Consider the following 54181-nt stretch of genomic DNA (forward strand, 5'->3'; position numbering starts at 1 on the left):
GTTTTAAACAGCTACCTAAAAATCGTTATGCTATTCGTAAAGCCCCTCGGGCCGACAGCCTATCCACACTTGAAGCTGTAGCGCATAGTTTGTTTTTAATAGAGCAGCTAAATCCCGCACCACTTTATAATGCGCTTAATGAATTAATACAAAAACAAACCCAACACATGCCCGAGCACGTAAAAGCACGTTACTTAGATTAAACTCGTTACTATATGAAACTTGCAATGCGTAACTACCCTAACAGACTAAAACGTGGCTTTACTCGCCAAGGACCCGACTATCGCTTTGACGACCAAGTCGACTTTAGCGATATAAGAGATACCTTCGGCTTTAGGTCAATGGTCGTTGGTAAATGGGTAACTAAAGAAGAGCGCTACATTAGCGCCAATTTAATTTACGATGCACTGGCGGATCTTGCGCAAATACTGCATTTACCGCCCAAAGCTATTGGCCTGCGCGGGAAGCTTAACTTTGCATTTGGCCATGGTGGTCAAAAAGGCGTGCAAGCGCATTATAATGCAGCCTCTCAAACACTTGCTCTTGCAAAAAATGCAGGCGGTGGTGCACTTGCTCATGAATGGTTCCATGCGTTTGACCATCATATAAGCGAGCACTTATTTGCAACAAAATCACAATTTGGCTTTGCCTCAAAATTGTGGCTTTCAAACACGCCTAATTTATCGCATCCACTTAATAATGCTTTGAACAGTTTTTATAAACATGTATTTTTAGATGAAGATGGTATTGATGCAAATAACTTTGTACAAGCGTGTATAGAACACGATAAAGCCCACAATATGAATTATATGAGCATGCCAGAAGAGCTTGCAGCACGGTGTTTTGAAGCCTGTATTGAAGGCCACACATATATAAAAAATAGCTTTTTGGTGGGAGGCTTAAAAAGTAGTAATTTAATATACCCAAATAGTGAGCATATTGATAAAGCAAATGAAGCGCTTAACCAGTATTTTGAACTACTGGGTTATGCGCTTCATAAAATAGACGAGTAATGTCTATATTTGGTGATTATTTATCGTCACTAATACGACTTGCTACTGCGCTGCTTTGATCTTTATATTTTGCATCTTTACGAATATTGTATGGGTTTTCACACGGGCCCGATAACATTTCAAAGCTCATAGCACCAATTTTCATCAGTGGGCGTAGTGCCAGTGGTAATTTACCTGAGTTGTAAAACTCTAAAACAATATTGCCACTCCAGCCTGGGTCTATTCGATGCGCGGTTACATGCACCATTAACCCCAAACGCGCAAGCGATGAGCGTCCATCTAACCAACCTACTATATCTGCTGGCAACGTTACTTTTTCATGGGTAATAGCTAGTGCAAGTTCACCTGGGTGTAAAAAGAATGCCTCACCTTCATCAAGCACTATTTCTTCACTCATGATCGATTCCATGGCCTTATTTAACTGATCTTTTGGACCACTTAAATCGACGTATGCTGCATTATGCGCATTAAACGTTCTAAATTTATTACCCAAGCGTAAATCGGCCGTTACACCTGAAATCATCTCGCTCGTTGGTGCAGGCTCAATAACTATGCGGCCATCGCTTAAGTATTCTTTAATATGTGTGTCTGAAAGTCTCATTATTTATTAATCTTCCGTAATCACAATTTCAATTGCATTGTGATGCTGTTGATAATAAAGCGTGCTGGCTATTAACCTTGCTGCTGCGCTGTATGTTTTGCTTATTGCGGCATCGTTATCGCTTGCAATAAGTTTACCTTGCTCAGAATACTCGCGTATATCTATTGCAAGTGGAATATGGCTAAGTACAGGCACGCCGTGCTTATGCGCCAGTTTTTGTGCACCGTCTTTACCAAAAACGTGGTTAGCTTCACCACAGTGAGTGCAAATGTAGTGACTCATATTTTCTATTAAGCCAAGCACCGGTACGTTTACTTTATTAAACATAGCAATGCCTTTTTGCGCATCGGCTAGCGCTAAATCTTGCGGTGTAGTGACAACAACAGTGCCGCTAGCGGGTACTTTTTGGCTCATTGTAAGCTGAATATCACCGGTGCCCGGTGGCATATCAACAATTAAGTAGTCAAGCTCACCCCAATCGGTTTCGTTAAGTAACTGGCTCAGCGCGCCTGACGCCATTGGCCCGCGCCATACCGTGGCATCATCGCTTGGAACTAAAAAGCCAATTGACTGCGCTTTAATGCCATTTGCATTAAAAGGCTGTAGCTGTTTGTTATCTTTAGTGACGGGCTCTGCACCCACTAATCCTAAAAGCATTGGGATAGATGGGCCATAAATGTCAGCATCTAAAATACCCACCTTTGCGCCTTCATTTTTAAGCGCGCCTGCCAAGTTAACAGCAGTAGTCGACTTACCTACCCCACCTTTGCCTGAGGCAATAAGCACAATATGTTTAATCGCTTTAAACTTAGCCGCCTCTTTAATGATAACCTTGGCGCTAATTGTTACAGGCACATTTAAGCTTTCACTTACGTGTTGCTCAACTAAAGGCATTTCTGATTGCCCAGCAAATGGCAGAGTTAATTTAATGTGTAGTGATTTATCGTCATTTTGAGTAATAGTATCAATGAAGCTTTCGTCAATACCGACGGCAAAAGCCGCACTACGATATGCCGCTAAGGCAGTTATAATCGGTTGTTTTTGCACCGATTTAGAAGAGAATAGTTTCGACAGTCCAAACATAGCAATTAAATAGCGTTTCTTTGATGAAAAGTGCCACGGAATTATGTAACATTCAGGGCATTAACACCAGTCAATTAATAAAAATCCATAAGCTGTGCGCACTCTAAGCAGATAGCTTGTAGATAAATTAATGATAATTGCCGTTTGTATAATAAAAACGGCGTTTTATCCTCAATTCGGAATGATTATGACGCAGCGAAAGATCCTGATTACCAGCGCATTACCTTATGCAAATGGCCCTACTCACCTAGGTCATTTATTGGAATATATTCAAACTGATATTTGGTCACGTTTTCAAAAACTACAAGGCCACGAAGCTTATTATGTTTGCGCAGACGATGCCCACGGCACGCCAATTATGCTTAATGCGCAAAAGCAAGGGATCACGCCTGAAGAAATGGTAAAACAAGTGAGCATAGAGCGCCAACGCGACTTTGCTGACTTTAATATCAAATTTGATAACTACCACAGCACGCACAGCCAAGAAAACAAAGAATTAAGCGAACTTATTTATAACCGCCTAAACGATGCCGGTCATATTAAAAAGCACACTATTTCGCAATTATTCGATCCAGAAAAAGGTATTTTCTTACCAGACCGCTTTGTAACAGGTACTTGCCCAACGTGTAAGTCTGAAAACCAAAACGGCGATAGCTGTGATTCGTGTGGTGCTACATACAGCCCTACCGAACTTATTAACCCGCGTTCTGTAATGTCAGGTGCTGAGCCTGTACTTAAAGATTCTGAGCATTACTTTTTTGACCTGCCAGCATTTGAAGGCATGCTAAAAGAGTGGTTACACTCGGGAACTATTCAACAAGAAATGGCTAACAAGCTAGACGAATGGTTTACCGATGGCTTGCAACAATGGGATATTAGCCGTGACGCACCTTACTTTGGTTTTGAAATCCCAAATGCACCAGGCAAATATTTTTACGTTTGGTTAGATGCACCTATTGGTTACATGGCGAGTTTTAAAAACCTATGTGACGAAAAAGGCCTCGACTTTGATGCGTTTTGGGCTGAAGGTTCAGACGCAGAGCTTTATCACTTTATTGGTAAAGACATTATCTACTTCCACAGCTTATTTTGGCCAGCAATGCTAGAAGGCGCTAATTTTAGAAAGCCAACTAATGTATTCGCTCATGGTTTTGTAACTGTAAATGGCGAAAAAATGTCTAAATCAAAGGGTACGTTTATTAAAGCGCGTACTTATTTAGATAACTTAAACCCAGAATACTTACGTTACTACTACGCAGCAAAATTAAGCAGCGGTATTGTTGATCTTGATTTAAACCTAGAAGACTTTGCACAGCGAGTAAATTCAGACCTAGTAGGTAAAGTAGTCAACATAGCAAGCCGTTGTGCTGGCTTTATTACTAAAAAGTTTGATGGCAAGCTAAGCAGCACTATAATGCAACCAGAGCTGTTAGCTGAATTTCAAGCTGCTGCACCGAGCATTACAACACACTACGAGAACCGTGATTACAGCCGCGCAATTCGCGAAATAATGGCGCTTGCCGACAAAGCAAACCAATTTATTGATGGCGCAGCACCTTGGGTATTAATTAAAGACGAAACTAAGCAACAAGAAGCACACGAAGTGTGTTCTCTTGGTCTTAACTTGTTCCGCGTTTTAATTACATACCTAAAACCCGTGCTACCAGGAATGGCTGATAACGTACAAGCGTTTTTAAATGACGACCTTGCATGGGACGCCGTTCAAAATGCACTAGTAAGCCACCCTATCAATAAATTTAAACCGTTAATGCAACGTGTTGAAATGGATAAAGTAAATAAAATGGTTGAAGAATCTAAAGAAAGCTTAGCACCAAAAGTAACAATTGATCCTAACAGCCCACTTGCAAAAGAGCCAATTAGCGACGAGATTGAGTTCGATGATTTTGCAAAAGTAGACTTACGCGTAGCTAAGATTGCTAAAGCAGAGCACGTAGAAGGCGCAGATAAACTACTTAAGCTAACACTTGATTTAGGCGGCGAAACTCGCCAAGTGTTTGCGGGTATTAAATCAGCTTACGCACCTGAGGATATCGAAGGCAAGCTAACCGTTATGGTTGCTAACCTTAAGCCTCGTAAAATGCGCTTTGGTATGTCTGAAGGCATGGTATTAGCAGCAGGCCCTGGCGGAAAAGAAATTTATATTCTTAACCCAGATGACGGCTCAGAGCCTGGTATGCGCGTAATGTAATATTACTCATACAATAAAAAAAACCGCTGATATGTCAGCGGTTTTTTTATGGGCTAAAGTAATGTTTAGTCGTATATTAAATACCGAACAAGAGCGTAGTGTTCTTACCAAGCTTGTAAAAAACTATATAAGTAAACTGCCTAAATAGGCAGTTATATTTTAACTCTAAAATTAATTATCTTATTTAATTGAGCTTTTTCAATACGCGGTCTTTTCTTGGTAGGTAATAGTTATCGTAATCAAGTGAGACTATAACGCGCTCTGCTTTTCCTAATAACTCGTTACGCGGAATTAAACCTATTACACGCGAGTCAGCGCTATTGTCGCGGTTATCGCCCATTGCTAAATAATAATCATCAGGAATTGTAATTGCATCAAAGCCCGATAAACGTGAAGGAATATTTGCTACTCTGATCGAATGCGCTAATCCGTTTAAATCTTCGATTTTATCAAGCGAGTCTATGTTGCTTTGCTGATCTGCATAATTAAGTTTTTTACCATTAATAATGAGCTCATTATTTTCAAGCGCAACGGTGTCTCCTGGCACACCAATTACACGTTTAATTAAACGGTTATCGGCAGCTTGTGAGTCAAAAACAATAATATCACCGGTTTGTGGGTCCGCTAGTTTAAGTAGTTTTATATGCGTAAATGGGACACGAATATCGTAGGCCATTTTATCGGTAAGTATTCTGTCACCTTCTTGAATTGTTGGTTTCATTGAGCCTGTTGGCACTTCGTACCAATCGGCTACAGCGCTTCTAAATACGCTCATCAGTGCAATAAATACGATAAGAGAGCGGTTATTTTTCCAAAACTTATAAACTAATTTCATGCCTATTCCCTTCAATTGAACAAGTCTTTAATTAAGTAACTGTTTATATGACTTTGCTAATTAGCTGCAGTTCAATCAATGATGTAACAAAACATGTTGGCTACTAATTTTAATTGATCGATTAAATTTAGAGCGTCGTAACATTTAACGAAACCAACGGGTATTAACTTAAAGGAAAAATAAAATGTTTAAGAAAATTACTACTGCATTATTGTTTACAACTGCAAGCCTTGGATTTACTACAATGGCTTATGCTGATCATCATGGTATGAAAAAAGACGTTGTTGAAGTAGCCGTTGAAAATGGTTCGTTCACTACTCTTGTTGCTGCTGTTAAAGCCGCAGGTTTAGTTGAAACACTGCAAGGTAAAGGACCCTTTACTATTTTTGCACCAACAGATGCTGCATTTTCTAAATTACCTGAAGGCACGGTTGAAATGCTACTCAAGCCTGAAAACAAAGATAAGCTAACGGCGGTATTAACTTATCACGTAGTGTCTGGAAAAGTGATGGCAGCCGATGTAATGAAGGTAGATAGTGCGAAAACACTACAAGGCCAATCAGTTATGGTTAAAGCCGACAGCATGGGCGTAATAATAAATGACGCTAAAGTTGTAAAAGCTGATGTAAAAGCAAGCAACGGCGTAATTCATGTTATCGACACAGTACTACTTCCAAAAGAGTAGTCATAAAAGAATAAGCCAACTAAAAAAGCATAAGTAAATACTTATGCTTTTTTATTTATTTTTGTTTCATGACATAACAAATTATTGATTTAGTTTTTCTTTCGCTTCTTTTACTTTTTCAAAATCTAAACCAAGTTCGTCAGTCGCTTCTTTAATAAGATGCGGTTGAGTCATCACAACTGCCATTAATTGTTGTAGTTTTTCTGGCGGAATACCAAGCTCTTGAACAAGCGCCATTGCCATCATTGGGTTTTGAGTAAACGCTTCAAACAATGCTTTTACTTTTTCGTCGCTTACATTGTGCTCTTTAAGTATTGCTAGTATTGGATTCATTATTAAACCTTAAGTGTTTTTTATAGGGCTTAGTATATGGGCTAAACCCTAAAATTAAAGAGTTACTCTACAAGTAAAACCACTTTTCCTGCGTTTTCATTACGCTCTAAAATAGCATGGGCTTCGTTTGCGTCGCTCCAAGGCAATGTTTTATACAAGTTAAAGTCGTACTTTTTAGTGGCAATATCATTGTAAAAACGCGCTACAAAGTCGTCGCGCACCTGGCGTTTAAACTCAATACTACGATTTCTAAGCGTTGAGGCATGAAACGAAATACGCTTTTGTAAAAGCGCGGCAAAATCAACCTCTGCAAAACGTCCATCTAAAAATGCAAGCATCACAATTTGGCAATCCATGGCTGCAATAGCGGCATTTTTATTTAAGTAACTCCCCGAAACAGGATCTACAATTGCATTTGCTGTTAACTCATTTGCTTTCATATATTCTACAAAGTCGGTGGTTTTGTAGTTAATTGCATGATCGGCGCCGAGCTCTTTTGCGTGTTGGCATTTGTCATCCGTACCGGCAGTAATAACTACGGTAGCACCTGCGCTTTTAGCCATTTGAATTGCTGCACCGCCCACGCCACTAGCACCTGCATGAATAAGCGCTGTTTGCCCTTTTTGTAATTTACCAAGCTCAAATAACGCGCCAAATGCCGTTAAATACACTTCGCTTATTGCAGCGCCCTCAGCCATTGTTACATCATCGGGTAATTCCATAAGCTGTTTTGAATCAACTGCTACATATTCGCTATAAGCACCACCTGAGCACAACGTAAAAATACGCTTGTTTAGCCAGCTTTTATCTACATCTTTTCCAAGCTCAGTAACTGTACCTGCACACTCTAAACCTAAAATCGGGCTATCTCCCGCAGGGGCCGGGTATTTACCTTGGCGCTGCATACTGTCTGCACGGTTTACACCTATTGCTGCAACTTTAACAAGTACTTCATGGCTCTTTAAAACCGGCTTTTCGGTTTCACTAAATGCAAGATTGCCATCTTCATGAGAAATATATTTCATTGTTGCTCCAAGTTTAAAAACTGTAATAACATATAGATGGGGATGAACACAGATTCAAACAACCTCAAAAGCGCCAACTTTGTTTATAAGGATAAACATCGGGTAGATAACCATTATGTACTTGTTGCTGACAACTCTGCCAAAACGTCGCTAAAAACAAGTTGCTGTGCTCATTATTAAAATAATTAAACGCAATCTCGTTGGCGCTAAAAAACACCTTAAATTGGCTCGGAAATATATCGTTTTCAGCTATATCAAAATACGAGTTACTACTTAGCTCTTCAAGTGCATTTTGGGTTTGTGGCACCTCTCTAAAGTTGCAATCGGTTAGTGGGCAAATTTCGTCAAAGTCGTAAAACACAACTCGCCCCCATCGCGTTACGCCAAAGTTTTTCATTAGCATGTCGCCCGGAAATATATTAGCGCCCGCTAACTCTTTAATTGCTTTACCGTAGTCATGCATCACGCTCTCTAAGGTTTTGTTATCGCATTGGTTAATATATAAATTAAGCGGGGTCATTTTACGCTCAACATAAACGTGCTTTAAAATGAGTGCCTTGCCAGATATAACTATGCTGCTGCCAATTTGGCTTTTCATCTGCTCAAGCAGCTCGTCGCTAAAACGGCTTAAATCAAACGCTAAATATCTAAATTCGTGCGTATCTACCAAACGACCAACCCTATCGGCTTGTTTTACAAAGTTATACTTGTCTATCACTTGTGCTTTGGTAGCTGTTTTTGGCGCACTAAATTTGTCTTTAATTACTTTATAAACGTAATCTAGCCCTTCAATAGTAAATACCAGCATTACCATGCCCGGCGTACCTGGCGCTTTAACATACTTGAAGTTGGCTGGGCTATTTTTAGTCGTATCAACCTTGTGCCGATAAAACTCAGTTTTGGCGTGCTTTATAAAACCAATGGCGTTAAATAACTCAAAGCGTTGTTTGTGTGGCATTAACACACTTAAGTAATCTACATAACGAGCGGGTTTATCGGTATCAACCATAAAATAGGTGCGTGCAAAACCAAATAATAAACTTAATTGATCGGCGCCCATCATTACAGCATCAAGCTTTAGTCCCTCATCGGTATTTAAAATAGCGATAGCAAAAGGCATATTGTCGCCATTTTTAGCAATGCAGCGCCCAATTAAATAACAAGCTTTGTTTCTAAAAAATAATGAGTTGGCGTATTCAATATACCCATCGTTTAAATTTATAAGTTCGTACACCTGTTTGCATTGCTGCTTAGCGCCTTGCATTAACGTACTTTGTAATGTGGCTACATCGCGTTCTAAATGACTAAACGGCACTCTAAATACTTGATTAGTGATAAGCGTTTTAACGGCGTTATTAAACCCATTATGTAGCGATACCCTGCTCACTAAGCTTTCATAAGAGCGCGGCTCACTACGGTACTTTGCTTTTAATACAAACAAATGCACAGTACGAATTTTTTTATCGTCCCAAATTGCGCCAAACGTTGAGTTAAAAAAGGTATGCGCAATAGGTTTATTTTCGTGATTTTCTACCATATCGCCGTAAATATTTTTAGCTAACTGCCACGTTTGCGGGCAAGTAAGTTCAGCATAAGCAATAACTCTGACGGCTTCACTCACGTTTTTAACTTCGCGCTCATACACCTGTAAACGTTCACGCATAGCACTTTGTACACTGTGATACTGTCGTTGTTCAAAACGGCTTTGTGCACCCAGTGTAATATTTAAAAATTGCGAAAACATCGCCTCAAATCCAGCAAAAACAGATCGTGCAAGCTTACTGGCTACAACGTGTCGTAGCGCATTATTAGATTGATTTGTTAGCTTATTTTGCATAAATACAGCACTTATATTGATGCCAGTTATGGCGGTTATTTTTTATTAATGGTTTACACCTTAGCAAGCAGGCTTTAATTTAGATAATTAATACAGCATATAATTTAAATTGATCATATGAATATAAGAAATGTCGATCTTAACCTTCTCGTTTATTTAAATGTGTTAATAGATGAAAAAAGTGTGTCAAAAGCTGCCAATAAACTCGCGCTTACGCAACCTGCTATGAGTAATGCGCTAAAACGTTTGCGCGATTTATTTGATGACCCGCTACTTGTTCGTGCTGCAGGCTCTATGACGCCAACGGCAAAGGCACTTGCGTTAAAGCCTGAAGTTGAGGCGCTCTTAAAAATGGCCGAAGCTATTACGCAGCCTAGTGAGCAATTTAACCCTACAACGGCTGAAGTTACGTTCAGAATAATGGCAAACGACTACATAGAGTCGACCTTAATAGCCCCTTTTATAACTGCGCAGCTTAGTAAAAATCCCGGTATTAATTTTGATGTATTAAGTCCAAGCGACGTAAACCTGCAAGACATGGAAAAAGGCACTATAGATTTAGCAATAAATCGCTTTAATGGTTTGCCACGCTCGTTTCATCAAGCCAGTGTATGGCGAGATAACTACTGTTGTTTAACGCATCCTAAAAATACATTTTTACAACAATCAGGGTTAGACGACTACTTAAAAAAAGAGCATATTTGGGTCAATCGTGCCGGCTGGGGGCCTGAAGCCGCTGTTACTAATAAATCAGGAAAGCAAAAATTAGGCTGGGTAGATGAAGCGCTTTGGCAACTAGAACAAACCCGTAAAATACGTGTTTTTACTCGCCACTATATGGTTGCAAGCCTGCTTTGCCAATCAGAGCAACTTATTGCCACCCTACCGCGCAGGCAAGCTAAGTTATTAACCTCTCATACTGATTTAGTAATCAGCCCTGTGCCATTCCAAATAGTGCCTATTGAGGTGAAAATGATATGGAGCCCACTGCTGCACCATGCACCGGCGCACCAATGGTTAAGGCGTGAGCTGCTTGAGTTTGCTAAAACGGTGGAAGATAGATAGGTATTAGACAATCATTAGATTTAGATCGATGGGGGTACTTTATAACTTTTTTCTAATGGAAAGTTCCCAGTAGGGTAATGTAGATCTAAAAACTCATTTAAAGCTTTGGAACAATTTACTGATTTTAATGTTTTATAACCTTCACCGTAACCATTTTTTTCTGAGAAAGTTATAAGTAAAAGTATAGCTCCAAATTTTATTTCATTTTTATTTTCAATATTTTTACACAAAGAATCAAAATATGAAAATCTTTCATTACTAATATCGTGATGTGCAATATTAGTTATATCTAAAAATAAGCAAGTATTAGAATTTGCGTAAGGTTTCTTGTTTTTTTTATTTATAGCACTTTCTATCTTATATTCTAATGGCTTGCTTTTATCAGTATCAACTCTTGCACTTCCACATTCAATGAATATATCTTCACCTTCGAAATCAACTGTAAAATCTGGGGATTCACTTTTTGTAAATGATATTGACTTTAAAGAAAGCCCTCTTGCTGTAACTATTTCAAATTGCAGGCCTTTCCAGGACTGACTAGTGCTTTGTTTTTTTATATCCTTTAAGAAGCCTCTATAAGCTAAGGTATTGCTTTCTTGTAACATTTGCATACTAGTTAAAATAAAATACAAGCTACCACACAGTGGATGCCAACTAGGGTCTCTCTTATTTATTAAATCGACTAATTTTACAAGATCCTTACTTATACGAGATTTCCTATGTTTATTGATAAATGTATTTAAATTTAATAAATCATCAAAGCCAGAATATATTTCCTTTAATGCATCTATCATTTTATTATTTTGAAGATAGAATTGAGGATCATTAGTGTTAATTATAATTTCAAAATTATTAGACTTAAATATAGCGACTTTCATTTTCAATACTACGTTTTTATATGTGAATTTGAGGGTACACTTAATTTAAATTATTGTACATTTCGAAATTTCAATCTGCAAAAAATGTAAAATAATTTATTTTGAATTCATTTATAAGATAGATCTATTTTATTTACTGAAAGGCTTATAAAACATTAAACGCACTCTATGCTTTTACATTTAAAGAGTCGCAGAGCAATCACACCGCACTAAAAAACAGGGTAGGATCGCACTTTAAATATAAATATGATCTAATAGAAAAAATCAGAAACAACCTTTTATGGCTACAGCGAAAATGAATGTTTAGCAGCCGTTATTGAAGTAGATACAAACAACGAGTGTTTAGATATTTGTAGTTTAACCGTTGATCCTAGCTATTTTAAAAAAGATATCGCAAGTAAGCTAATAAGTTATGTTTTAGCTATCGGTGATTTTTCTCATGCAAGAGTTGAGACTGCGGTTGCTAATACTCCTGCAATAAATTTATATAAAAAGCATGGCTTCGTGGAATTTAAAAGATGGACTCCTTCACATGGTATTGAAAGGCTGGCTATGTCGGTCGTAATTTAAATCAGTATTTCAAAATAGGTAATTTACAAATGGATAGTGCATCAATAATTGCGTGGAGTGTTTTGTTTGGAGGCATAGGTATTGGCTACCTTACTTACGGGCGAAGAAAAAAAGCCGTAGTACCGCTTTGTATTGGTTTGTCGCTATTGGTATTTCCGTATTTTATGAGCAGTGTTAGCATGCTGTTGATTGTAGGCGTTATTTTAGTGGCTATTCCCTACTTTATTAAAATTTAATATTACTATTGTTACGGCTAAATATAATACACGAGAAAATAAAAAAGCGCCGTGGTATTCAACTTTGGGAAAATACCATGGCGCTTTTGGAAATCGTCGATATAGGAGTCTACCTACAGTGTATGATTAGCAAGCTTAGTACCAACTTCATAAAACAATTAAAATTCAATAAACTAAGCATCCACCTTAACTCATCAACTAATCCCTTTGTTCCAGTTTTGTGCACGTTTTTACCGCACTGCACCAAATTAATTAGTATAATTTAGGTATGTTTTCTATTTTTTTATTTAGTTTTAAAACTTACTATTGATGAAATCAATGTCAGTTATTGAAAACAACAATTTCATTAATAATACACTTAGCGCTAGAGTGAAGTTAAGCCAACAAACTAAGAGTAATAATTATGACAACATCAAGCTTCACACAACAAGACGGGTTATTTATTGATGCTAACTTACATCAGTTTATTGAAGAGCAGTTATGCGCAAAAACTAACACCACTGAAACTTACCAAGCATTAGCTACTTTAGTTGATGAGTTTGGTTGTAAATGCCGTAAAACAAAGCACCAACCAAATGATGTATTAGAAGTGGATACATTGCTAAACGCATACCAACTTAAAAACCACCCACTTTGCCATGTTGATGCACAAACGACAGAAGCCGTTTTAGACGAATATTGCTGCCAGGTTCCTGCAATTATTGTTGTTGCGTTAATGGATACGCTTAGTGGTACGCAGTGCGATGAACCTCAAGCACATGAGATTTACCATCGTGCAGCGCAGTTAACCAACCGCCCTTGCATGCACAGAGTAAAAACTGCCTCAGCAGCTTAATAATGAATGTGTTTAAAAGTGCTCGATAACCTTCTTTGCAAAGCCAGTACAAGTTAAGGTTGTCGAGTTATGAATACTTGAGTTATCGCTCTGCTCTTGCGCTAAATCAAAGGTTACTTCACCGCTTTTAAATGTTTGCTCTAACGCATTTTCTATTAGTAATGCGGCCTCGTCCCATCCCATAAATTTAAGCATTAATACCGCACTTAAAATACTACTGCTGGGGTTTGCTTTATTTTGCCCTGCTATACGTTCAAACGTGCCGTGTGTAGGCTCAAAAAATGCGACATCGTTATTTAAATTTGCAGCAGGCATTATGCCAACACCGCCAACTTGTGCGCTCAGCATATCCGCTAAAAAGTCACCATTTTGATTAGTCGTCACCACTACATCAAATTGCTCTGGGTGCATTAAACATTGCTGCAGCATGTTGTCGGCTATAACTTCTTTAATAATTAGAGGTGCTTGATTTACTCGCTCTATTTGTAGCCAACGCCCATTTTCATGTGCAGTGGCATTAAATTCGCTTTGTGCAAGTGCATACCCCCAACGCTTAAATGCCCCATCGGTAAATTTAAGTACATTGCCTTTATGCACTAGCGTTAATGATTCACTATCGTTTTTAAGTGCATAGTTAATGGCAAAGCGCATTAGTCGCTCAGAGCCTTCTTTAGATATATTTTTAATACCAATACCGCATTCTTGTGAAAACCTTAAGCGGGTTACGCCCATTTCCTCACATAAAAAATCGAGCATTTTTTCGCTTTCTACACTCCCTGCTTGCCACTCAATACCTGAGTACACGTCTTCGCTGCTATCACGAAGCACTGTTATGTTTGTTAAAAAAGGATTTTTTAAAGGAGAAGGAAGTGCACTAAAGCCTTTTATAGTGCGCATATTTACAAACAAATCCATTTCTTGCCTGAGTGCAACATTAAGCGATCTAAAGCCACCACCCAGTGGTGTGGTTAACGGCCCTTTTATGGCAATTTTGCAGGCACGTACCGCGTTAATTGTTTCTTGCGGGAACCAGTCACCGTCATACAGCTTTGCGGCCTGCTCGCCATTATAAACTTGCATCCAATGAATTTTCCGTGCACTTTTATAACAATGCTCAATTGCACTATCAACAACGTGGCGCATCACCGGCATAACATCCAGCCCCACGCCATCGCCATCAATAAAAGCAATGATAGGTTCTAACGGTATTTGCCAATGTCCTTGTGCATCAATAGTGATATTTTGGCCGTGCTCAGGAACTTGAATATGCTGATACGTCATGGCTAAAACCTAACTTAAAATAACGATTAATTGATTAAACCATGCTTAGCTAGAAGTGTCTGTATTTGTACTTTTATAGTTACTATCATTTTAAAAAATAAAGAATTAGGCGTGATTATTTATTCATTTAGTTGGTCTTGTATATTAAGCCTGGCGTATCAGTTATTAAATTACAGTGGAGCATTTTAATGAAATTCTTTTTTGTACTGCTACTATCAATCAGCTCTTTTAACGTATTAGCCGTTGAAGTAGTCATACATAACCTTAGCTCGCTCTCAAGTAATGCTCAAAATACGGTGTCTACATGGGTTAATCAAAGTGTTGAAAAAACACAAAATACACTGGGGCCTTTAAAGCAAACCACTTTGCCTATTTATTTAAAACCGCAATACTTTGCTTTTGAGCCTGTACCTTGGGCTACAGTTAAGCGCAATAACCCCGATGGGATTGAACTACATATAGATCGCTACGCCAGTTTAAATGCATTCACTAAAGATTGGACGCTATACCATGAACTTTCGCATTTATATTTGCCGCTACTTCCCTACTCCGGTTTTTGGCTAAGCGAGGGTTTTGCCAGTTATATGCAAAACGTAATAATGCGTGACAGCGGTATAATCACCCAGCCGCAGTTTGTACAACGTTTAAATGCAGGATTTGATCGTGCCCGCCTGCAAACCAAAACTAAAACACAGCCACTCAATAAGCTCTCTGCCGATATGTGGAAACAACGCGCCCAACAACGTGTTTATTGGACGGGTGCGGCTTTTTTTGCACAGGCCGACCTTAAGCTACAAAAACATGGTTTATCTGTCGCGGGTATAATAAAACAGTATCAAACATGCTGTAGACCCGCTCGTTCTAGTGCTAAAACCTTTATAAAAGAGTTAGATAAGTTATCCAGCAGCAGCATTTTTACAACGCTGTATGCAAAATATAATACCCGTACTGATTTTCCTGATATTAATAAAAAGCAGCTAAACACGCTTTAACGGCTGCTCTGTTTTATATAGCTACTATATTCAACCAGCCCTTGCGCATTAAAATTGGTTGAGTACTCGTTCATAAAACCATGCAAAAAATTGGTTTTATAGCACTTAACACCCGCTTTGGTGCTTAAAGCTTTAATAACTTCATCAACATTAAAGTGACTCTCACTTTCTGGGAATATGAATTCACAGGGTACATTTGCATCTAACGCTAAATAATTACGAATTTGCGACGGATAAAAGCCAATTAACTTTTTAAGGTGTGTATTGCCTGTTAATAACTGTGCCCGCCATGCTGCACTTGCCCCTGCGCTAAACGCAATACATGTGGTCGGCACTTTTAAACTATCAAAGCATTTTTTAAGTTTGTGCGTGTATTTGTCATGGCCACACTGCTGTATAAAATTATTATAACTATCTTGTTCACTTTCAATAGCTTGAATCTTGTTATTGTATGGGTCAACAATCACTAAATTTGAACTAATTGCTTGTGATAACTTACTTAAAGCAGGGGTTAAACCATAAATATCACTCACTATTAGGTAATTCATACTTATCCTTTGGTAACTAAAATGGGCTTTGTAAGCAGTTGATAAGATTTATTATAAATATTTTTATAATAAATAGCTTGCACACAATTTATATATAAGTTACCTTCCCTCTCTGGTTTAAAGAAACCGCCGCGGTTAACCATTTACCCTGATCCAGTAAGCCCCGCAAAACGTATATTTGAAAGCTAAGTTATTGTACGGCGAGAACCCCTTGAATAATACCGAGATGATTTTTTACTATCATCGCAAAAGTGTCATAAAGATCGTCAACACTGTAATGAAGCTAAACACAACATCGTTAATTTATTGACTGCAATTTGCTATACAAATATAGCGCAGAATAAATAACAAGAATAAAGTGAGTTTTATTATGTCTTATAAATATAACGGGTCTATGATCCAAATAGCACATCCAGTGCAATCAATTTCAGTAAACAAACATCGTGTAATCTTCAGTGATACACAAGGTTTAAAAAATGCATTATTTCAAAAAGCGAGTGATGCACGCCAGTTTGTTAAGTGGCTAAAAGCTAACTAAGCAACATACAACTTTAATTGCCATTCTATTATTGCAATTATTGATAAGATATTATGCCAGCCTTGTTGCTGGCATTTTACTTTTTAGCCCTTTATTGGTTACAATAGTTTTACAATAATAATTACTGGTAGCTGTTGTAATGCTCCGTATATTTTTAACTTTCTTACTTTTTTTCTGTCTGAGCTCAATAAGCAATGCTAGAACCATAAACTGGCTAGCGCACGATTTTGCACCCTATTATATTTTAAATGGTCAATATCAACACCAAGGCCGTGACGAAAGCATAATTTCTTTACTTGAAAAACAACTTCCTAATATCACCTTTAACCGCATGCTTATCCCCTCAGGTAAAGTAATTCAAGAGCTGTCTAATACTTCAAATAATGTTTGTGCGTTATCGCTTTATAAAAATGATTACAGAAAAGAGCATATTTATTTCACAGACGAAAGCTCAACAACGGGCCTCTCGCCTTCAATAGCAATGCATAAAAAGCTCGCCAAAGCACTAAATATAGCGGAATCAAAAGAAGTATCACTACTCAATTTAATACAAGATAAAAAACTAACTCTTGGAGTTTCTATGAGCCGCTCTTACGGCCAAGAGATAGATACTTTAATAAACAGTACACCCAACATTGATTTAGTAATTAGACCCACACGCGATAGCCTAGCGAGCCTCACATATATGCTTAACCTAAAACGAATTGATATTTTGTTAGGTTACCCAAGCGAGCATTACTATTTAGCTAAATCAATGCACTTTGAAGAAAACTTAACGCAGCGTCCATTAACCGAATCTCCAGCGCTCAGTTATGGCTTTATTGGTTGTACTAAAAACGAGCAAGGCGCAAAAGACATCGCTATTCTTAATGAGCAGCTTAAAGTTATTAAAAAAACGCAGGCTTATAACGATTTACTTATGCGCTGGTTGCCTGAGGATTTAAGGCCTCTATTAAAATCGCGCATTAATAGCGCAAAATAAGCAAATTCAAAGTCGCTTAATTTGAGTTTCTGTTAAGCAAAAAAAAAGCCACAGTAAGTGGCGTTTTTATATTCAATAGCTGTATTACTTACGAACGCCTTCTATTGATAAAATAATATCAACATGAGTAGATGCAGGCCCTAAGTTGTAATCAATACCGTAGTCGGTAAGTTTAAGGCTGGTTTCGCCTTCAAAACCTACGCGGTATCCACCCCACGGATCTTTCCCTTCGCCCACTTTATCTATTTCAAAGGTAATAGTTTTAGTTACGCCATGCAGCGTAAATTCGCCGGTTACGTCAGCCTCTTCACCATCTTCATCAAATTTAATGCTGGTGCTTTTAAATGTCGCTTTTGGGTATTTATCCACATTTAAAAAATCTTTACCGTGTAAGTGCTTATCGCGCTCTGCATGGTTAGAATCAAGGCTAGTGGTATCAATATTTACCATAATTTTTGATGCATCAGGATTTTTAGCATCGTAACTAAATGTGCCGTCAAAAGTATTAAAACGACCATATAACCAGCTGTAACCTAAGTGTTTAATTTTAAAGTTAACAGATGCGTGCCCGCCTTTTGTATCAATTACATAATCAGCTGCATTAGCGGCTGTTGCCGATAACATCATTGCAGCCGAAACGGCTGTGCTTACTAATAATTTTTCCATTTTAATCATCCTATAATGGTTTGATCATTCTGATTAAGGTTTTATCTTTATCGATAAAGTGATGTTTTAACGCCCCTAGTGCATGCAATACTGCAAACCCGATTAATGTGCACGCGCCATAATAATGTACTTTTCCTGCAATATCGGCTTGGTCATCAAATGCAAAATCAAGTGCTGATACGTTAAATAAGGTAAACACTTCTATTGGACGCCCGTCTGCAGTTGATATTAAATACCCTGAAACAGCTATAACGGCCAAAATAATATACATAGCAATATGCGCAGTATGTGCTAATTGGTTCATGCCTTTACTTTCACCTAATGGTTTAGGTTGTGTAGATAAAGCACGCCATAAAATTCTAAATAAAAATACGGCCACAAGCGTAATACCAATACTTTTATGTAAATCGAGCGAGCCTTTATACCAGCTATCGTAATAAGTAAGCTCAACCATATATAAACCTAAACCAAACAGGCCAAAAATAGTCAGCGCCATGAGCCAATGTAAAATAATAGCGACAAGTCCGTAAGATGAAGGTGTATTTTTAAACATGTGTAAAGTCCTATAATGCTATGACGTTACAATATAGTGCATAGCCGTAAATGAAAATAGCATTTACAAACACTTTACGTGCGTATACGCACAGAACTTTGATAATTAAAGTCAGTTTTTAGAAGTTGAGGATTAAACAGATAAGTTTATAGGGTTGATTGCTCGCTCAAGCTGACATAAATTAAGCTCTCTGGGCTTACTTGCAAACAGGTAACAAGTCCTTCTTTAATAAGCTCAAGCATAGCTATAAAACTAACCACTACACCACTTCGCCCTTCATTTGGGGTAAAAAGCGCATTAAATACCACTGCCGAGTTTGCTTGCGATAGTTGCTGTAATATTTGGCTCATTCTCTCTCGGGTTGAGAGTACTTCAGCAGTAATTTGATGATGCTCAAACGTTTTTGCTCGCGCCATAACATCACTCAACGCCAGCATTAAGTCTTTAAGTTCAATATCAGGGAGGTTTTGACTTATGTCTTCATTTATTGGCATAGCGGCATGCGCTATAAAAATATCACGCCCAACACGGGGGATATCATCGAGGTTTTCGGCGGCTTTTTTAAATAACTCATATTCTTGCAGGCGTTTAACAAGCTCAGCGCGAGGGTCTTCTTCCTCTTCAAGCTCTTCGTGAACAGGGAGTAATAAACGCGACTTAATTTGTGCAAGTAACGCAGCCATTACTAAATATTCACCGGCAAGTTCGAGTTGAAACTCGGTCATCATTTCAACGTAACTTACATACTGCTCTGTAATACTAAAAATAGAAAGATCGAGCACATCAAGCTTATGCTTTTTAATTAAATAAAGCAGTAAATCGAGCGGGCCTTCAAAGGTTTCTAATATTATTTCGAGCGCATCGGGCGGAATATATAAGTCTTCTGGTTTATCTACAACCGCTTTACCATGCAAAAAAGCCAGTGGCAGCTTTTGCTGCACTGGCTTTTCACTACTTTTTGTATCAGCAGTACTTTCGCTCACTTGTTATTACTCAAACGGGCTTGTATCACCACAGCCAACACGCAATATTTTAACTTCATCTTCCGACAAGTCGATTACTGTGGTTGCTTGCTCGGCTAAATGACCACCGTGAATAATTAAATCAACGTGTTTATCTAATCGCTCTAATATTTCATCCGGATCTGATTCAGTAAACTGCTGCCCGGGTAAAATTAAAGAACACGACATTAACGGCTCGCCAAGTTCGGCAAGTAACGCACAAGCAATTGGGTGTTCAATTACACGCATGCCAATGGTTTTTTTCTTGTCGTTTAATAAACGCTTAGGGACTTCTTTTGTGCCTTTAAAAATAAAGGTATAAGGCCCTGGCGTATTATTTTTAATTAATCTAAATAGCTGGTTATCTACACGTGCATAAGTAGATAGCTCCGATAAATCACGGCAGACTAGCGTAAAATTATCGTTTTTTTCAATACCACGAATACGCTCTATGCGCTCTTTGGCTTGCTTATTACCAATGTTACAGCCAATGGCATAGCCCGAATCTGTTGGGTAAACAACAACGCCGCCTTGTTTAATAATATCAACGGCTTGACTAATCAGTCTTGGTTGCGGGTTATCAGGATGAATATGGAATAATTGACTCATGTTAATGCCCCTTCTTGTCCTTCCCAAACTTGCCAAACACCTTGGCAGTCTTTCGGTAAGTATAAATTTTTGCCAAGCTCTAAATAGCTTGTCGGAAAATGAAAATCAGACCCTTGCGAGCAAAGTAGTTCGTACTCACGACTGAGTTCACCTAAAAATTGACGTTCGCTTGGCGCCTGTTGAGGTTGTGCAACTTCCATTGCGTCTCCTCCTACACTTTTAAATTCTACTAATAATTTGCGTAGCCACTTGTTTGACATTTGATAGCTACTTGGGTGCGCAAGTACAGCAACACCACCAGCGGCATGTATTGCCTCTACAGCGGTTTGCATGGTGCACCAGCAACTAGGTACATAGCCTGTTTTGCCGCGCCCTAAGTACTTTTTAAAAACACCCGGGAAATTTTTAGCTACACCGCGCTCAATAAGGGCACGTGCAAAATGTGCGCGCGTAATTTGCGCGTCTTTTGCCAGCTCTTTAGCTTGCTCGTAAATGCCATCAAAACCATTTTTTGCAAGGCGTGCGCCAATTTCTAGTGCACGCTCTTCTCGCTTTTGCTGCTGAGCCGATAATAAAGAGGTAAGGTCAATATTATTAATATCAATATTTAAACCTACAATATGAATTTCGAAGCTTTCCCATTTGGTAGACACTTCGGTACCCGTTATTAATGAAAGCGGTAAGTTTTCTGCTTCAATAAATTGCTGAGCAGGCTTAATAGCCGCCACAGTGTCATGATCGGTAATAGCAAACACATCAATATTTTTATCAACAGCGCGATGCAATAATTCTTCAACCGTTAAACGCCCGTCTGAATGTGTAGTATGGCTATGTAAATCGTATTTTATCAAAAGAAAACTGCTTAAAATTAAGGGTTACTGGTGTTTATGTAAGTATAACAACTTTTTTGACTAAATTGTTTTAAATAAACACTTGACACAAAAGCATAAGATACGTTTTACTGTAGCCACTTTCAGACACATTAAGAATTAACAATAATGATCAATTCAAACTTAAACACTATTTGGTGGTGGCACTCGTAATTATCGGGTGATGAATTGTCGTGTCTAGCAAAAATTCAAAACCCGCAACTATGCGGGTTTTTTTATAACTAAATTTTACGAAACGTATACGTTAAAAATATTTAATAAATTTTGAGGCAGAAAAACATGAATAACGGTCTTACTCTTACACATCGTTGGTGGTGGCGCCTGATATAGCGGGACGGTAATGATCTGTTTGTAATTTAGATATCGTTATTCAAACCCCGCATTGCAAAAGCACTGCGGGGTTTAATTTTTTGAGGGAATGAGGTTTGATTTTTAGTCATATAACTACCACACCAGGCGAAGTAACAAGCATTACGCAAGTACGCGACTATATTAGTAGCCCTCTTGCATTATACGCGGCACTTGATAAGCCTAACTCACTACTGCTTGAATCGGCTGAGATTGATTCTAAAGACAGTGTAAAAAGTTTAATTTTAGTTGATAGCGCCCTGCGCATTGTATGTAAGGGTAAAACGGTAACTGTTAGCGCACAATCTAATAACGGCAAGCAATTATTAAGCTACTTACAAGCAAATGTTAAGAGCTGTGATTCACAATTAAACGACACAACGCTAACACTTAACTACCAAGACACCAGCAGCGATATAGACGAAGCAAGTAAGCTTGTTGCCGATAACGCTTTCAGCGCTCTTCGTACCTGTATTAACAGTATTCAAAGCACTACCGAAAATCCGTTTTCGGTATTTTTAGGCGGTGTGTTTGCCTACGACATGGTGGCAAACTTTGAGCAATTAAGTGATGTACCTGATGGCGAAAACACCTGCCCAGATTACGTATTTTACTTAGCCGAAACCTTAGTTGTTATTGATCATCAAAAGCAAACAACTGAGCTCATTGGTAATGTATTTAATGGCCCAGACGTACACGCTAACTGCTTTGAAGTAGGTAAAGAGCTTGAGCGGTTAAATACGCTGTGCGATAACGCAGCAGAATTTAGTGCGGATATGCAAAGTGGCGAATGTGAAGTAAACGTTGATATAAGCGACGAAACGTATTGCGAGCAAGTTGTTAAGCTTAAAAAGAACATTGTAGATGGCGATATTTTTCAGGTAGTGCCGTCGCGTACATTTTCACTACCTTGCCCTGATTCTTTACATGCGTATAGCCAGCTTAAAAAGCAAAACCCAAGCCCTTACATGTTTTATATGCGCGATGAAGACTTTGCATTATTTGGCGCGTCTCCTGAGTCGGCCCTTAAGTACGACGTAAGTAATCAGCAAGTAGAAGTTTACCCAATTGCTGGTACTCGAGCGCGTGGCAAGTTTGCTAACGGGCAAATAAACCCCGACTTAGACAGCCGCATTGAGCTGGAACTAAGAAACGATCAAAAAGAGCGCGCCGAGCATTTAATGCTTGTTGATTTAGCGCGTAATGACGTAGCCCGCATTAGTATTGCAGGTACTCGTTTTGCCAAAGAGTTATTAAAAGTAGACCGCTATTCACAGGTAATGCATTTAGTTTCACGCGTTGTTGGCACATTAAAACCAGAACTTGATGCACTGCACGCTTACCAAGCGTGTATGAACATGGGCACGCTTGTTGGTGCACCAAAAGTACGTGCTGCTGAGCTTGTACGTCAGACTGAAGGGAAACGCCGTGGCAGTTATGGCGGCGCTGTAGGTTACTTAACCGGTGATGGCGCAATGGATAGCTGTATAGTAATTCGCTCTGCTTTTGTTAAAAATAACATAGCCTACGTGCAAGCAGGTGCAGGTGTAGTGTTTGACTCAGATCCTATTTCAGAAGCAAACGAAACTCGCGCTAAAGCACAAGCGGTTATCACCGCCATAAAATCTACCTATAAGGCGGTATAAAATGAGTAAAACGAATCCTATTAAAATCTATTTTTTAGATAACTTTGACTCATTTACATATAACCTTGTAGATGAGCTTACGATGCTTGGTTGCGAGCTGGTTGTTTATAGAAACAACATTAGCGCTGAGGTTATTTTTAATAAAATGCGCCAAGAGCAAGGCCAAGTGCTATTAGTACTTTCGCCTGGGCCTGGCACACCAAGCGATGCAGGCTGCTTAATGGAGCTTATTGAGCTCTCTAAAGGCCACTTCCCAATGCTAGGCATTTGTTTAGGCCAACAAGCATTAACACAAAGCTATGGCGGAGTAATCGGTCACGCGGGTGAAACCGTACATGGTAAGTCTTCAATTATTAATTTAGGTGAACATCCTGTATTTGATGGTATGGGCAATACAATGCCTGTAGCACGTTACCATTCATTAATGGCAACAAAAGTGCCTGATAATATAAAGGTTATTGCCCAGTACGAAGATATCCCAATGGCAATTTATCATCATGATGACAACGCATTGGGTTATCAGTTTCATCCAGAATCAATACTGACGCCAAACGGCGCAATGCTACTTCAGCAAAGTGTCGCTTACTTAACACGCGCTAAATAAAAGAGGACATTATGAGTACACAACCAGAACAACCCATAAATGTTCAACACGCTATTGAACAACTAATTACAGGGCAATCATTAAGCTACGCAGACGCCAAAGCACTGTTTGATGAAATAATGCAAGGTAACATGAGCGAGATTGAGCTAACCGCCCTGCTAATAAGCCTTAAAATTAAAGGCGAAGTAAGCGATGAAATAGCAGGTGCTGCAGCCTCAATGCGCGAAAACGCTGTTGCTTTTACTACCAGCAGTACACAACTTGCTGATAGCTGTGGCACTGGCGGCGATGGCTCAAACACAATTAATATAAGCACAACAGCAGCCATAGTTGCCGCTGCTGCCGGCATTAACATGGTAAAACATGGTAATCGCAGTGTATCGAGTAATTCAGGCTCTGCCGACTTACTAAAAGCGTTGGGCATTAATATAGATATGAGCCCAGAGCAGGCAGCAAAATGCCTTGAGCAAACCAATTTTACCTTTTTGTTTGCACCGCACTATCACAGTGGCGTACGCCATGCGATGGGCGTGCGTACAGCGCTTAAAACACGCACTATTTTTAATATTTTAGGCCCGCTTGCTAACCCAGCAGCACCTGATGTGCAATTGTTAGGTGTGTACAACGAAGCGTTGTGTATGCCAATGGCACAAACACTTAAAACCCTTGGCACAAAGCGCGCTATGATTGTTCACGGCTCGGGCACTGACGAAATAGCTCTACACGGCCCAACAACGGTAGTTGAGCTAAATAATGGCGAGCTTACACAGTACACGCTAAACCAAAGCGACTTTGACCTTGCAAACTATTCACTTGAACAACTCGCTGGTGAAGGCCCACAATACAACGCAAATGCTAGCCTTGCCATCTTACAAGGCAAAGGCACAGATGCACATAATGCTGCCATTGTGGTTAACGTAGCTGCCCTTTTATACCTAACAGGTAAAGCAGTAACGTTAAAAGAAGGGGCAAAGCAAGTACAAACATTATTAAGTTCAGGGCGTGCCATGAACACACTAAATGCAATTATTGAGGTAAGTAATGGCTAATGTATTAAACAAAATTGTTGCTGATAAAAAATTAGAACTAATTGAGCGTAAAGCCGCACGCCCGCTTGAAAGCTTTAAGCACCTTGCAGTGCCCACAAGCCGTAGCTTTTACAAAGCATTAGCCGCCCCAGGCACACAGTTTATTTTAGAGTGTAAAAAAGCATCGCCTTCAAAAGGGCTAATTAGAGAGCCATTTGATTTAACCGAAATCACATCGGTTTATAAAAAATACGCTACCTGCATGAGCGTGTTAACTGATGCTAAATATTTTCAAGGCAGTTTTGATTACCTCGAATTTGTGCGCAGCCAAGTAGAACAACCGCTTATCTGTAAAGACTTTTTTATAGATGAGTACCAAGTATATATGGCGCGTATTTATGGCGGTGACGCTATATTACTGATGCTTTCAGTACTCGATGACGAAAGCTATAAGGCACTGCACGCAGTTGCCGATTCTCTGAATATGTCGGTATTAACCGAAGTAAGTAATGAAGAAGAAGTACACCGTGCACTTGCGCTTGATGCACAAATTATTGGTATTAATAACCGTGATTTACGCGATTTAAGCACCGATTTAGCCACTACCGAAAAACTACGCAAACTAATTCCGGCTGATAAAGTGGTTATTTCGGAATCGGGTATTTACACCCATCAAGACGTAAAACGTTTAGCCCCATTATGTGATGGCTTTTTAATTGGCAGCTCACTTATGGGCGAGCGTGATTTAGAGCAAGCATGTCGCCGTGTTATTTTAGGTGACAATAAAGTATGTGGTTTAACACGTACCAAAGATGCACAAGCGGCATATCAAAACGGTGCTATTTACGGTGGTTTAATTTTTCATCCTAAATCGCCACGCTATGTTGATTTAGATTGCGCAAAAGAGCTTAGCCAAAGTGCCCCGCTTAATTTTGTGGGTGTGTTTGTAGATGCCCCAATTGATCAAGTTGCTCAATACGCAAGTGTGCTAAAATTGGCGGCAGTTCAATTACATGGTCAAGAAAGTGACGATTACATTGCTCAGTTGCGTACACAGTTGCCTACCGGCTGCGAGATTTGGAAAGCCCAAGCAATAAAAGATGCATTGCCAACGCCTGTAAATGGCGTTGACCGACACCTTTACGATACACACAGCGATACACAAGCTGGCGGTACAGGTAAAACATTTGATTGGTCGGTGCTTCATGATGCAACCACTCCGTTTATGCTCGCTGGAGGCTTAAATCCAGACAATATTAAAGATGCGCTTTTTAAAGGTGCCTTAGGCCTTGATTTAAACTCAGGCGTTGAAGAATCTGCGGGTAAAAAGTGCTCTAACAAATTACATAATGCTTTTACAAGCATCAGAAATTATTGAGGTTAAAATGCAAAATCCAGCTTATTTTGGCGAGTTTGGCGGTATGTTTGTACCCGAGTTACTTGTCCCTGCGCTTAAGCAGTTAGAAAACGAATTTAACAAAGCACAAAAAGATCCTGAGTTTCAGGCTGAGCTAAATAAATTATTAAACGAGTATGCGGGTCGTCCTACCCCACTTACTTTAACGCGCAATTTAGTTAAAAACCCAAAAGTAAAACTGTATCTAAAGCGTGAAGACTTATTACACGGCGGCGCACATAAAACCAACCAAGTACTTGGCCAAGCGTTACTTACTAAGCGCATGGGTAAAAAACAAGTGATTGCTGAAACAGGTGCCGGTCAACACGGCGTTGCAACAGCGCTTGCATGTGCATTACTGGGTTTAAAATGTCGAATTTATATGGGCGCAAAAGACGTTGAACGTCAGCAACCAAACGTATTTAGAATGAAGCTAATGGGCGCAGAGGTTATTCCGGTAACAGCGGGTTCTGGCACATTAAAAGATGCAGTAAATGAAGCCCTGCGTGACTGGTCAGCAAATTATCAAGACGCGCATTACCTACTAGGTACAGCTGCAGGTCCTCACCCATTCCCAACAATTGTACGCGAGTATCAAAAAGTTATTGGTGAAGAAGCTAAACAACAAGTACTTAAAGCCGAAGGTCGTTTACCTGACGCTGTAATTGCCTGTGTTGGTGGTGGTTCAAACGCAATTGGTATGTTCACTGACTTTATTGACGAGCCAGGCGTTAAATTAATTGGTGTTGAGCCTGCTGGTAAAGGGCTTGATACAAATGATCACGGTGCAACAATTTGTAAAGGCACTAAAGGTATATTACACGGTACTTACACGTACATTATGCAAAATGATGATGGCCAAATTGAAGAGTCTTACTCTGTATCAGCGGGTCTTGATTACCCTGCGGTTGGTCCTCAGCACGCATTTTTACACGAAACCGGTCGAGCGCAATACGTGGGTATCACTGATACAGAAGCGCTTGATGCGTTTCAATCACTTGCTAAAAACGAAGGGATCATTCCGGCGCTTGAATCAAGCCATGCGTTAGCTTATGCGCTTAAATACGCAGAGGAGCAAACCGAGGAAAGTGTTATAGTGATTAATTTGAGTGGTCGTGGCGATAAAGATTTAGCACACGTTCACAATGTACTAACTGAAAGAGGTCAGCTATGAGCCAAGTAAAAACGGATCGTTACGGCAAAATGTTTGCAGCGCTTAACGAGCAAAAACAAGGTGCGTTTGTACCATTTGTAACGATTGGCGACCCAGGTAAAGAGCAAAGTGTTGCGATTATTAAAAGCCTAATTGACGGCGGCGCTGATGCACTTGAGCTTGGTATTCCGTTTTCTGATCCGATTGCGGATGGCCCTGTAATTCAAAAAGCTAATATTCGCGCACTTGATGTGCACATTAACACGCAAGATTGCTTTGATGTTATTAAAGAGATACGCGAGTATAACGCCGATATTCCAATTGGGTTATTGCTTTACTCAAACCTTGTTTTTAAGCGCGGCATAGAAGCATTTTATAAAGATGCAAAAGCGGTAGGTGTAGACTCTATTTTAGTGGCTGACGTGCCTCTGCATGAATCTAAAATATTTAGAAAATCGGCGATGGATAACGGTGTAGACCCAATTTTTATTGCAACACCTAATGCGGATGATGACACACTTCGCCAATGCGCCTCTTACGGTCGTGGTTATACGTATTTACTATCGCGCGCAGGTGTTACCGGTACCGATACTAAAGCACAAATGCCAGCGGGTAATATAGTCACTAAATTAAAAGAATACCATGCAGCTCCTGCTCTTTTAGGGTTTGGTATTTCAACACCAGATGATGTAAAAGCGGCACTTAATGCAGGCGCAGCAGGTGCTATTTCAGGCTCTGCTGTAGTTAAAATTATTGAAGCTAACCTTAACGATTTAGACGTAATGACAACGCAGTTAAAAGCATTTGTTAGTGAAATGAAAGCGGCAACCGCATTATAAAAAGTGTAAATTTACGCATTAAAAAAGGGCATTTAGAATGCCCTTTTTTTTTAAAAAAAAGCAAATTAGTGAGCTTGGTGTTTACCCTCTAAAATCTCTTCAATAAATTTAGCATTAAATGCTTCTAAATCAGCTGGGCTTCGGCTTGTTACCAAACCTTGGTCTACACATACTTCTTGGTCAACCCAATTAGCACCTGCATTAATTAAATCGCTTTTAATACTAGGAAAAGAAGTAATAGTACGGTCGCGCAATTTATTAATTTCAGCTAATAACCACGGTGCGTGGCAAATAGCAGCAACGGGTTTGTTTTTTTCTGCGCCAAAAAAGCCATCAATAAATGCTTTAGCATCTTTATCTTGGCGTAAACTGTCTGGATTAAATAAACCACCAGGAAGCATAAGCGCGTCATAATCAGCAGGATCCGCGTTTGTAACTAGTTTATCTACTGTTACTTTATCGCCCCACTTGTCTTCATCCCAGCCAGTAATTTTGCCTTCTTTAATTGATACTATTTCGATGTTTGCACCAGCATCAAGTAATGCGCTGCGTGGAGATAAAAGCTCACTTTGCTCAAACCCATCAGTGGCTAAAATTGCGATTTTTTTGCCTTGTAAACGTGTGCTTGTTTGTAATGTACTCATTGAGATCTCCTTATTTTCTTAAAGGTATATTTAAAATACACAATTAAAAAAGCACGATGCGTGCCGACAACAAGCAATTGAAAATAAAGGAGTTAATTTAAGTAGGATTTATAATGCCATGTAAATCATTTAGAAGGGATGAAAAAACTACATAGATCAGACATAGCTTTGCTACGTGGTGATTTAAATACAGAAGCTTCGCTTCTCGCGTGAGCAAGCCCAACGCCTACAACTAACGCTCGGCATTATGTTTATTTTGTAGACGCACAACTTGTTGGCGTGATGGGCAAAGCCCATAATTTTATGTTTAATAACTCCACGCAAAGCTCAGTCAACGACCAAGCTAAGTAATGCTATTTAAAGCAGGTCTTTTAACGCTTTAGCCGGTTTAAAAACCGCTTTATTTGCGCCTTCTATTTCAATTGCAGCCCCTGTTTGTGGGTTACGCCCAGTACGCGCTGGGTAATAACTTAGCGCAAAGGTACCAAAGCCATTAATTTGAACTTGATCGCCCTCAGAAAGCGATTTAGTAATGACTTTTTGCAAGCTTGAAAGTGCCGCTTGAGAATCTTTTTTTGTTAATTCACTTTTGTGTGCAATGGCTGCAACGAGTTCTGCTTTATTCATTTTAGGCTCCTAAATACACGCCAAATCAGTGTTGGTTAAGCGTGGGAATATGATGATATGAAAAATACCAAACCAAATTGGTAATAAAGCCACGCAGGCTAAGGGTTACAGGGCAACAAGTCAACCTTGTAGTTGCTAAGCTTTATGTGGTAAAAAGCCTTTGACTCTTTTTTGTATAATTTAGGTAGTATATGCACGCATTAATTGAATACATTCCACTCATACTGTTTTTTGCAGTGTTTAAACTCGTCGATATTTATTGGGCTACTGGTTTATTAATGGCCACTACGCTTATTCAAGTTGCTTATAGCTACTTTAAACATGGCAATGTGCCTACTCGTCATTGGATATTTTTTGGCATTGCTGCCGTGTTTGGTACGCTAACGCTGGTACTTCATGATGAGCAATACATAAAATGGAAAGCAACACTCATATATGCAGGTTTAAGTTTAACGTTACTTGTTAGCCGTTATGTACTTAATAAAAATCTCGTTAAAAAAGCGCTTAGCTCAATCCTCGAAAACGCTAATGATACAAAACAAGCCATTGTTGTCCCAGAACCATTATGGGATAAGCTTAACCTAATGTGGGTTGTTATAACTGCTGGTATAGCGGCACTAAACATTTATATTGCATACAATTTTTCGCTCGACTTTTGGGTTAACTTTAAAGTGTTTGGTTTAATGGGTATTACTTTTGTAAGCATTTTTGCCACCATTATTGCCTTGTACAAATACCTCCCTGATGAAGAGGAAACAGCAAAGTAAGCCCCCTCGTCATAAAAGTGTCGTCTTAGCTTGTTAGCTTATTAAAAAAAGCAAGTTGAGACGACCTTGAACGCTAATCAATACCGCTGGTTTGAATTTACCCTCATTTTTATATTGCTGCCCTTGTTAGGTTTTGGATTACGCGAGCATTTAGCTAATTGGCTTATCCCTGCGCTTATTATACTTATGAGTGTGTGTTGTATGTTGCTACTAGGCGATCCCCATTTTAAACGGTTTAGACTCACAAGCCTTGGGCAATTTTCTGCTGTTAAAAGGCGTGTGTTTAGCTTCTTTTTTTTAGGTGCGCTGTTCTCAGGCATGTTTTACGGGATTATTCATCAAGGCAACTGGTTTACCCTTCCCCGTAACTCATTTAATGGTTGGCTTTTACTATTGGTGCTGTATCCAATACTGTCGGTTATTCCTCAAGAATTAATATTCCGAACGTATTTTTTTCATCGTTATAAACGCATCATGCCAAAAAAAGCAGTGCGTATTGTAGTCAGTGCGAGTGTATTTGCGCTGGCGCATATTGTGTATGCCAATTGGATTGCAGTAGCCTTAGCCTTTTTGGGCGGTTTACTGTTTGCGTATACCTACGCACAAAGCCGCTCAACGGTCGTGTGTGTTATTGAACACAGCTTATGGGGGCTATGGATGTTTACACTCGGGATTGGCAGCTACCTCGATTCAGGCGCATTTAACTAATATAACAAACATTAAAAAATCCGATATCAGAAACTAATATCGGATTTTGAATAGCTATAAAAACACTTCACTCATCGCAAAAAGCGCTGAGCTGTAAGGCATATGCTGAGTTTTTAAATATTTAATCTAATGGTTAAAATAACGACTCAAACTCACCATTTGGAAATAAAACACCAGGAATACCACGTACCGCAGTAACATCAGCTAGTTTAGTATCACCAAAATATAAACCGCCACTGTAATTACGGCCCTTTTGCTTTACATCTAACCAACGTCCATTTTCGCCTTTCGCTATTAGATTAATGTTGCCACTAACATCACGAATACGTAAATCTAACGCGCGATTTTGTATGCTAACAAATATATCTGTAGAGGTAAGTTCTGATAGGTTTTCCACATCGCCTACGTACGCAAATTTAAAATCGCTTGCACCACTCAATGGAAAATCTAATTCAAAAGTAAATGCTAAATCGTCATTATCTTCACCAACAAAAGGCGAAGCCTCTACTGCTGTGATATGAAATGCAGTGTTTTGAATGTCGCTTACGTAATCACCATTAAAATCAAAAGTAGATAACGTGGTTGACTCCTCACCTAGTGAATTAACAAAACGGTTTAAGTTTACTGATAAATCACCTTCGAGTTTGCCCGCTGCTTTATTGATAATTACGTTGGTGGTTACCTGTGTAATACCCGTATCGGCTTCTGGGTTTAATTCACTTTGAGCATCTATGCCATCAAACTCAATCAGCAACTCACTTACATCCACACTTAATACCGTAGTACCATTTGTGACCGTTGCGCTCATTACACCTTCGATTTTATTACCTAATACACCACTTACTCTGAAAGTTGGAATTGATAAATCAATGGTTATAGGTAACTCATCATATGTGCCAGTAATAGCCCAAGTATAAGGTGATTGGTTGTAATCAATATCTAAATCACGAAGCTTATATTGCCCTGATGGTGTAGAGCCATCAGCTAGTGGTGAATAATTTGTGATAACTTCGTTTAAAGCATTACTAAGTGCATCAAGGGTTCTTTGTGTATCTTCATCAAACGCACCTTCAAGCTCAGTAAATTTTGCGTCTAATTCATCTGAATAGCTTTTTTCTTGAAGTCTTGCAACACCAATTATATTTCGCGTATCAACAAGTAACTCTCTTGAGTCTAAGCTTTGCACTTCTGCTGAGCGAGCCTGCCAATTTGCAAATGTAGTTACACTTGCAATCGTTTGCTTAACTTGACCAGCTACATTTTTCAGCAAAGCATTACCTTGGTCGCTAAACAAGTTGTCTGTAACATACTGCGCTGCTAAGTCGCTGTAATCTTGCCATGCTTGCTGGTCAGTCTCCAAGTTAGTAAATGCATTAAAAGCACTTTTAACACTAAACGAACTATCAGCAACACCAGCTAAAATTGCCGCGTAGGTGAAGGCATTTGTCACCATTTCTGCTTCAACACTTGCATTTAAATTACTGTGCGTTAAATGATAAAAAGGCGTGGCTGATAAACTCGCCTGTGTAGCACTAAAGCCTTCTTCTGTAATTGCTTTGCTCAATGGTGATAAATAAACCTTATTTACACCCGGTGCACTAAATGCATCCGCTTTGTAATTAAGAGTAACGGCTGTCAATTCTTGGTAATCGATTAACCGGTTTGCGTTTAAGTCATTTACATCACCACGCACAGTTCTGCCACACCCTGTAAATCGCGGACAAGGTAGAGTGGTATCGCTTGGTATAAACTCAAAACTATTAAAAGTAAGTGGAGTTACACTTACACTCGCAGTATTGATATTTTCGACTTCAATAGATTCTTGCACCACCCCATCGCTATCTAAAACATTAAGCGTGCCCTGTGGTGATTGCCAATTAGATACATAAAAACTCACAGAAGAAGATGTAGCAATTTCACTCACTGCAACAGATTCTGAACTGTCACTGTCTGATGAAGAACCACAACCTGCCAATGCAATAGCGATCCCTAAAGGTATAATTTGTTTTAACATCTTCATTCCTTAAAACTTAATGTTCACGTACCAATTCACATTCGCATAATAGGCTTTATCTAAATCTAGGCTATCAGTTTGTAAATTAAGACCAAAATATTCGTTTTCTATACCAACTAAAAATGCTTCGCTTTTTGTTTCGTAGCCTGCTTGTACTCGCCAATGATCCCAAAAGTGAATACGGCCTTTTAATTGGCTAAACGTGTCTTTATCATAACGTTTTAAAGTTAACTGAGTCGAAAATCGGTCGTTTATTCTGTAATCGGCAAATGCTTGTAGTCGCATTTCCATCTCGAAATCATGAGATACCGTATTTCCAAATGCAGATGTTTTTAATGAAACTGTTGGCTGAGTAATAATATCGCCGTTATCATCTTCGCTAAATGGAATTTCAGTAGTTTGACCCTTTACGGAGCCACTGTCTTCGTACTGAGTTTTATAGAGCAAATCTTTTACGCTAAAACCAACTTTAAGCTCATCATTTACTTGCCAATCGGCAAAAATATCTAAGCTATAGCCTAGCCCTTCAGGCTTTTGTGAAGGTGTAAATTCTTTAAATAAAATATCTTTTGAAAAGTTGTAATCGACAGTTACAGCACCTTCAACTTCATCACTAAAAATCTCACCATTTACAGTGGCATCTTGATAGTGTGAGCTGGCAAAGACAGAAAGTTTAGGTGTTATTGTTAATGCATTTTTATCTAAAAATTTAAAATCATAAGATACGAATACACCATTAGACGTTGCTTGTTTAGCATCGAGGTAATAAGTATAAAATCTATCTTCAAACTCTAAATCATTCTTTTCGGTATGAGTATATTTAGCTGTATCAGGATCAAAGTTAAGAACATAGTCATAACGACTTTGTAAACCCACTTTAAAATTACCGTAGCCAACACCCACTTCAAAAATATTATAGGTAAATGCACTGTCACCCGATTTTAATGGTGCATCAAAATCATCTACAAAGGCTTGTACTGGTTGTGCTTCAGTATAAATTTCTGCGTCAAAATGAGTAAATATTTGAAATTGGTTATATGCGGAAGCAAGAGGAGAAATAAAAGCTGTTGAAAATCCTAACAAGAGAATTTTTTTTTTCATAATTTAATCGCTTTCTATAAAAAAAGGGAAAAGCGCTGCTTTCCCCTTTTATAGTTTAAATATTACTTAGATGAATCAATTAAATCAACATCAGTGTAAGGCACTACATCACCATCGATGTAAGTGATAGATACACCGTTAGTAACTTTAGAAGCAGTACCAAATGACATCATTTCGCCATTGTACATAGCTTTAACATCACCAGTGTAACCTGTAGATTCCATACCAGTTAGAGATAATGTGTAACCCATTGCTGCGTCACCTTTAACCATAACTTCTAATGTACTTTCATCTTCATCACCACTACTGTCAACCATACCCATTACTTTAAAGTCTAAGTCGCCAGACATACCTTCAAGTGTAATACTTGAAGAATCTGATTCTTCAGTTGCAGTAAGGTTTAGCATACCAGTGAAACCAGAATCACCGTCCATAATTTCAACGTGGTTCCAAGCTTCAGTGTTAACGATTTCAGCGTCATCAACTGTGTCAGCATTTACTGCACCATCAAATGTGAATATTAAACATGAATCAATTTGCGTAGGATCAATAATCGTACCGTCAGCAAACAGTTCACACTCTTCTAGAGCTGCAGTACGACTTTCACCCGTAACAAGTGACACAGTTGCGTCATTTTCACCCATTAATGTAGCGCCCCAAGCAACAACTAATTGCTCGCCTTGGTAAGAAGCTGAAGCACTGATCATTTCACCGGTAGTTTCGTTCTCTAATTCTAAAACTAACGCATCTAAGTCATAGTTATATGACCAATCAGGTTGACGAGTAGAAGTACCTTCACCTGAGTTACCCATTTCAGCTAGTTCATCAATTACGTCAGCAAGAACGTCTGCTGCATCGATAACCGCTTGACCGCCAGTATTAGTAAGCACAGTCATAGTCGATAATGACTCTGATGTAGCTTTAACAGAAGTTAGTACTTCAAGTTTAGCAACCGCCGCTTCAGCAACAAGTTGTAGGTTATAAGCTGTTACAAATTGCTCGCTAGCTAGTTCACCTTGAGCTACAGCAGCTGTTTGCATAGCTGTAAGCGCATCAATCATTGCTTGTGCGCCTTCGCCTTCAAGGTCTAGGTAAGCATTAGCAGCAACAAGTGCTTGCTCAATAGCAATTTCAAGTGCATCAACAGCAGCAGCAAAATCAGACGCAGCAGTAACAGCAGTCATAGCAAGCTCAAGAGCTTCAGTTGCGTTTGCGGCTGTATCTACCATTGCACCTTCTGCGTTAGCAAGTGCGCTTGTAGAAGCTGCTTCAGCTGTGTCTGCTGCTGATTTTTTCTCATCAGCAACGTCTGCAGTGTTTTCAGCAACTAGTTTTGCAGCAGCAAGAGCAATATCAAACGTTTCAATCGCTTCTTCTGCTTCCGCTACTAGTGCAGCTAATGCAGCGTCGTATGCAACGGTGTCAGTTACAGCAACACCTGCATCTGTTTGTAAAGACGTTGCAGAATCAAGAATCTGTTGGTAATCAGAGCTTTGAGTAACTAACGCTTTTGCAGCAGTTACATAACCTTGTGATTTAACAAAAATAGAACCCGCTTTAGCTGTTAAACCAGCAGTAGCAGCTTCATTTTTCAGTAATGTTACAGCGCTTACAAATGCAGCTGCGTTATCAGCTGTAAGAGCATCGCCACCCATTGCTTGAACATCAGCAAGTGAACTTTGAGCTGTTTCAATATCCATTTCTAATGCAGTAAGTGCAGTCTGTGAAGCTGTAACTTCTACTGTTAAAGCAGCTGCTAGAGCTGTATAAAAATCATCTCCAACTGTACACTCTGCACCAGTACAACCAATTACTTCTAGTGCTTTTTTAACTTTTACTGCAGCGGCTGCAAGGCCGGCATCAGTTGCTGCACCATTTTTAACAGCTTTGTCTTTAGCTGCTTTTGCTTTTTTAGCAATACCTACTGAATTAGCGGCAAACGCATCAATTTGTGCTTGTGTTGCATTAGGGTTGTTAGCAGAGAATGCCGCTTTTAAAGCGTTTTCAATTGCAGTTTCATCACCCGTTGCTACAGCAACAAAAATGTTTGCAGTATTTGTAATTGCTGTTTGTAACATTGTAGCTATTGCAGCAATGCCAGCGTCAGTATTACCTTTAAACTGGCCTGATTTAATACCAGCTTTAATGCTGCTCATTACATCACCAATTGAAGGTAAACCTTGAATTGAAGATGAAAGCTGTGCAATTGCTAAAATACCGTCAGTAAGTTCTTCTTCGCCATCAACATTACTTAAATCTACAGCGCCGCCGTTAGATAAATCGCCAATAATAGCAGAAAGTAAAAGTGCTGCGTCTTGACCCATCACTTGTACAACAGTGTTTAAGCTAGCTGTAGCAATAGCGTCTTCATCTACACTTGAACCTGAGTCAAGAAGAAGACCCGCCACTAACGATGTTAAAAAAGTAACATTAGCTTTATAAGAACCTATAACATTATCGTCGCCAGCTGCACCGCTCGCTCCAGATGTATCTGCTTCAACAGCTGGAATAAACTTAACAACTGAAAGCTCTAGGTCAGTTTTGTACCATTCGCCAAACTCAATATCAGTATCGCCATCATTTTCGTCGTCAACTTCTGGCGCTTCATCGTAAGTGCCACAACCTACGTAAGCATCACAACGTAAAAAGCTATCATCGCCTTCTTCAGACGTTTTAACAGTAATGTAAACAGGTCCAGTAAAATCATCATCTAGGTAGATGCTGTAACGACCGTTTTCATCAGTTAGCACTTCAGGGTTAGCGGCAATTTTACTTGCTTCTACCGCTGCATCTGCAGCATCTTGTGATAGTGCTTCTTCAGAAAAAGACTCAGCCTCTGCTGAAGCAGCTGAGCGAAATGCAACAGGAACGCTTTGACCAGATGCATCTAAAGTCATTACAGTTACTACTGCACTTTTCATTGAACCTTTAACTGCTTTACCTGTTACTTCAATGTTAAATTGTGCATCGCCCGTTGCAGTGAAAGATTCTACAGGTGTAACAGGAATATTTCTGTCGTTATCAGAACCACATGCTGTTAAGCCTAATGTAAGTGCAACTGAAGCTGCAATAGGTGTAAATTTGATCGTACGCTTTACCATTTATTTCTCCTTGATAGCCTGGAATGAGTATCAGAAATTAGTTTAGTTGATAGTGATTTATGTAAGCTTTTATATTCAAAAAGCATCAAAAAAGTACACAATCATAACTTTTGTTACTAGAACATTAAAAATACCATTAAGCTATATAGTTATGCTACATATTTATACGTTTTATAGAAGTATTTATCTTTATTCTATGAGCTACTTCTTTATCAGCATCTCTATTATTCAATAACCTATAGACACTCATAAAGAACCAGCACATATTGATACAATATATTCACTTTATTAAATGAATATTACATATAATCTAGTTTGTTAATTATATTCTTCAAGTAAATGCGGTGGATGAGAGCTAAAAAAGACGATAATTCGAAAAATTAATGAAAAAGGATTATTTATAACGAGTGTGAGTAGGTTTTACTTTAGCTAAGCAAACGTTTATAAAATTTGTTTGCTTAACTAAAATAAATGTTTAGTTGCGCTTAACTTCACCAGTGATTAGTAAGTGACTCTTACAACCCCTTCCATTAATACTCGTGCACTGCGGCTCATGCTTGCTTTGGTAACTAGCCAATTACCTGCAGTATTTTTAGCTTCAGCACCTACTTTTAGCGTGCCCGACGGGTGACCAAAGTTAACTTCACTCAATGCACCGCCACCAGCGGCTATATTAACAAGTGTGCCTTCAATTGCTGCGGCAGTGCCAATAGCTACAGCGGCTGTGCCCATCATGGCATGATGCAGTTTACCCATCGACATTGCGCGCACGAGTAAGTTAATGTTGGCAGCCTCAATAAATTTACCACTAGATGCAGTGTAATCTAAAGGCGCTGCAACAAACGCAACCTTTGGTGTATGTTGGCGAGCTTGCGCTTCATTAATATCAGTGATTAAGCCCATTTTAACGGCGCCATAAGCACGAATAGTTTCAAGCTTTTCAAGCGCTGCAACATCGTTATTTATATCGTCTTGCAGCTCTGTGCCGGTATAATTAATATCAGCGGCGTTGATAAATACAGTAGGAATACCTGCATTTATCATTGTTGCTTTTAAAATGCCAATACCTGGAACCTCTAAGTCATCAACTACGTTACCTGTTGGAAATAACGCGCCATCGCCATCAGCGGGGTCCATAAATTCAAGTTTTACTTCAGCTGCAGCAAATGTAACGCCATCGAGCTCAAAGTCACCGGTTTCTTGCACTTCGCCATTGGTCATAGGGACATGCACTAATATGCTTTTTTTAATATTAGCCTGCCACACACGCACAATAGCAACACCGTTATTAGGTACTCTGCTTTTATCGACCAAACCATTACTAATAGCAAAAGCCCCCACTGCTGACGTTAAGTTACCGCAGTTACCGCTCCAATCTACAAAAGGTCTATCTATCGCCACTTGACCAAACAAGTAATCAACATCGTGGTCGGCTTGCTCACTTTTACTTAGGATTACGGTTTTACTGGTGCTTGATGTAGCGCCGCCCATTCCATCCGTTTGCTTAGCATACGGATCGGGGCTGCCAATAACACGCAGTAATAAATTATCGCGCACCTCGCCTGCTACTTGAGCAGGCTTTGGCAAATCAGTTAAATTAAAAAACACACCTTTACTGGTGCCGCCACGCATATAGGTTGCAGGCACTTTAATTTGCGGTTTAAACATAGTGTTTGCCCTTATGCAGATTTCGTTGCTTCTAAAAAGTCTTGAGCAAAGCGTTGTAACACACCGCCAGCCGCGTAAATAGAAAGCTCTTCTTGGGTATCGATACGGCACTTCATAGGCACAGTGAGTACTTCACCATCTTTACGGGTAATACTTAAATTAACGGTGGCGCCTGGTTTTACATCGCCCGTTACATCGTACGTTTCACTGCCATCCAGCTTTAGGGTTTTACGCGTTGTGCCTGCTTTAAATTCAAGCGGTAAAACCCCCATACCAATTAGGTTAGTACGGTGAATACGCTCAAAGCCCTCTGCTGCTATTACTTCAACGCCTGCAAGTCTTACCCCTTTTGCAGCCCAATCGCGCGACGAACCTTGACCGTAATCGGCACCGGCTACAATAATAAGTGGTTGTTTACGCTCCATGTAGGCTTCGATTGCCTCCCACATACGGGTATTAGTACCTTGTGGCTCTAAGCGTGCGTAAGAACCTTGTTTAACTTGGCCGTTTTCATCAAGTACCATTTCGTTAAGCAGCTTTGGATTAGCAAAGGTTGCACGCTGCGCTGTTAAATGATCGCCCCGGTGCGTTGCGTACGAGTTATAGTCTTCCTCTGGGACGTTCATTTTAGTTAAGTATTCGCCAGCCGCACTACTTGCCATAATCGCGTTTGATGGTGATAAATGATCCGTTGTAATGTTATCGCCAAGTACTGCAAGCGCGCGCATACCACTCATAGTGCGCTCACCCGCAAGTGCACCTTCCCAATAAGGAGGGCGACGAATGTAGGTGCTTTCTGGGCGCCAATCGTAAAGTGGGTCGTTATCTTCACCGTAATCTACGGTTAAATTAAACATAGGCTCGTATACTTTTCTAAATTGCTCTGGCTTAACACTGTGCTTAATTACTGCGTCAATCTCTTCATCTGATGGCCATAAATCTTTAAGCGTAATATCGTTGCTTTGTTGATCTTGTCCAAGTATCCCTTTTTCAATATCAAAGCGAATAGTGCCTGCAATAGCGTACGCAACAACTAAAGGAGGTGACGCTAAAAATGCTTGCTTAGCATAAGGATGAATGCGCCCATCAAAGTTACGATTGCCCGAAAGCACCGCTGTAGTGTATAAATCGCGATCGATTACTTCTTTTTGAATAACAGGGTCAAGCGCCCCGCTCATACCATTACAGGTAGTACACGCAAAACCAACAATGCCAAAGCCAAGTTGCTCAAGCTCTGTTAGTAGGTTTGCATCTTCAAGGTATGATTGCACCGCTTTTGAGCCCGGTGCTAATGAAGTTTTAACCCAAGGTTTACGCATTAAACCCTTAGCATTTGCGTTACGGGCAAGGAGTGCTGCAGCAATTACATTGCGTGGATTACTAGTATTAGTACAGCTAGTAATCGCGGCAATAATACATGCGCCGTCTGGCATTAAGCCTTCTTCATTTTCAACAACGCCCGAAATACCTTCTTTAGCTAAATCGCTTGTCGATACACGGCGATGCGGATTAGATGGACCGGCAATATTGCGCCCCACGCTTGATAAATCAAACTTAAGTACACGTTCGTATTTTGCGGTTTTTAAGCTATCGCTCCAAAGGCCTGCTGTTTTTGCGTAGTTTTCTACAAGGGCAATTTGTTCTTCTTCACGCCCTGTTAAACGCAAGTAATCTATTGTTTTATCATCGATATAAAACATGGCTGCAGTTGCGCCAAATTCAGGTGTCATGTTCGAAATGGTTGCTCTGTCACCAAGTGTAAGCGCGTCTGCACCTTCACCGTAAAACTCTAAATAAGTAGAAACAACACGTTGCTCACGTAAAAATTCAGTAATAGCCAGCACAATATCGGTTGCGGTAATACCGGGTTGGCGCTTGCCTGTTAGCTCAACACCAACAATATCAGGCAAGCGAATATAAGAAGCACGGCCCAGCATAACGCTTTCAGCTTCAAGCCCGCCTACACCCACAGCAATAACACCCAGCGCATCAACATGAGGCGTGTGGCTGTCGGTACCAACTAAGGTATCTGGGAATGCAATGCCATCTCGGTTTTGAATAACCGGCGACATTTTTTCAAGATTAATTTGATGCATAATGCCGTTACCCGGTGGGATCACGTCAATATTTTTAAACGCTGTTTTAGTCCAGTTTATAAAGTGAAAACGGTCATCATTTCGTCTGTCTTCAATGGCGCGGTTTTTTTCAAATGCGTCAGGATCAAAACCGGCATGCTCTACCGCTAGTGAATGATCCACTATTAACTGCGTGGGTACTACCGGATTCACTTTTGCGGGGTCGCCGCCTTTGGCTGCAATTGCATCACGCAAACCTGCTAAATCAACAAGCGCTGTTTGCCCTAAAATATCGTGGCACACTACCCGCGCCGGATACCACGGAAAATCTAAATCTTGCTTTCGCTCAATTAGCTGGTTAAGTCCATCGGTTAACATGGCAGGGTCGCATCGGCGTACTAGGTTTTCGGCAAATACACGCGATGTATAAGGTAGTGTGGCGTATGCACCTGGCTTAATTGCATCTACGGCTTCTTGCGTATCGTAATAGTCGACGTTTGAGCCAGGTAAAGGTTTACGGTATTGGGTGTTATTAATTATGGTCATGGTAAGGGTTCGCTAATTTGGTGACGGTGTTTGCTCACAGCTAGCGTGTTTAATAAAAAGTTTGAGAAAAACTACTCGCTAGTGGCTATGTGCAATAAAAAAGTGAGCACATGCGTGCTCACCCATTTTTAACGTGACTCTATTGGTGTGTAACTACGTGCATCAGGCCCGGTGTAATCGGCACTTGGGCGAATAATACGGTTGTTAGCGCGCTGCTCTTTTACATGTGCAGTCCAACCAGTAACACGGCTCATTACAAATATTGGCGTAAATAATTTAGTTGGAATATCCATAAAATGATAAGCAGACGCATGGAAAAAATCAGCATTACAAAACAGCTTCTTCTCGCGCCACATAATCTCTTCACAACGAACAGACACAGGGTAAAGCACGGTATCGCCTACCTCTGCTGCTAGTTTTTCAGACCATTTTTTAATAATTATATTGCGTGGATCAGATTCGCGATAAATAGCATGACCAAAGCCCATTATTTTGTCTTTACGTTCAAGCATGCCCATAATTTCTTGTTCAGCATGCTCAGCACTTGTAAAGCCTTGAATCATATCCATAGCCGCTTCGTTAGCACCACCATGAAGTGGACCACGCAGCGTACCAATCGCACCAGTTACGCAAGAATGAATATCAGAAAGCGTTGATGCACACACACGCCCTGTAAAAGTAGAGGCGTTAAACTCGTGCTCTGCGTATAAAATTAGTGATACATTCATTACCTGTGCAAACAATTCACTAGGTGCTTTGTCGTGTAATAAATTTAAAAAATGTGCGCCAACTGAGTCGTCATCAGTTTGTGTTTCAATGCGTACGCCATCGTGTGTAAAGCGGTACCAGTAACAAATAATACTTGGAAACACAGCAACCATACGGTCGATTGCATCATTAGCTTGGCTAAAATCAAGCTCCATTTCAAGGTTACCCAACATTGAGCAGCCCGTGCGCATTACATCCATTGGGTGCGCGTCTTTAGGAATATTTTCAAGCACGGTTTTAAGCGCATCAGGTAAGCCGCGTAAACTTTTTAGTTTTGCTTTATACTCAGCCAATTCGCTTGTAGTTGGTAACTCACCACGTGATAGTAAAAAAGACACTTCTTCAAACTGCGCTTTTTCGGCAAGTTCACTAATATCATAACCACAATACGTTAAACCAGAACCACTTTGTCCAACAGTACACAATGCTGTTTGACCAGCCACTTGTCCGCGTAAACCTGCGCCGCCTAATGCTTTATCTACCATGATTTTCTCCTATCTTAAATTTGTGTGTGATTTTAATAATTATTATTTGTCAGATTTTGATGAAAAAAGAGTATCTAGTGTGTTCTCGTACGTGTGGTAATCTAAAAAGTCGTAAAGCTCTGAACGCGTTTGCATATTTTCAATTTGGCTTTGTTGCGAGCCTTCATTTAAAATTGCTGAATACACGTTTAGCGCTGCTTTGTTCATAGCTCTAAATGCACTGAGTGGGTAAAGCACCATTTTAACGCCTACATCGCTTAACTGCTCTTTTGTGTAAATAGGTGTTTGGCCAAACTCAGTAATGTTTGCCAAAATTGGAACGTTAATCGCTTTTGAAAATGCTTGGTAATCAGCAAGATCGTGTACGGCTTCTGCAAAAATAGCGTCAGCACCCGCTTCAACACAGGCTGCTGCACGGTCTATCGCGGCGTTTAAACCTTCTTTTTGAAATGCATCGGTACGAGCCATAATATAAAAATCGCTATCGGTTTTTGCATCCACCGCCGCTTTAATGCGGTCAACCATTTCACCTTGGCTTACAATTTCTTTATTAGGGCGATGCCCGCAACGCTTTTGCGCTACTTGGTCTTCTATATGAAAACCCGCCGCACCCGCTTTAGTCATTTCTTTTACTGTGCGTGCAATGTTAAATGCCCCACCCCAACCGGTATCGGCATCCACAAGTAGGGGTAAATCGCTCGCACCAGTAATACGACGAATATCTTCAAGCACGTTATCAAGGCTTGTCATACCCAAATCAGGCATACCAAACGAGGCGTTTGCAACACCGGCACCTGAGAGGTAAATAGCTTGGTGACCCATTTTTTCTGCCATCATCGCTGTGTAGGCGTTAATTGTACCTACCACTTGTAACGGGCGGTTATTGGCAATAGCGTGTTTAAATTTTAATCCTGCTGACATTACTTTCTCCTCACTTTGAACGGTTGCTACGTGGAGTAACTTATAGTTTTAATCTGTAATTGTGACTGTTTAACTGCTCTGCTTAACTTTTAGCCGTTAATAAATCAAATTTGGTTTGAATATTTGCTTGCGATGCACTGATGTGGCGCTTCATTAACATTTCGGCCAGTTCACCGTCGTGGTTTTCAATGGCGTTAATAATCGCTAAATGCTCATCAAATGCTTTTGATACACGCGGCCCCACCATGCCCATTTGTACACGGTACATGCGTATTAATTGATAGAGCTCATTACACAGTAAATGAATTAAATGCGCATTTTTACTGCCTTGAATAATACGGTAATGAAAATCTAAATCGCCGGCTTCTTGATAGTAAGACTCGCCCTCTTTAACACGCTGTGTTTGTAGATGCTGATTAAGTAATTGCTTTAAGCCTGTTACTTCTTCGGGTTCCATATTGTCGGCAGCAAGCCTACATGCCAAACCTTCAAGTGAACTGCGAACTTGATAAACTTCAATCAAACGCTCAGCTGTAAGGGCAACTACGCGGCAACCTACGTTAGCTTTACGCTCAACAAGGTAGCAACTTTCTAAGCGATTTAACGCCTCTCTAAGCGTTGCACGGCTTACACCATAACGTTTGGCAAGCTCAGGCTCTGATATTTTACTGCCTTGAACTATACTGCCTTCAACAATCTCACGGCGCATATCTACAAATACTTGATCTGATGCGGTAGTTATAGGCGCTTCGTTTAAAAATGTGTGTGTCATAAGTTATTTTTTAGATTGTCGACAATTAATGTGGTTACTATGGGCTTATTAAAAAACCATGTCAACCCTTAAGCCTATCAAAATGGCTAAAAAACACGCTCATTGTCGACACTATTAACCTAAAGTCGCATAAAAATGGTTTTAAAGTGGACTAAAACAATGAAGTGTCGACAGGGTAATAAATCAGATGTTACGTCTTTAAGCGCTGAAAATGCATTATATAAATGCTATTATCGCGCTTTATTTTTATAGTATGAGCTAACGCGTGAACGCCAACACTTTTATTCCTGAGCACTTTATTGATGACGTAAAAACCTATTTACCAGCGCATCTAAACTTAGATGACTTTTTAAATGCGTGTCGCAGGCCGCTCAGAAAATCTATCCGCGTTAATACATTAAAAATTAGCATTGAAGAATTTGTAAAACGTGCAACTGAAAAAAATTGGCTGCTAACCCCAATCCCATGGTGCAGTGAAGGCTTTTGGTTAGAGCGCCCCGAAGATGAAGAGCAGAACCTAGCCCTAGGTAATACCGACTTACACCTAAGCGGTGCTATGTACGTACAAGAAGCAAGTTCAATGCTACCCCCTATCGCATTAAAGCAAAGTATTAAACTCGCTAACTCGCAAAATAACACCGTGCTTGATATGGCATCAGCACCGGGTTCTAAAACCTCACAACTAGCTGCGCTTATGAATAACCAAGGCGTGCTTGTTGCAAATGAGCTTTCGTCATCTCGTTTAAAGGTACTTAGCGCAACGCTCAAACGTATGGGGGTTGGTAACTGTGCGCTCTCGCATTTTGATGGCGTTATATTTGGCAACTACATGTTTGAATGCTTTGATAGCATATTGCTAGACGCGCCATGCTCTGGCGAAGGTACGGTACGAAAAGACGCCGACGCACTAAAAAATTGGTCAATAGAATCAAACATTCAAATAGCCCAAGTACAAAAAGACTTAATTAAAAGCGCATTTTACGCATTAAAGCCAGGTGGCACGTTAGTGTATTCAACCTGCACACTTACCCCGCTCGAAAACCAGCAAGTGTGCGATTATTTACTCAGTGAATTTGGCGACTATATAGAGCCTGAGTCACTAAGTGATTTATTTGAAGGTGCAAGTAAAGCCACAACTACTGAAGGCTATTTGCATGTTTGGCCGCAAACATTCGATAGCGAAGGCTTTTTTATTGCAAAATTTAAAAAGCACGCAAGTTGCAATAACCCAAACCAAACCGTTAAAAAAGGCTCGTTTCCGTTTAACGAGTTTGATAAAAAACAAAGTGCCGCGTTTATGCAATCACTTAAAAAGCATTTTGGGTTAACTAACCTGCCTGGCAGCCTAATGCAGCGTGACAAAGAACTATGGCTATTTCCTGAGGGGTTTGAAGCCGTGCAAAATAAAATTAAGTACGCACGCTTAGGTATTCAAATTGGCATTATTCATAAAAATGGCGTGAGACTAACGCACGAATTTGCAACCGTATTTGGCAATGAGTGTAAAACTAATATTTACGCGTTAAATAACGAGCAAGCAAATGATTATTTTCAAGGTAAAGATATACGCTTAACTGAAGCAACTCAAACAATAGGTGAAGTGGTATTAACGCTGTGTGGTTGCCCTATTGGGCTAGGCAAATGGCAAAAAAATAAGATTAAAAATTCACTACCACGAGATCTAGTGCAAAATACACAATTAATAAGCTGGGGTTAAACTAAAGTACAAATTACACATAATTAATCTAATCCTTTGTTATCAAATGTAACCAAGGGGCAAAATTAGTTATGCTTTATTTAGTAGTTTTACTACACTTTAAAGTACTTTCTTCTTCTCCCTAATGAACCAAGAAAGTGTTTTAGTTAACGCTAGGCTCAATTTAGAGTCAATTTATAGCCCAGAGGTTTTTTATAAGCCTCTGGGCAATTTTTTACGCCGTATGATAACAATTCAGCTTTTACCAATAAGACAAGTATTCACAAAGAGGTTATGAGACGCTGCGCTTTTAGAGAAGTGATCTATCGATTCGTGAATAGCTTACTTGGTGTCTACTCATTTACTCCTCATTCACTTCTCTTTGTGCAATTGGTTTTCACTTTAACGTAAACAAACTTAACGCATTCGAAACCTACCTAGTTACAATGTTTTTTAAACATCCAGCTAGTTCTAACTGGTTCAAAGTGAGAGCCAAACTTAAGCGATAAACATAAAACAGGCAAAGCATCAACTTGCTCAGCAACATCAAAAACGTGGTAAAATTTATAACCATATTTAACGGCTAAATTTAGTTCAGCAACATACAATGCTTTATACTTTGGAGGGAGTTGCTGCCAGTTCATTAACGCTATTTGAATAATACCAAGCTGCACATCAAACTTGTACGGCCCAAATTTTTTAGCTTGCTGAATATACTCGTATACGCGCTCTGTCGGCCCTTCTTGGTAACTAACTACTTGTGCCAGTGCAATCCACGTTTCTGACCATGTTTGCCTTAACTCTAATGACTTTAATAAATCCTTTTCTACTTGTTGATAAACCAAAAGCTTATTGTTATTTGTCTCGCTAGTTACAGCTAGATTGAGCATTTTTAAATAAGCACTTAACTGCCAGTAATGAGGCTGTGAAGGGTCTTGGCTTGTTGCATATGTAATTGCCCTATTTGCAAGCTCTAGCTCTTCAGGAGTAATTGTGCTTTCAGGCTGCTTTAAAATATTAAGTGCATTAAAATACCATGTATTTGCACGCATACTTTGTAAGCTTTGATAACCTATAACTAATGTAATAACTGCAAGTATGGCAATTTGTGTGAGGCGGTTTGTATTTAAATTAATCATTGAACAACGACTTAGTTAAACGCTTTGGGTTGGTAAAAAATAAATCATGTGCATCATTTTGGCCTATCAACTCGCTCACTATTTGCTTAGCTTTACTCAAAATAGGCGGCCTACGCTTAACTGAATGGGCATCAGATGCAACATAAGTTACTAAACCCTTTTTTAGCATATCTATACTAATATTTTTTGCAGTTTCGCCCCATTTACCTTCAATGCTTGAAGCGGTTAATTGAAACTCACAACCTAGTTGTTTTAAACGATCAATATAAAAAGGATTAGCTTGAATATCGCGATTACGCTCAGGGTGAGGAATAATTACTTTTATATTTTGTTTAGCTAGCCAATTTATAAACTTATCGTAGCCTTGGGGTACATGCGAGTGCGGGAGTTCTAATAATAAATAATTTACTGAATTAAGCGTACCAATAAACGGGAGTTTATTACTAAGCACTAAACTCATTAGCTCTACATCAAGCCTAACTTCAGCGGCCACAGCTAGTTTAATACCAATATTATTTACTATTGCCTGTGCTTTTAAATTAGCAAGCTCGCTATACAATTGCGAAGCCGAATTATTAAATCGCCCAATATGTATATGTGGCGAGGCAACCATATGAGTTATTCCATCATTTTGCGCAATAGCTAATAGTGCTAAAGATTCATTTAAATCTTTAGCACCATCATCAATTCCTGGCAAAATATGGGAATGAATATCAATCATAGATTTGCATTTAACTATGCATTAGGTTGTTCAGGTTTTTGCGAGTAATCGTAATAATCGTAATAACCATGGCTATGCTCGTCTTTACTTTTACTCATATCTACTTGGTTAAGCAAAATACCTGCAACATGGGCTTTAGCTTCAAACAGACGCTCAATACCCGCCTTAATAGGCTTAATTCGCGTAATGTCAGACTTAACAACATAAATTACCGAGTCTGTACTTTGCGCAACAACTAACGCATCACTCACAGCTTGTGTAGGTGGTGTATCTACAATTATATGGTCGTACTTAGTTTTTAATATATCGAGTACTTCACTAAAGCGCGTGTTAGATAAAAGCTCTAATGGATTACCTGGGATCTGCCCGCTTGGCATAATAGCAACACCCGACTGCCCATCTACATGAACACACTCACTTAACTGCTCAGTACCTACAATTAAATTACTTAACCCCGGATGAAATACCGGTATATCAAATCGCTTTGCAATACTTGGTTTGCGCAAATCGGCGTCAATTAGCAATACTGTACCCATTTGAGCAAGCGACATAGCTAAATTAGCAGAGGTTGTTGTTTTACCCTCACCCGGAGCACTTGATGTTACAGCGATTACTTTATGGTCACGTTCTAACTGAGTTAATAACAAGCTAGTTCTGAACGTACGTACCGATTCGGCAAAACGCCTGTAATTATCATCAAGATAGGCGTGAATCGGAAAAACACTCTTATTAGGCATTGGTACATGCGGTAAAAGCCCAAGCATACGCTGTGCTAACTTACTTTCAACATCACTTTTAGTTTTAACGGTATCGTTAAGCGCGTCAAATATAAAGCTCATGACTACTGCAAAACCAAAACTTGCCACAAAAGCTAAAATAACAATTAATTTTTTATTTGGTTTTGCTGGATTATTCGGTGCGTAGGCCCGGTCAGTAAAGCGTGCAGCTGCCGAGCTAAAATCACTTGTTACTTCGGTTTCTTTTGAGCGAGATAAAAACGTATTAAATATATTACGATTGGTCTCTACTTCACGCTTTAGTTGGTTGTATTGGGTTTCTTTACGGGTAATATCTTGGTATTCAGCACGAATTTTAACTAGGTCTCGTTCAAGTGCACTAACGGTACGCGTAATACGGTTTAGCTCTTTTTCAATGCCAGTAATTAGACCCTTAATTTGCTTATTCAAATTATTTTTTACCGTTGAAAGCTCAGCTTGAGCAGAGATTATGCGAGGGTGTTTAGGGCCATAAACCTCACCTAAGTCACTTAATTTACGCTCAACTAGTATCACCTCACGCTTAACATCCTGTATTACTTTATGCGAAGTAATTTCCGGCATACTGCCTAAAAGCTCTAAGTTATTATTTCCGTACTCACTTATTACACGGTTAATACTTTCAAGATTATTTTTTTCATTGCGTGCAACAATTAACTGTTGCGATATCTGTTCAAGCTCTTGCGTGGCAAGCCCTGCTATACCTTCAATATCAACTAATTTTTGCTGCTCTCTGTAAGCTTGTAAGCGAACTTCTGAGTCATCTAGCTGAATTCGCAATTGCGATAAGCGTGTATTTAACCAACTGGACGCTTGTTGAGTAATCCCCATTTTTGCACGCATTTGGCTATCTATATAAACTTCACCAACGGTGTTCGCTACTAGCGCTGCTAATTTAGGATCGCTTGACTCAAAGCTTACTTGCACTAGTTGAGTATTTCGAATAGGTGATACTGAAAGGCGTAATTTAAATGCGGCTAGCAAGCCCAGCATTTCACGTTCTGCTAGTTCTTCAGGGGAATATACCGTTTCTTCTTTTTTATTTAAAAAAGGTAGTTGTTCTTTTACTGCTGTTTTAAGTTCACCTAAAGCAGAAGGCTTAGCTATAAAGTCTGTATGCGCTTTTAAGTTAAGCTTAGTGATTACTTCGCGGGCAATACTGTCCGATTTAATCACCTCAAACTGAGTAAGGTAATACTCCTTTTTAGTAGAGTCTAAACCGTATATTTCTTGAAAGCTTACTGCCTTAGTTTGCTCAGCCTCAATAAGTAAAGTAGCAGTAGCTACATATTTAGGCACTAAAGTAAGCGCCACCATAATAGTTAATAAAGTCACTACACTTGCAAAACTCAGAATACGCCACTTAGAACGTTTAATTACATTTATATAAGCACTTATATCAATAATTTCTTCATTATTGTTTAAGTTTTCGGATGTTTGGTTCATTAATTACTGCCTTGTAAACTGCTTAAAACAAGCGTTGTTCTATTTTTATTGTGTCACCCGCTGCAATTTGGCTATTTAAAGTACCTTTTTGTTGCTGCTGTTTAGTTTGCTCTTTAAAAATATAAATTTTATCGATAGATGCTCGCTCGGTTAATCCGCCAGCTAATGCAATAGCTTGGTTAACTGTCATCGCGGGTTGGTAAGGATAAGCACCTGGAATTTTTACCTCTCCATGAATATAAAAAGGACGGTATTCAACAACTTGGACATATACATTGGGGTTTATTAAATAATCAGGTTTTAAACCTTCTGTAATAACTTGCTCAACCTCAGAGGTATTTAAGCCAGCAAGTTTTACTTTACCTAAAAATGGGTAATTTACCTCACCACTATTACCTAAAAGTGCAGTAACCTCTAAATCAGGTTGGCCAAATACTTTTATTTCAACCTTATCACCAGCACCTAAAATATAACTTTGTGCAGATTGGGCAAAACAAACGCTGCTTAAAAATAGCAACGTTAAACTAAAAATAAACTTCATTAATTAGCCTTTAAAGCAAATGTAAAATTAACACCAACAATAACGCGGTCAAACTCTATTGCGCTTTGAGTAGAGTCTTTATCAATAAAGTCTACATAAGTAGAGACCATACCAAACTTACTCGCAACGTAGTTTAAACCTAAACGCGCACTTTTGGATTTATCTTTACGGCCTAAATCTCCAGTGTATTGTTCGTCAGTGTAATTAATACCAGCAAGTGAGCTTAAATAGTCACTCCAGTTGTGAGTCCAATTAACACCATATGTACTTTCTTTAATGTAATCACCCTGCACTAAAGGATCTTTAGCTGAGCGACTTGTTGTTAATTGCACTGTAGAATAACTAAGTGGCTGCCAGTTAACCCCTGCTTCCCAGCTTAAACCGCTAAAGTTCTGGCGCTCATTAGCGCTAAAGTCTTTATTTTGATAACCTAATTTAAACGAGCCAGATGTAACCGCTGTTGCTTCCCACTCCATACCAAGTAGTATTTTTACATCATCACTATCACGTGAAATACCATTAGCTTGTAAGAAATCATAACGGTAGTTTTCTTGCTTAACCTCTAAAAATGTGCGTGTAGAAGCTTGGGTATTATAGTAACCAGTTACACCAATTAACGATTTATCGTAATCACGGTATTGCGATACTTCTCTAAAATTTTGATATTTCTTACTAAAAAAACCAGCTTTTAAAGCAACTTGCGCTTTTGAACTTTGAGCGCCGTATTCATAGTGCACTAAAACATTTTGTTGCTGATACTTTACAAGCTCATTTACTGCATCACCCAAGCCTTCGGTCAAACCACTACCACGTGGCTCGTATAGCCAATCGGCGTCACCGTTAATATCTAAACGATGTAGACTAGTAAATTCTTTATGTATACCAGCTCCTATATTTACTTGAGTAAAATTGTCTGCACTATCTTTGTTATGCAAAGAGCTACTTGTGCCTAAGTCTAGATTATAGCTGTCGGGGCCATCTTCAATAACCGCTTTAACGTTAGGAGTTATAGTCCAAATTAATCGTGACTCTTCATTTTCTGGCGTACTAAAAAAGTTATTGTTACTGCTTATACCCGTTTGTAACGTTGGCGTAATTTCGGCGCCGTCTTTAGTTATAAAACTACCTGGTTTTAAATTAGCAGCTGCAGGTGCTGCAATTCCAACACTTAACATAGCAAAAATAGGGGCTAGTGTTTTAGTATGCATTTGCATTCTTAAATCCTTTAAAAATTGTCATAAAAATAATTTTTATATCAAACCACAGCGACCAGTGCTTAATATAATGTAAGTCAAACTCTACACGTTTTTCCATTTTGTCTAAGGTGTCGGTCTCGCCGCGCCAACCATTAATTTGTGCCCAACCGGTAATACCTGGTTTAGCTTTGTGGCGTAACATATAAAACTCTACCTTTTTACGGTATTCCTCATTATGGGCAACAGCATGAGGCCTTGGCCCTACAATAGACATATCGCCTTTTAAAACATTTATAAATTGTGGTAACTCATCAAGGCTTGTACGGCGTAAAAAACCACCTAAAGGTGTAATGCGCACATCATTTTTTGTAGCTTGCATTACCACTGCACTGTTTTCGGTAACAGTCATTGAGCGAAACTTCCATACCTTAATTTTACGCCCATCAAGCCCGTATCGATCCTGCTTAAAAATCACAGGTCCTTTTGAGGTAAATTTAACAGCAAAGGCAATGGCAATTAAAATAGGCGATATAAGCATTAAAATAATAGATGCTACTATTATATCTTCAGTGCGCTTTATAAATTCTCGTGCGCCTATAAATGGCGATTCAAATACACTTAATGTATCAACATCACCGACATGTTCGATGCGTGCGTGTATTAAGTTAGATATTAAAAAGTCAGGAATTATATGCACATCAACCGTTGTATCGCCTAACTGCAATAAAATATCGGCAATACGTTTATCTGCCTTCATTGGCAATGCAATATACAACACACCTATTTCACCATTGCGAGCTGCATTAACAGCATCTTGAATACGCCCTGCAACATCGTGCTTAGTCGAGTTTTCAAAGAGTCTCTCTGGTTGCCTGTCATCAAAAAAGCCTAAAAAATGAAAACCAAGTTCATCATTTTTAGTAATTTCATCATATAAATTTACCGCTGACTCTGTAGCACCAACTATTGCAACATTACGTAAATTTAAACCAAGCTTTCTTCTATTTCTTTTAAATACATATACACCTAGGCGCCACATATACAAAAAGGTAATACTCAATAAAAACCATAGACCTAAGCCAATACGCGAAAGCGACTCGGTAAACTTAAACGCAAACGATATAACAAATAAAACAGAAAATGCAGAAAATAAGGCTCCCCATGCACATAGAACCATGGTTCTAAACTTACCTGCGCGCCAAGAGCGATAAGCCGAGAATATTTCAGCGCAATATAAAAAGCTTAAAGAAACGGTTAAAACCGAAACCATATAAATAGGAGTGAGGTCAAAACTATAGAACAACGCTGAGCATTGAAAAGCTAAAAACAATGCAAAAATATCGAATAATCGATAAAAATTTGCATCAGACGAGCCATTTGGCTTGAAGGTCCTTGAAGATGTCATACTATGTATCCCTATAGATATCTTAAAAGTGAAATAAGCTCCACAAAACTGTGCGGAAATTTTACAGCATCATACTAAAGTATTCAACATTAAGGATGGGGTTATATAAAGTAATATTATGCAAAATGTCTTTAAGTAGCGAGGAGTTTACTCAAAACAAAACAAATATAAATTTACATAAACTTTAACAAACACTTACAAACCATTCCTAAACAGACGTATCTTATTTTTACTTAAACAAATCTTTAAACCAAGCCCATACCCCAAAAGAGTAATTACTAAATATATCAATACCTAGAGCCGACTTAACTAAATAACTAATAAGCAGTAAAATTGTAATAACAAAAAAACTAAACATAGATATAGTGATTACCTGCGATATAGCCGCTATTTTTTGCTCTTTTTTACTAAGTTCTCGTCTGTTACGTCCAGCCAGTAAAACAAAGTAATACCTGTATTTAAAAAATTTAATTACACTTCTGCAATCTACTGTATGCTTACCCCATTGCCTTGCGCCTATAGCAACTTTTAGATGAACTAGCTGCTCTTCAGTAAAGCTAGCTTGCACATCACTAGGCATACGATTTAGTAAACTACGGATAGCAGGGTCTACTTTTAATTTAGACAAATGGCAACCTTAAATTAAAAAAGAGTCATGAATAGTTAGGGTAAAGGTTAATAAGCACATTCAATATTTATTAACCTCATTATTAAATTTGTTTTTAACATTTTTTAAGTTTTTAGTTTATAGCTTATAACTTATAACTTATAGCTTATAGCTTATA

The 54181-nt window shown here is 39.2% G+C and carries 50 protein-coding genes and 1 pseudogene (1 of these 51 only partly in view); 20 read left to right on the top strand and 31 right to left on the bottom strand.

What is annotated here, in order from left to right; all coding sequences use genetic code 11:
* Positions 1-203: the 3' end of a tRNA-uridine aminocarboxypropyltransferase gene (locus H5120_RS09760; protein WP_182674227.1), read on the top strand. 394 nt of this gene lie to the left of the window's left edge; 203 of the gene's 597 nt are visible here — the last part of the coding sequence; its start codon lies off the left edge, out of view; it ends in the stop codon at positions 201-203.
* Positions 204-227: 24 nt separating this feature from the next.
* The gene (locus tag H5120_RS09765; RefSeq protein ID WP_182674264.1) at positions 228-1013 is read left to right on the top strand and encodes a CLCA_X family protein; all 786 of its coding nucleotides are present in this window, start codon (positions 228-230) and stop codon (positions 1011-1013) included.
* A gap of 16 nt (positions 1014-1029) precedes the next feature.
* Here the strand turns inward: H5120_RS09765 and dcd are convergent, their stop codons facing one another.
* Together dcd and apbC are read right to left on the bottom strand one after the other, a co-directional pair.
* Positions 1030-1614, bottom strand: a complete 585-nt coding sequence (gene dcd, locus H5120_RS09770; protein WP_002959670.1) for a dCTP deaminase — start codon at positions 1612-1614, stop codon at positions 1030-1032.
* A gap of 6 nt (positions 1615-1620) precedes the next feature.
* Entirely contained in the window at positions 1621-2697 is a 1077-nt protein-coding gene (gene apbC, locus H5120_RS09775) for an iron-sulfur cluster carrier protein ApbC (protein ID WP_182674228.1), read from the bottom strand.
* A 187-nt stretch (positions 2698-2884) separates the two neighbouring features.
* On the opposite strand from apbC, the gene metG reads away from it, so the two are divergent.
* Positions 2885-4906 (top strand): methionine--tRNA ligase, encoded by a 2022-nt coding sequence (gene metG / locus H5120_RS09780; RefSeq protein WP_182674229.1) that lies wholly within the window; start codon positions 2885-2887, stop codon positions 4904-4906.
* A 184-nt stretch (positions 4907-5090) separates the two neighbouring features.
* Here the strand turns inward: metG and lepB are convergent, their stop codons facing one another.
* A complete protein-coding gene (gene lepB / locus H5120_RS09785) occupies positions 5091-5741 on the bottom strand; it encodes a signal peptidase I (RefSeq protein WP_024597614.1) in 651 nt (216 codons plus the stop codon).
* A gap of 184 nt (positions 5742-5925) precedes the next feature.
* On the opposite strand from lepB, the gene H5120_RS09790 reads away from it, so the two are divergent.
* Positions 5926-6426 (top strand): fasciclin domain-containing protein, encoded by a 501-nt coding sequence (locus H5120_RS09790; protein WP_182674230.1) that lies wholly within the window; start codon positions 5926-5928, stop codon positions 6424-6426.
* A gap of 81 nt (positions 6427-6507) precedes the next feature.
* Here H5120_RS09790 and H5120_RS09795 read toward each other — a convergent pair whose 3' ends face one another.
* The 3 genes from H5120_RS09795 to aceK all read right to left on the bottom strand — a co-directional run bounded on the left by H5120_RS09795 (position 6508) and on the right by aceK (position 9621).
* On the bottom strand, positions 6508-6759 hold the full coding sequence (locus H5120_RS09795) for a DUF2999 family protein (protein ID WP_007582532.1): 252 nt from the start codon (positions 6757-6759) through the stop codon (positions 6508-6510).
* A 62-nt stretch (positions 6760-6821) separates the two neighbouring features.
* The gene (locus H5120_RS09800; protein WP_182672242.1) at positions 6822-7784 is read right to left on the bottom strand and encodes a zinc-binding dehydrogenase; all 963 of its coding nucleotides are present in this window, start codon (positions 7782-7784) and stop codon (positions 6822-6824) included.
* A gap of 64 nt (positions 7785-7848) precedes the next feature.
* Positions 7849-9621, bottom strand: a complete 1773-nt coding sequence (gene aceK / locus H5120_RS09805) for a bifunctional isocitrate dehydrogenase kinase/phosphatase (RefSeq protein WP_182674231.1) — start codon at positions 9619-9621, stop codon at positions 7849-7851.
* Positions 9622-9738: 117 nt separating this feature from the next.
* Between aceK and H5120_RS09810 the strand changes: the two genes are divergently transcribed.
* Positions 9739-10686, top strand: a complete 948-nt coding sequence (locus H5120_RS09810; RefSeq protein WP_182674232.1) for a LysR family transcriptional regulator — start codon at positions 9739-9741, stop codon at positions 10684-10686.
* 20 nt (positions 10687-10706) lie between these two features.
* Here H5120_RS09810 and H5120_RS09815 read toward each other — a convergent pair whose 3' ends face one another.
* Positions 10707-11564, bottom strand: a complete 858-nt coding sequence (locus tag H5120_RS09815) for a hypothetical protein (RefSeq protein ID WP_182674233.1) — start codon at positions 11562-11564, stop codon at positions 10707-10709.
* Positions 11565-11822: 258 nt separating this feature from the next.
* Here H5120_RS09815 and H5120_RS09820 point away from each other — a divergent pair.
* The 3 genes and pseudogenes from H5120_RS09820 to H5120_RS09830 form a co-directional block, all read left to right on the top strand.
* A pseudogene (locus tag H5120_RS09820) lies at positions 11823-12134 on the top strand (GNAT family N-acetyltransferase); the annotation flags it as partial.
* A gap of 29 nt (positions 12135-12163) precedes the next feature.
* A complete protein-coding gene (locus tag H5120_RS09825; RefSeq protein WP_182674234.1) occupies positions 12164-12370 on the top strand; it encodes a hypothetical protein in 207 nt (68 codons plus the stop codon).
* Positions 12371-12773: 403 nt separating this feature from the next.
* Positions 12774-13205, top strand: coding sequence for a hypothetical protein (locus H5120_RS09830; protein WP_002961558.1), 432 nt, complete (start codon positions 12774-12776; stop codon positions 13203-13205).
* A 12-nt stretch (positions 13206-13217) separates the two neighbouring features.
* Here the strand turns inward: H5120_RS09830 and icd are convergent, their stop codons facing one another.
* Positions 13218-14486, bottom strand: a complete 1269-nt coding sequence (gene icd, locus H5120_RS09835; protein ID WP_138488944.1) for an NADP-dependent isocitrate dehydrogenase — start codon at positions 14484-14486, stop codon at positions 13218-13220.
* Between the two features lie 188 nt (positions 14487-14674).
* Between icd and H5120_RS09840 the strand changes: the two genes are divergently transcribed.
* Entirely contained in the window at positions 14675-15478 is an 804-nt protein-coding gene (locus H5120_RS09840) for a hypothetical protein (protein WP_182674235.1), read from the top strand.
* Here the strand turns inward: H5120_RS09840 and H5120_RS09845 are convergent.
* Positions 15475-16026: a hypothetical protein gene (locus tag H5120_RS09845; protein ID WP_182674236.1), complete on the bottom strand. Its 552-nt coding sequence runs from the start codon at positions 16024-16026 to the stop codon at positions 15475-15477. The two genes, H5120_RS09840 and H5120_RS09845, sit on opposite strands and share 4 nt — an antisense overlap.
* 370 nt (positions 16027-16396) lie before the next feature.
* Here H5120_RS09845 and H5120_RS09850 point away from each other — a divergent pair, with 370 nt between their 5' ends.
* Together H5120_RS09850 and H5120_RS09855 are read left to right on the top strand one after the other, a co-directional pair.
* On the top strand, positions 16397-16564 hold the full coding sequence (locus tag H5120_RS09850) for a hypothetical protein (protein ID WP_002961566.1): 168 nt from the start codon (positions 16397-16399) through the stop codon (positions 16562-16564).
* 139 nt (positions 16565-16703) lie between these two features.
* A complete protein-coding gene (locus H5120_RS09855; protein ID WP_182674237.1) occupies positions 16704-17546 on the top strand; it encodes a transporter substrate-binding domain-containing protein in 843 nt (280 codons plus the stop codon).
* 84 nt (positions 17547-17630) lie between these two features.
* On the opposite strand, the gene H5120_RS09860 is transcribed toward H5120_RS09855, so the two are convergent.
* The 5 genes from H5120_RS09860 to H5120_RS09880 form a co-directional block, all read right to left on the bottom strand.
* Positions 17631-18212 (bottom strand): YceI family protein, encoded by a 582-nt coding sequence (locus H5120_RS09860; RefSeq protein ID WP_182674238.1) that lies wholly within the window; start codon positions 18210-18212, stop codon positions 17631-17633.
* 10 nt (positions 18213-18222) lie between these two features.
* Positions 18223-18765: a cytochrome b gene (locus tag H5120_RS09865; RefSeq protein ID WP_182674239.1), complete on the bottom strand. Its 543-nt coding sequence runs from the start codon at positions 18763-18765 to the stop codon at positions 18223-18225.
* A gap of 146 nt (positions 18766-18911) precedes the next feature.
* Positions 18912-19748 carry a ScpA family protein gene (locus H5120_RS09870; RefSeq protein WP_182674240.1) on the bottom strand — a complete coding sequence of 279 codons (837 nt, stop codon included), beginning with the start codon at positions 19746-19748 and terminating at the stop codon, positions 18912-18914.
* A 6-nt stretch (positions 19749-19754) separates the two neighbouring features.
* Entirely contained in the window at positions 19755-20375 is a 621-nt protein-coding gene (locus H5120_RS09875) for an L-threonylcarbamoyladenylate synthase (RefSeq protein ID WP_002961576.1), read from the bottom strand.
* Positions 20372-21226 carry an RNase RNM gene (locus H5120_RS09880; protein ID WP_002961577.1) on the bottom strand — a complete coding sequence of 285 codons (855 nt, stop codon included), beginning with the start codon at positions 21224-21226 and terminating at the stop codon, positions 20372-20374. Before H5120_RS09880 ends, H5120_RS09875 begins: the two co-directional genes overlap by 4 nt.
* 464 nt (positions 21227-21690) lie before the next feature.
* Here H5120_RS09880 and H5120_RS09885 point away from each other — a divergent pair, with 464 nt between their 5' ends.
* Genes H5120_RS09885 through trpA form a run of 6 tightly spaced genes read left to right on the top strand, consistent with a single transcriptional unit; the run spans position 21691 to position 28279 of the window.
* A complete protein-coding gene (locus H5120_RS09885; RefSeq protein WP_182674241.1) occupies positions 21691-23259 on the top strand; it encodes an anthranilate synthase component 1 in 1569 nt (522 codons plus the stop codon).
* Between the two features lies 1 nt (position 23260).
* A complete protein-coding gene (locus H5120_RS09890; protein WP_008138352.1) occupies positions 23261-23863 on the top strand; it encodes an aminodeoxychorismate/anthranilate synthase component II in 603 nt (200 codons plus the stop codon).
* An 11-nt stretch (positions 23864-23874) separates the two neighbouring features.
* On the top strand, positions 23875-24912 hold the full coding sequence (gene trpD / locus H5120_RS09895) for an anthranilate phosphoribosyltransferase (protein WP_182674242.1): 1038 nt from the start codon (positions 23875-23877) through the stop codon (positions 24910-24912).
* Complete coding sequence (gene trpCF, locus H5120_RS09900) at positions 24905-26269, top strand: bifunctional indole-3-glycerol-phosphate synthase TrpC/phosphoribosylanthranilate isomerase TrpF (RefSeq protein ID WP_182674243.1); 1365 nt, start codon at positions 24905-24907, stop codon at positions 26267-26269. The genes trpD and trpCF overlap by 8 nt, the downstream gene beginning before the upstream one ends.
* Before the next feature lie 7 nt (positions 26270-26276).
* Positions 26277-27461: a tryptophan synthase subunit beta gene (trpB, locus tag H5120_RS09905; RefSeq protein ID WP_182674244.1), complete on the top strand. Its 1185-nt coding sequence runs from the start codon at positions 26277-26279 to the stop codon at positions 27459-27461.
* A complete protein-coding gene (gene trpA, locus H5120_RS09910) occupies positions 27458-28279 on the top strand; it encodes a tryptophan synthase subunit alpha (protein WP_182674245.1) in 822 nt (273 codons plus the stop codon). Before trpB ends, trpA begins: the two co-directional genes overlap by 4 nt.
* Positions 28280-28344: 65 nt before the next feature.
* Here trpA and H5120_RS09915 read toward each other — a convergent pair whose 3' ends face one another.
* Positions 28345-28923, bottom strand: coding sequence for a type 1 glutamine amidotransferase domain-containing protein (locus tag H5120_RS09915; RefSeq protein ID WP_182674246.1), 579 nt, complete (start codon positions 28921-28923; stop codon positions 28345-28347).
* A 357-nt stretch (positions 28924-29280) separates the two neighbouring features.
* Positions 29281-29550 carry an HU family DNA-binding protein gene (locus tag H5120_RS09920; RefSeq protein WP_007375441.1) on the bottom strand — a complete coding sequence of 90 codons (270 nt, stop codon included), beginning with the start codon at positions 29548-29550 and terminating at the stop codon, positions 29281-29283.
* A gap of 191 nt (positions 29551-29741) precedes the next feature.
* Between H5120_RS09920 and H5120_RS09925 the strand changes: the two genes are divergently transcribed.
* A complete protein-coding gene (locus H5120_RS09925; protein ID WP_033028426.1) occupies positions 29742-30317 on the top strand; it encodes an inner membrane-spanning protein YciB in 576 nt (191 codons plus the stop codon).
* Positions 30318-30383: 66 nt separating this feature from the next.
* Positions 30384-31025: a CPBP family intramembrane glutamic endopeptidase gene (locus H5120_RS09930; protein WP_182674247.1), complete on the top strand. Its 642-nt coding sequence runs from the start codon at positions 30384-30386 to the stop codon at positions 31023-31025.
* A gap of 133 nt (positions 31026-31158) precedes the next feature.
* Here H5120_RS09930 and H5120_RS09935 read toward each other — a convergent pair whose 3' ends face one another.
* From H5120_RS09935 to H5120_RS09970, 8 genes are all read right to left on the bottom strand, one after another.
* Positions 31159-33039: a hypothetical protein gene (locus tag H5120_RS09935; RefSeq protein ID WP_182674248.1), complete on the bottom strand. Its 1881-nt coding sequence runs from the start codon at positions 33037-33039 to the stop codon at positions 31159-31161.
* 9 nt (positions 33040-33048) lie between these two features.
* Complete coding sequence (locus H5120_RS09940; RefSeq protein WP_182674249.1) at positions 33049-34140, bottom strand: hypothetical protein; 1092 nt, start codon at positions 34138-34140, stop codon at positions 33049-33051.
* Between the two features lie 62 nt (positions 34141-34202).
* Complete coding sequence (locus tag H5120_RS09945; RefSeq protein WP_182674250.1) at positions 34203-37241, bottom strand: hypothetical protein; 3039 nt, start codon at positions 37239-37241, stop codon at positions 34203-34205.
* A gap of 501 nt (positions 37242-37742) precedes the next feature.
* On the bottom strand, positions 37743-38909 hold the full coding sequence (gene prpF, locus H5120_RS09950) for a 2-methylaconitate cis-trans isomerase PrpF (RefSeq protein WP_182674251.1): 1167 nt from the start codon (positions 38907-38909) through the stop codon (positions 37743-37745).
* 11 nt (positions 38910-38920) lie between these two features.
* Positions 38921-41530, bottom strand: coding sequence for a Fe/S-dependent 2-methylisocitrate dehydratase AcnD (gene acnD / locus H5120_RS09955; protein WP_182674252.1), 2610 nt, complete (start codon positions 41528-41530; stop codon positions 38921-38923).
* A 128-nt stretch (positions 41531-41658) separates the two neighbouring features.
* Positions 41659-42783 carry a 2-methylcitrate synthase gene (prpC, locus tag H5120_RS09960; RefSeq protein WP_182674253.1) on the bottom strand — a complete coding sequence of 375 codons (1125 nt, stop codon included), beginning with the start codon at positions 42781-42783 and terminating at the stop codon, positions 41659-41661.
* Between the two features lie 42 nt (positions 42784-42825).
* Positions 42826-43704: a methylisocitrate lyase gene (prpB, locus tag H5120_RS09965; protein ID WP_182674254.1), complete on the bottom strand. Its 879-nt coding sequence runs from the start codon at positions 43702-43704 to the stop codon at positions 42826-42828.
* Between the two features lie 82 nt (positions 43705-43786).
* Entirely contained in the window at positions 43787-44476 is a 690-nt protein-coding gene (locus H5120_RS09970; RefSeq protein WP_182674255.1) for a GntR family transcriptional regulator, read from the bottom strand.
* 265 nt (positions 44477-44741) lie between these two features.
* Here H5120_RS09970 and rsmF point away from each other — a divergent pair, with 265 nt between their 5' ends.
* Positions 44742-46193, top strand: a complete 1452-nt coding sequence (rsmF, locus tag H5120_RS09975) for a 16S rRNA (cytosine(1407)-C(5))-methyltransferase RsmF (protein WP_182674256.1) — start codon at positions 44742-44744, stop codon at positions 46191-46193.
* Positions 46194-46609: 416 nt separating this feature from the next.
* Here rsmF and H5120_RS09980 read toward each other — a convergent pair whose 3' ends face one another.
* The 7 genes from H5120_RS09980 to H5120_RS10010 all read right to left on the bottom strand — a co-directional run bounded on the left by H5120_RS09980 (position 46610) and on the right by H5120_RS10010 (position 54024).
* Positions 46610-47311: a VpsP family polysaccharide biosynthesis protein gene (locus tag H5120_RS09980; RefSeq protein WP_182674257.1), complete on the bottom strand. Its 702-nt coding sequence runs from the start codon at positions 47309-47311 to the stop codon at positions 46610-46612.
* A complete protein-coding gene (locus tag H5120_RS09985; protein WP_182674258.1) occupies positions 47304-48032 on the bottom strand; it encodes a tyrosine-protein phosphatase in 729 nt (242 codons plus the stop codon). The genes H5120_RS09980 and H5120_RS09985 overlap by 8 nt, the downstream gene beginning before the upstream one ends.
* Before the next feature lie 14 nt (positions 48033-48046).
* On the bottom strand, positions 48047-50254 hold the full coding sequence (locus H5120_RS09990) for a polysaccharide biosynthesis tyrosine autokinase (RefSeq protein ID WP_182674259.1): 2208 nt from the start codon (positions 50252-50254) through the stop codon (positions 48047-48049).
* 22 nt (positions 50255-50276) lie between these two features.
* The gene (locus H5120_RS09995; RefSeq protein ID WP_182674260.1) at positions 50277-50795 is read right to left on the bottom strand and encodes a polysaccharide biosynthesis/export family protein; all 519 of its coding nucleotides are present in this window, start codon (positions 50793-50795) and stop codon (positions 50277-50279) included.
* Entirely contained in the window at positions 50795-52009 is a 1215-nt protein-coding gene (locus tag H5120_RS10000) for an outer membrane beta-barrel protein (RefSeq protein WP_182674261.1), read from the bottom strand. Before H5120_RS10000 ends, H5120_RS09995 begins: the two co-directional genes overlap by 1 nt.
* Positions 51993-53396 carry an undecaprenyl-phosphate glucose phosphotransferase gene (locus H5120_RS10005; protein WP_182674262.1) on the bottom strand — a complete coding sequence of 468 codons (1404 nt, stop codon included), beginning with the start codon at positions 53394-53396 and terminating at the stop codon, positions 51993-51995. The genes H5120_RS10000 and H5120_RS10005 overlap by 17 nt, the downstream gene beginning before the upstream one ends.
* Positions 53397-53625: 229 nt before the next feature.
* Complete coding sequence (locus H5120_RS10010) at positions 53626-54024, bottom strand: 3-phosphoshikimate 1-carboxyvinyltransferase (protein ID WP_182674263.1); 399 nt, start codon at positions 54022-54024, stop codon at positions 53626-53628.
* Between the last annotated feature and the right edge of the window lie 157 nt (positions 54025-54181).

The organism is Pseudoalteromonas sp. SR43-2 (assembly GCF_014163885.1).
GTDB classification, from domain to species: Bacteria; Pseudomonadota; Gammaproteobacteria; order Enterobacterales; family Alteromonadaceae; genus Pseudoalteromonas; species Pseudoalteromonas distincta.

Excerpts from the sequence above, each read along its gene's own strand:
- icd (WP_138488944.1), bottom strand. The coding sequence starts at position 14,486 with ATGACGTATCAGCATATTCAAGTTCCTGAGCACGGCCAAAATATCACT.
- H5120_RS09800 (WP_182672242.1), bottom strand. The coding sequence starts at position 7,784 with ATGAAATATATTTCTCATGAAGATGGCAATCTTGCATTTAGTGAAACC.
- trpD (WP_182674242.1), top strand. The coding sequence starts at position 23,875 with ATGAGTACACAACCAGAACAACCCATAAATGTTCAACACGCTATTGAA.
- H5120_RS09995 (WP_182674260.1), bottom strand. The coding sequence starts at position 50,795 with ATGAAGTTTATTTTTAGTTTAACGTTGCTATTTTTAAGCAGCGTTTGT.
- H5120_RS09825 (WP_182674234.1), top strand. The coding sequence starts at position 12,164 with ATGGATAGTGCATCAATAATTGCGTGGAGTGTTTTGTTTGGAGGCATA.
- H5120_RS09935 (WP_182674248.1), bottom strand. The coding sequence starts at position 33,039 with ATGTTAAAACAAATTATACCTTTAGGGATCGCTATTGCATTGGCAGGT.
- H5120_RS09860 (WP_182674238.1), bottom strand. The coding sequence starts at position 18,212 with ATGGAAAAATTATTAGTAAGCACAGCCGTTTCGGCTGCAATGATGTTA.
- H5120_RS09840 (WP_182674235.1), top strand. The coding sequence starts at position 14,675 with ATGAAATTCTTTTTTGTACTGCTACTATCAATCAGCTCTTTTAACGTA.
- trpB (WP_182674244.1), top strand. The coding sequence starts at position 26,277 with ATGCAAAATCCAGCTTATTTTGGCGAGTTTGGCGGTATGTTTGTACCC.
- aceK (WP_182674231.1), bottom strand. The coding sequence starts at position 9,621 with ATGCAAAATAAGCTAACAAATCAATCTAATAATGCGCTACGACACGTT.
- H5120_RS09850 (WP_002961566.1), top strand. The coding sequence starts at position 16,397 with ATGTCTTATAAATATAACGGGTCTATGATCCAAATAGCACATCCAGTG.
- H5120_RS09795 (WP_007582532.1), bottom strand. The coding sequence starts at position 6,759 with ATGAATCCAATACTAGCAATACTTAAAGAGCACAATGTAAGCGACGAA.
- H5120_RS09920 (WP_007375441.1), bottom strand. The coding sequence starts at position 29,550 with ATGAATAAAGCAGAACTCGTTGCAGCCATTGCACACAAAAGTGAATTA.
- prpF (WP_182674251.1), bottom strand. The coding sequence starts at position 38,909 with ATGTTTAAACCGCAAATTAAAGTGCCTGCAACCTATATGCGTGGCGGC.
- H5120_RS09970 (WP_182674255.1), bottom strand. The coding sequence starts at position 44,476 with ATGACACACACATTTTTAAACGAAGCGCCTATAACTACCGCATCAGAT.
- prpC (WP_182674253.1), bottom strand. The coding sequence starts at position 42,783 with ATGGTAGATAAAGCATTAGGCGGCGCAGGTTTACGCGGACAAGTGGCT.
- H5120_RS09865 (WP_182674239.1), bottom strand. The coding sequence starts at position 18,765 with ATGTTTAAAAATACACCTTCATCTTACGGACTTGTCGCTATTATTTTA.
- H5120_RS09940 (WP_182674249.1), bottom strand. The coding sequence starts at position 34,140 with ATGAAAAAAAAAATTCTCTTGTTAGGATTTTCAACAGCTTTTATTTCT.
- H5120_RS09890 (WP_008138352.1), top strand. The coding sequence starts at position 23,261 with ATGAGTAAAACGAATCCTATTAAAATCTATTTTTTAGATAACTTTGAC.
- H5120_RS09945 (WP_182674250.1), bottom strand. The coding sequence starts at position 37,241 with ATGGTAAAGCGTACGATCAAATTTACACCTATTGCAGCTTCAGTTGCA.
- trpCF (WP_182674243.1), top strand. The coding sequence starts at position 24,905 with ATGGCTAATGTATTAAACAAAATTGTTGCTGATAAAAAATTAGAACTA.
- apbC (WP_182674228.1), bottom strand. The coding sequence starts at position 2,697 with ATGTTTGGACTGTCGAAACTATTCTCTTCTAAATCGGTGCAAAAACAA.
- H5120_RS09845 (WP_182674236.1), bottom strand. The coding sequence starts at position 16,026 with ATGAATTACCTAATAGTGAGTGATATTTATGGTTTAACCCCTGCTTTA.
- H5120_RS09925 (WP_033028426.1), top strand. The coding sequence starts at position 29,742 with ATGCACGCATTAATTGAATACATTCCACTCATACTGTTTTTTGCAGTG.
- H5120_RS09875 (WP_002961576.1), bottom strand. The coding sequence starts at position 20,375 with ATGAGTCAATTATTCCATATTCATCCTGATAACCCGCAACCAAGACTG.
- lepB (WP_024597614.1), bottom strand. The coding sequence starts at position 5,741 with ATGAAATTAGTTTATAAGTTTTGGAAAAATAACCGCTCTCTTATCGTA.
- acnD (WP_182674252.1), bottom strand. The coding sequence starts at position 41,530 with ATGACCATAATTAATAACACCCAATACCGTAAACCTTTACCTGGCTCA.
- H5120_RS10005 (WP_182674262.1), bottom strand. The coding sequence starts at position 53,396 with ATGACATCTTCAAGGACCTTCAAGCCAAATGGCTCGTCTGATGCAAAT.
- H5120_RS09815 (WP_182674233.1), bottom strand. The coding sequence starts at position 11,564 with ATGAAAGTCGCTATATTTAAGTCTAATAATTTTGAAATTATAATTAAC.
- H5120_RS09810 (WP_182674232.1), top strand. The coding sequence starts at position 9,739 with ATGAATATAAGAAATGTCGATCTTAACCTTCTCGTTTATTTAAATGTG.
- H5120_RS09765 (WP_182674264.1), top strand. The coding sequence starts at position 228 with ATGCGTAACTACCCTAACAGACTAAAACGTGGCTTTACTCGCCAAGGA.
- H5120_RS09985 (WP_182674258.1), bottom strand. The coding sequence starts at position 48,032 with ATGATTGATATTCATTCCCATATTTTGCCAGGAATTGATGATGGTGCT.
- H5120_RS10000 (WP_182674261.1), bottom strand. The coding sequence starts at position 52,009 with ATGCAAATGCATACTAAAACACTAGCCCCTATTTTTGCTATGTTAAGT.
- H5120_RS09790 (WP_182674230.1), top strand. The coding sequence starts at position 5,926 with ATGTTTAAGAAAATTACTACTGCATTATTGTTTACAACTGCAAGCCTT.
- prpB (WP_182674254.1), bottom strand. The coding sequence starts at position 43,704 with ATGTCAGCAGGATTAAAATTTAAACACGCTATTGCCAATAACCGCCCG.
- dcd (WP_002959670.1), bottom strand. The coding sequence starts at position 1,614 with ATGAGACTTTCAGACACACATATTAAAGAATACTTAAGCGATGGCCGC.
- H5120_RS09980 (WP_182674257.1), bottom strand. The coding sequence starts at position 47,311 with ATGATTAATTTAAATACAAACCGCCTCACACAAATTGCCATACTTGCA.
- metG (WP_182674229.1), top strand. The coding sequence starts at position 2,885 with ATGACGCAGCGAAAGATCCTGATTACCAGCGCATTACCTTATGCAAAT.
- H5120_RS09855 (WP_182674237.1), top strand. The coding sequence starts at position 16,704 with ATGCTCCGTATATTTTTAACTTTCTTACTTTTTTTCTGTCTGAGCTCA.
- trpA (WP_182674245.1), top strand. The coding sequence starts at position 27,458 with ATGAGCCAAGTAAAAACGGATCGTTACGGCAAAATGTTTGCAGCGCTT.
- H5120_RS09915 (WP_182674246.1), bottom strand. The coding sequence starts at position 28,923 with ATGAGTACATTACAAACAAGCACACGTTTACAAGGCAAAAAAATCGCA.
- H5120_RS09990 (WP_182674259.1), bottom strand. The coding sequence starts at position 50,254 with ATGAACCAAACATCCGAAAACTTAAACAATAATGAAGAAATTATTGAT.
- H5120_RS09830 (WP_002961558.1), top strand. The coding sequence starts at position 12,774 with ATGACAACATCAAGCTTCACACAACAAGACGGGTTATTTATTGATGCT.